Origin of the sequence: Nonomuraea sp. NPDC049624 (assembly GCF_040675255.1) — a bacterium.
GTDB lineage: Bacteria > Actinomycetota > Actinomycetes > Streptosporangiales > Streptosporangiaceae > Nonomuraea.
Genome location: NZ_JBFAOR010000006.1, coordinates 1 through 53,489, shown reverse-complemented (window position 1 = coordinate 53,489; position 53,489 = coordinate 1). Strand labels below are relative to the sequence as shown.

The window sequence follows — 53,489 nt, the reverse complement described above, 5'->3', positions numbered from 1 at the left end:
GTTCACCGAGATCCACACGCCCAAGATCGTGGCCTCGGCCACCGAGTCCGGCGCGAACGTCTTCGGCATCGACTACTTCGGCCGCCGCGCCTACCTCGCGCAGTCGCCGCAGTTCTACAAGCAGACGATGGTCGGGGTGTTCGAGCGGGTCTACGAGGTCGGGCCGGTCTTCCGCGCCGAGCCGCACGACACCGTCCGCCACCTGGCCCAGTACACCAGCCTCGACGCCGAGCTGGGGTTCGTGGCCGACCACCGGGACGTGATGGCGGTGCTGCGGGAGGTCGTCGCCGGCATGGTCGAGTCGGTGCGCCGCCGGGCCGGATCAGCCGTCGAGGCGGCCGGGGCCGTGCTGCCGGCCGTGCCCGCCGAGATCCCGGCCGTGCACTTCACCGAGGCCCAGCGGCTGACCGGCGAGGACGAGCCCGACCTGTCACCGGCCCAGGAACGGTGGTTGTCGGACTGGGCGCTGCGCGAGCACGGGTCGGAGTTCCTGTTCGTCACCGGCTACCCGATGTCCAAGCGGCCGTTCTACACCCATCCCGACCCGGCCAGAGCGGGCTACTCCAACGGCTTCGACCTGCTGTTCAGGGGCCTGGAGCTGGTGACCGGCGGCCAGCGCCTGCACCGGTACGACGACTACGTCCAGGCCCTGGACGGGGACGTGGAGCCGTACGAGGGCTACCTCCAGGCGTTCCGGTACGGGATGCCGCCGCACGGCGGGTTCGCGCTCGGCCTGGAACGCTGGACGGCCCGGCTGACCGGCGCCGCCAACATCCGGCAGACCACCGCCTTCCCCCGCGACCTGCACCGCCTGTCGCCCTGACCGGCGGCGCCGCCTGATCCGCGGTCAGGATTCGGGGTCGGGGGCGGCGTCCGCGAGGGCGGGCGCCGCCTCCGGCAGGGCGCGGCGGGGCATGAGCAGCGCCACCGCCGCCCCCAGCAGGCAGACGAACGCCGTGAGCAGGAACATCTCGGTGTACTCGACGTGCAGGGCGGCGTCGACCTGGGCCAGGTAGTCGGCCAGCCGCCGCTGGTAGGTCTGCGCGTCCACGCCGAACGGCAGCGGCGTGTCCAGGTCGGCGGTCAGCGACTGGAACCGGTGGAAGCCCCACGCCGACACGCCCGCCACGCCGACGAGCATGCCCATCATCCTGGCCACCACGACCGCCGCCGAGGCGACGCCGTGCTGGACGGCCGGGCTCACCCGCAGGACCGCCGACGAGACCGGCGCGATCACCAGCCCGAGGCCGAGCCCCGCCACGACCAGGTCGGCGTCCACGGCCAGGCCCGCTGCGGCCAGGTCGAGCGGCCAGCGGCTCATCAGCCAGTATCCGGCCGCGGCGAGCAGCAGGCCGGGCACCGCCACCGCGCGTTCGCCGGCCCGCCGGGCCAGCACGCCGCCGAGCAGCGCGCCCACGGCCAGCGCGCCGAGGAACCGGGCCAGGACCAGCGCCGCGCCCAGGGCGTCCTTGTCCAGCAGCGTCTGGGCGGCGAACTGCACGAACACCATCGTCACCAGCAGGGCCGCGCCCGCCAGGAAGCTCACGCCCAGCGTCGCCAGCAGCGGTGACTTGCGGGCGGCCGACAGGTCGAGCAGCCGGACGGGGGAGCGGATCTCCCACCAGACGAACACGCCGCCCGCCACCGCGCCGGCCGCGATCACCGGCGGCCCCCACGGCGGCAGCACGGTCGTGGCCGGGTCGGGGTTGTACAGGCCGACGACCAGGAGGGCCAGCGCCAGCGCCAGCAGCGCACCCCCGACGACGTCGACGCGGGCCGTGCCGGACGGCGGCCCGGCCGGGACCGTACGCTGCACGGCGACGGCGGCCAGGGCGGCGAGGGGCACGTTGACCCAGAAGATGGCGTGCCAGCCGCCCAGCTCCACGCCCGCGACGGCGACCGGCGGGACCAGCGCCAGCACGCCGCCGTACAGGGGGCCGAGGGCGCTGCCCAGCTCCTGCGCCGCGCCCACCGCGCCCAGCGCGAGCGGCCGGTCGCGCGCCTCCCACAGGTCGCCGATCAGCGCCATCGTGATCGGCAGCAGCGCCCCGCCCGCCACGCCCTGGACCGTACGGCCCGACACCACCATCGCCTCACCGGCCGCCAGCGCGGTCAGCACCGAGCCGAGCGCGAACGCCGCCAGGCAGGCGTGGATCAGGGGCCGCCGGCCGTGACGGTCGGAGAGCTGGCCGAGCAGCGGCATCGCGGCGACATAGCCGAGCAGGAACCCGGTGACGACCGGCGTGACCCGCTCCAGGTGGTTCTGCGGCACGCCGACGTCGTGGGCGATGTCCATCAGGACCGTCACGACCACGTAGGCGTCGAGCGCGGCCAGCAGCACCACCGCGCCGCCCGCGCCGAGCGCGACCCGGCGGGCGCGGTCCGCCGGGACGTTCCGGCTCACCCGGCTCACCCGGCTCACCCGGACGGGGGCGGCGTGATCGTGACCGGCGCGTCGTAGTCGCTGAACGTCACCGTCACCGTGCCGTTCTGCAGCGGCAGGCTCACCTTGGTGAGCCGGTTGGTGGCCTTGTCGATCCAGACCTTGCCGTTGACGCCCTGCGTGACGCCCGGGACGATCTGCCCGACGACCTGCCCGGAGAACGTCGTGGCCACCCGGTACGAGCCGTCCTCGACCGCCTCCACCCTGGGGTCGGTCGCCGAGGCGAGCAGCTGCGCGATGCCCTTGGCCGGGTTGAGGATCACCGACGGGTCGTAGAACTGGGCGAGCTGCTGCCTGGTCATCGTCTGGAAGCCGCCGGTCGGCCCCTTGAAGTGCACGGTGTCGCCGATCACGGCGAAGGTGATCTCCTGCAGGGTGCCCAGCACCTCCAGCGTGATTGTGCCGTCGGCGTCGCCCGCCGAGGTGAGCCTGCCGTCGGCCTTCTTGAGCGGCACCTGGGGCTTGCCCTCCGTGGCGATCGAGAAACCGGCCGACCTGACGGCCTTCATGGCCTCCGACGACTTCTTCATCAGGTCGGGCCCGGCGGGGAGCTCGTCACCCCCGCCGCCACCCGCGGAGCAGGCCGGCATCAGCGCGAGCACGACAACGATCAGCAGCTTTCGGAGCATGAGCGGATCGTAGCGAGCGCCCGGGAACGCCGGTGAGCCGTCGCCGATATCGGTTGGGCCTCAGCGCAGCTTCTTCAGATGGTCGACGATGGGCCCGAACGCCTGCTCCAGGGCTTCCAGCTGGTCGTCGGTGAGCCGGTCGACGAAATGCTCGCGCACGCTCGCGACGTGGTCGGGCGCCACCCGCTGGATCGTGGCCCAGCCCTCGTCGGTCAGGACGGCGAACGTGCCGCGCCGGTCGTCGCGGCAGTCTTCCCTGGTGACCAGCCCTTTGGCCTCCATGCGGGAGATCTGGTGCGACAGCCTGCTGCGCGACTGGATCGTGGCGTCGGCCAGGTCGCTCATCCGCATGCGCCGCTCGGGGCTCTCGGAGAGGTTGACCAGGATCTCGTAGTCGTTCAGCGAGAGCTGGTGCTCCTGCAGCTCCCGGTCGAGGCGGTGCATGAGCAGCTTGTGCAGCGCGAGATGCGTACGCCAGGCACGCTGTTCGGCGGGGGAAAGCCAGCGGGGCGCGCTCATGATCCCCAATCTATCGCACGCCCCCGACGATGCGGCTACCTGCGGGGGGCCGTCGCGCAGGGCCGCCGTACAGTGAGCTGATGGAGGAGAAGTCGGGGGAGAGCCTGGCGACCGTGCTGGTCGCGGGCGCCGCGAACCTGACCATCGCCCTGGCCAAGCTCGTCGCGGGGCTGATCGGCGGTTCGGCCGCGATGTTGTCCGAGGCGGCCCACTCGGCCGCCGACACGATGACCGAGCTGCTGCTGCTGGTCTCCGTACGCCGGGCGGGCAAGCCGCCGGACGAGCGCCACCCGTTCGGCTACGGCAAGGCGGGGTTCTTCTGGGCGATGATGGCGGCGGTCGCGACGCTGGTCGGCGGGGCGGGGTTCTCCGTCACCCACGGGCTGCACGAGATCAGCCACGGCGAGGAGCTGGGCAACCTCACGCCGTCCTACGTCGTGCTGGCCGTCTCGTTCGTGATCGAGGGCATCTCGTTCACCAAGGCGTACTCGCAGTTGCGCGCCGAGGCCGGCAGGTACAAGGTGCGTCCGACGCGGCTGGTGCGCATCACGTCCGACACCGCGCTCAAGGCCGTGCTGTTCGAGGACGCCGCCGCGCTGGTCGGCCTGGTGATCGCGGCGCTCGGGCTGCTCGGCTCGCAGTGGTCCGGCTCGGCCCTGTGGGACGGCGCGGCCTCGGTCGCCATCGGCCTGCTCCTGCTGGTGGTCGCGCTCATCCTGATCCAGTCGAACCTGTCGCTGCTGATCGGCCAGGCCGCCCCCAGGCAGATCGAGGTCGGCATCCGCGCAGTGCTGCTGGCCCAGCCCGAGGTGGACGACGTGGTCGAGCTGCTGACGATGATGATCGGGCCGGGTTCCATCATGGTCGCCGCGAAAATCGACTTCCGGGACGAGGCGAGCGCGGCGGGCGTGGAGATCGCCTGCGACGAGATCGACCGGCGGCTGCGCGACCGCTTCTCCGGCGTCACCCTCGTCTTCCTGGACCCCACCCCCACCCGCCGCCGCTAGCGACGTCACCGGACGGAGGCTCACGCAGGCATTCTCAGGCGCTCGAGGGCGGCCAGGACGAGGTCGAGGCCGAAGGTGAACTCCTCCGCCGGGTCGTAGCCGGCAGCGGCGAGCACCGCGGCGGACTCGTTGAGGTAGGGGAACTCGTCAGCAGGAAGCTGGGGCAGGAAGACGTCCTCGGTCATGTCCGCGAACTCGTCGGGGGTGTCGAACGGCAGGCTGGCTTCCTGCAGGGCGAAACCGTAGACATAGCTGTCGAGCAGCCAGTTGGCGTGCGTCGCCATCAGGACCGGGAAGCCGGCCCGCCGCAGGCAGGCGGTGACCGCTTCGCGGTGGCGGAGGTTCGCGGGCCCCGGCGATGTCCGCGACTCCATCAGGCCGATCGCCCACGGGTGGCGTGCGAGAACCTGCCGGGCGGATGCCGCCCGGCGTCGCATCGCCGACTGCCAGTCGGTCTCTTCGGGCGGGAGCTCGATCTCCTCGAACACGAGGTCGATCATGGCGTCCAGCAACTCTTCCTTGCTCGCCACGTAGTAGTAGAGCGACATCGCGCCCGCGCCGAGCGCGCCGGCCAGCCGGCGCATGCTCAGCCCGTGGACCCCCTCGCGGTCGGCGAGCCGGACCGCCTCGGCCACCACCCGTTGCCTGCTCAGCGCCGCGTCCGACGTCCCCTGGCGTTGTTCCCTCGCGGACACGGGTCTCCTCTCGCGCGCTCGAGCGGCTTGACAATCGTCCGGCGCACGGTCATGGTACAGCGTACTACCTGTAGTACAGCGTACGACGTACGATGTACGAACCAGCCGGAGTCGTAGCTCGGACGTGAGGAGGCTGCTGTGGGAACCGAACAGCGATCGAGTGCCGGAGCACGCCTGATACCGGGGACGAGTCCGGCCGCGGCGACGACGATGCGGGCCGCCGGCCGGCACCGTTACGGCCTGCCCCCAGTGCTCGAGTCGGCCGAGGCCCGGGCTACCGCTGCCCGGTCGAGGCGATGTGCTCGTCCAGGTGGGCGCGGCCTCGGTACATCCCTGCCGCCAGTCCGGCTGCGGGACCGCTTCTCCCGAAAGAAGAACCGATGACCATCCGAGCGAAAACCCCGAACCTGCTCGACAACCGGTCGGTCCCCGTGCACGCCAAGCTCGCCGCCGCATGGACCAGCTTCATGTTCCTCTACATCTACGTCGACTACTTCCACCTCCACAAGCCCGGCGTCATCGACAACCTCCGTGCCGGCGTCGTCTTCGAGTTCGACGTCAGCCCGACGTTGTTGACCATGATGCTCGCGTCCGTGGCGATCCCGGCCCTGATGGTGATGCTCTCCATGACGCTGCCCGCCCGGGTGAACCGCGCTGCGAACCTCGTCGTCGCATCGCTCTACATCCCCTACTCGGTGTTCAACGCGGTGGGGGAGTCCTGGGAGTGGGCCCCCTTCTACGGCCTCTCCATCGGAATCGAGGTGCTGCTCCTGGCCTTCGTCCTGCGCTCCGCCTGGACCTGGCCGCGAACCCCCGCCGTCCCGGCCGGTCCCGCGGCGGCCGCCCTTCGTCCCGGCGGGATGCCCACGCACCCGGCCTGACAGCGTGCCTGCCGGAGGACGGCCCCACCGCCTGGCCGCCCTGCTCGTCCGGCTCCGAACCTGATCCGAGAAACGGTCCCTAGCCGGGCCCTCGGAACGACGGGACGGGAATGCGTTCGGCCGGCGTGTCGGTGACGACGGCGACCCTGATGTCCGGGGCGGCCCGCCATTCCAGCAGGTGGCCGACCGGCAGCGGGTCGACGCCGGTCGTGCGCAGCTCGTCCAGGGTGAGCTCGCCGCGTTTGACCAGGGCTTCCTTACGGGTCCAGTGGCGGATCAGGTCGTCGTTGCCGGTCACCAGGGCGCGTTCGGCGGGGGTGAGCGCGTGGTCGGCCAGGCCCTCGTTCAGCGGGCCCGGCGGCACGTGCTCGGCGTCCACGCCGACCCGGCCGGGGCCGGCCGCGGCGCACACGTAGCCGCGGGTGTGGCTGAAGCTCACGCCCAGGCCGGGGGCCTCGCGCAGGTACGGCCTGCCGTGGCCGGGGCCGTGCACCTCGCAGTGCTGCAACAGGGTCAGCCCCTCCGGCGGGAGGTCGAGCACGGCCGCGGCGCATAGGCGTACGAGCAGGTGGGCCGCGACGAAACAGGCGCGGTCGGCGGGGAAGACGAACCGGTCGGCGCGTTCGCGCTCGGCCTCGGTCAGCCACGTCTCGGGGGCGCGCACCTCTTCGGGTCGGCCGCCCATCGCCAGGGGGACGATCGTCAGTCCTTCTTCGCCGCGGGGTCGTCGAGCTTGTACTGGTCCTCCGAGGCCGCGCCGAGCACGGTCACGTCCTGGACCTTCCAGGCGCCCTTCTGCTTCACAAGCGTGATCTTAAGGTGCGAATCCTTCACCGAGCGAATCGCCTGGGCGGTGTTCACCTGCTGGTCCACGACGACGATGGCGTGCGCGGTGGCCTCGTCGGCGTCGGCCAGGTAGACCTCGCGGACCTTGGCCTGGGAGACGGCCTTGAGCTTGACGATCACCTGGGACATCGCGCCGCCGAACGCCGCGTCGTAGGTGGCCTGGAAGTCGCCCGTGGCCTGGGCGGACAGGGTCGAGCGGGTGCTCTGGAGGTCCTTGTAGTCGTAGCTGAGCAGGGCCTGGCTGAAGGCGCTCGCGGCGCCGGAGACCTCCAGGCGCAGGGCGCGTTCGCTCTCCAGGCGGGCCAGCGCGTCCCGGGCCCGGGAGGCGTCGATCCACTGCAGCACGGCCGTGGCCGCGACGGCCGCCGCCAGCATCGCCGCCAGCGCGCCGAACACCCGCGTCCGCGTGAACCGCCCACCCGCGGCCGTCCCCGACACCGGCCCGTCCCCCGCGGCCTCGGTGGGGATCTCCGTGGGGGCCTCAGCGGGAGCCTCAGCGGGGGCCTCGGTGTCGGGAACGGTGTCCGGGGCGGTGAGGTGGTGGTCGGTGGTCATGGTGACTCCTCACGGCGGCGGGCTGCCCGGCCCGCCGCGATCCAGCCCACGATGCCACCACTCACCACGACGGCGAGGAAGATCGCGACAATCAGCGGCGTGGGGCTCGGTGGGGTACGGGACGCGTCGCCGGCGGCGGCCACGCTGCTCGACGACGCCGGGGACGGCGGCTCGGGCGCGCCGGACTTCTTCTTGACGGCCTTCGGGCCCTCGGCGTCGGGCCCGCCGGTGTCCCGGTCCGTCCTCGACGCGCCGGGGTCCGGGCTGGCGGGGGTGTGCTGGGTGGCCCTGGAGGTTTCGTGCGAGGTGCCGGCGGGGGTGGGGGAGGGGCAGGTGGCGAGCCGGGGGACGTGGGGCGGGCCGACGGGGCCCGCGTACTCCTCGGCCGGGGTCGGCCCGCCGGGCACGCTGAAGATGAACGACGCCTTGCCGTACACAGTGTCCCCCTGCCGTTCGCTGATGTCGTCGGCCAGGCTCAGCGCGGTCGGCATGACGCTCAGCAGGTGGTGCACGTCCTTCTCGGTCGCGGCGGAGAAGGCCGGTCGGTGCGGCAGCCCGGCGGCGGTCAGCAGGCAGGAGAACCCGGGCCTGGACCTCCTGATCGCCGCGTCGAGCCGGGCGAACACGCCGGGGCCCTGGTCGAGGAAGGCGTTCAGGTCCGTACGTGAGGCCCGCAGCGAGCCCGTGACCGCGCTCAGGTCCGTGATGCCGGCGGCCAGCCGGTCCTTCCGGCCGGCCAGCGTGTGGGTGAGCCGGGTGAGCTGCACCGACAGGTCGTCGAGGGTCCGGGAGTCGTCGGCCAGGGTGGCGGTCAGGTCGTGGGCGTTCTCGATGACGGCCCTGATCGCGGGCGCGCGCCCGTCCAGGGCGGTGGCCAGCTCGTGGGTGATCGTCTCGGCGTCGCCGGCGGGCACCGCGTCGAGCAGCCTGCCCACGCCCTCGAACAGCTTGCGGTAGTCCAGCGGCACGGCGGTCCGCGACAGCGGGATGGTGTCGCCGGGCGCGAGGGAGGCCCCGCCCACGCCGCGGGCGGGCGGCGACAGCTCCACGTACGGCTCCCCGACCGCGGACTTGCGGCGCACCTCGGCCGTGCTGTCCTTGGGCAGCCTGATCTCCTTGTCGATGTCCAGCCCGACGACGATCTTCCCCGGCGCCAGCCGCACGTCGCCGATCCTGCCGACCCGCACCCCCAGGTACGCCACGTCGAAGCCGCGTACGAGCCCGGGGGAGGAGGCGAACTCGGCCGACACCCGGTACGGCCGCTCGATCACGTCGAGCCGGATGATCGTGCTGAACGCCCAGATCGTCATGACCACGCCGAGCAGCACGAAGAAGCCGACGTTCAGGTGCACCCGGTGCCTCATCGCGGCGGCTCCCACAGCAGGCGGAAGTCGCTCAGCCGGTCGGCGGCCTTCCTCGCGGCCTCGGCCCCCTTGTTCCGGGGCAGCAGCAGGCCCTTCAGCCAGACGTAGATCAGCACCTGGCCGTTGACCGTGATCGGCGGCGCGTCGATGAACGCCTGGATCCGCGCCACCAGCCCCTTGAGGTCGTCCTTGCCCCGCTGCATGGCCGAGGAGACGGCCTCCAGCTCGCGCAGCAGCGTGCGCAGCCGGGCGGCGTGCCGCGGGTACACGGTGAGGTTGGCCTCCCTGGCCAGCTCGGTCAGCGCCACGACGGCCCGCTTGACGTGCTTGCGGCCGTGCGCGACGCGGCTGGTGGCGGCGGCCAGGACGCCGGGCAGCCGGTCCAGCTCGTCGCTGCCCTCGGCGAGGTCGTCGCCGAGCCTGGCCAGCGCGTCGATGCCGGTCGCCAGGTCCCGCCGGGCCGCGGCGTAGGCGTCGGTGACCTCGGCGGTGCGCCGGATCAGCTGGTTGACGTCGGCGCCCTTGCCGGCGAACGCGGTGGAGGCGGCGTCCAGGATCGCGTTGACGTCCTGGGCGCCGAGCGCCTCGACGAGCGGGCCGGCCTTGGCGGTGACCTGCTCGATGTCCGGTTCGACCGAGGTGTCGGCGATCGTGGCCCCGTCCGCCAGGTACGGGCCCGTGGCCAGGTCCCGGCCCGCGGGCGGGCTGAGCAGGACGTAGTTCTCGCCCAGCACGGACGTCTTGGCCACGGTCGCGGTGCTGCCCACGGGCACCCGGTGCGCGGACTGGATCGACATCGTCACCCTGGCCCGGTATCCCTCCAGCCGGATGCCGGTCACCGTGCCCACCCGGACGTCGGCGATCTGCACGCTGTGCCCGGCCACCAGGCTCTGGACGTCGTCGAAGGTGGCGTTCAGCGTCAGGTCGCCGGTGGTCGCGCCGAGCGTGCGCAACGAGCAGGACGCGGTGAGCACCAGCGCGGTGAGCACCAGCGCGAGCAGCGGGCGGGCCCTCATCGGGCGGCCCTCTTCCGCTCGAAGGGACAGTTGCTCAGCCCGGCCGGCAGGCACGGCACCTCGCCCAGGTTCAGCGCCTGGAACAGCGGCGTCAGCCAGGTCCTGGTCATCGCGTTGAGCACGACGCGGATCTTCAGCACGTGCTGGTCCCGGTCCCAGGAGTCGATCAGCACGTCGGCCAGGTCGGCCGCGCCCTTGACCGCCCGCGCCATGGACTCGCTGTTGGCCCGGACCGTCAGCACCAGCTCGGCCAGCGTGCTCGCGGCCCGCGGCAGGCGTGCGGAGTAGGCCTCGATGATCAGGTCGCCGCGCCGGACGAAGCCCGCCATGTCCGCGACGAAGCCGCGCAGGCGCTGCCGTTCCTCGGCCAGGATCGCGCCGGCCTCGGCGAAGGAGTCGATCGCGCCGGTCACCTGGTCCTGCCGCCTGTTGAGGCCGGTGGCGAGCCGGTTCAGGCCCTTGGCCAGGGCGACGAGCTGCTCGTCCTGGCGGGCCAGGGTGTCGGTGAGGCGGGCGGTGCCGTCGATCGCGGCGTTGATCGTCCGGCCGCGCCCCCGTAGGCCGTCGGCCAGGTTGCCGGCCACGTCGCCCAGCTTCTCGCCGTCGAGGGCGTCGGTGAGCCTGGTGAAGGCGGCCAGGGCGTCGTCGATCTCCACGGGCAGTTCGGTGCGCTCCGGCGGGATGACGGCGCCGGGCGCGATCCGCCGGTCGCCCGGCTTCCACGGCGGGTACAGCACGACGTTGCGCTCGCCCAGCGTGTTCTGCGGCGCGACCACGGCCTTGACCCCGGCCGGCAGCGGCACCTCGCGGTCGACCAGCAGCTCGACCCGTACCTTGTCGCCGTCGATGCGGATCTTCTCCACGCGCCCGGCGTCCAGCCCCATGACCTTGACCCGGGCCTGCTCGTACAGGGAGGGCGTCTTGCGGAAGACCGCCACCAGCCGGTACGGCTGCTCGCCCAGCACCGAGCAGCCGCCGTTCGCCGCCAGCAGCGTCCCGGCCAGCAGGACCGGCAGGAGTCGTCTCATCGGTCGCCCTTCCTGTCCTTGGCCACGGCGGCCAGCACCTCGGGGTCGATCGGGCCGAGTCCGGTGGCCACGGCCTCCAGCCACGGCCCCTGACCGCCCATGGTGGCCAGGCCGGAGAACGTCGGGCCCGCCCAGGCCAGCAGCGAGTTGAGCCGCTCGCCGCTGCCGCTGAGGCGGCTGGTGACGGCCGAGGTGTCGTCCAGGATCCGGATCAGGGCCCGCTCGTGCTCGTCGATCAGGCGGGTGGTGCTGCGCACCAGGCCGCTGCCGTCGCCGAGCAGGGTGCGCAGCTCCTTCCTGCGGGCGCGCAGCTCGTTCAGCATGATCTGGACGGCGTCGATGAGCCGGCCGAGCTGGCGGTCCTTCCGCTCCAGCACGTCCATGATCTTCGTGCCGTTGTCGAGCAGCCGCTGGAGTTGCGGCTCGCTCCTGCTCACGGTGTCCGACAGGTCGCCGATGTTCTTCAGCAGCCTGCTCACCCGGCCGCGCCGGGAGGTGTCGATCCTGCCCAGCTCGGTGAGCAGGTCGTCCACGGCGTCGGTGTCGAGCCGCCGGACCAGCCGGGTGGCGTCGTTGACCGCGTCGTTGACGAGCGTCGGCACCCCGGTCCGGTCCACGGGGATGCGTCGCCGCGCCTCGGGGAGCTGGTCGAGGTACGGGGCGGCGACCGGGCCGGTGAGCTTGACGTAGCGGCCGCCGAGCAGGTTCGACAGGGCGATGTCGGCGCGGGTGGACCGGCCGAGCCGCACGCCGTCGTCCACCTTCCAGGTGACGACCACGTTGCCCCGGGCGTAGTCGGCGCGCACCTCGGTGACCTTGCCGACCCGCACCCCGGCCACCCGCACGTCGTTGCCGGTGCGCAGGCCGCCCGAGTCCACGAAGACGCCCGACACGTAGTAGCCGCCTTCCAGCAGTCCCAGGTTGCCGACCAGGAACGTGGCGACCAGCAGCGCGCCCAGCACGGCCACCGACACCAGGCCCACCACGACCTTGTTCCGGTCCCGGAACGACCTGACCGCCATCACCGGCCCACCAGCAGCCTGCGCAGGTCCTTCTCGCTCTGGACCCGGGTGTTGCGCAACGGCGGCGGCGACCGCATGGGGTACGGGCACGGCGAGGGGCCCAGCGCCAGGCAGGGCACGGCGGTGATGAAGTAGTGCCCGCGGTCCACGGTCGAGTACGCGCGGGCGAACAGCGGCTGGAACGTGCTGACCGTCCGGTCGATCTCGCGGACGTGCCGCCGGATGCCGCCGGTCAGCCCGGACAGGTTCTCCACCACCCGGCCCAGCTCGCCGGCGTTCTTCCCGATCACCTCGTCGGAGGTGCGGAAGGTGGCCGACAGCTCGACGAGGGCGTCGTCCACCAGCTCGCGGTTGCCGGCGAACGCCTCCGAGAGCGTCACCAGGTCGTCCACCAGCCGTTCGATCTGCCGGTCGCGCCGGGCCACCACGCCGGTGACCGTCGCGTAGTCCTTCAGCAGCTTCTCGATGGTCGCCCTGCGCTCGCTGAGCGTGCCGGTGACGGCGTCGACGTTGTCCAGCAGCCGCGGGATGTTCCGGTCGTTGCCCTTCAGCGACCTGGCCGCGGCGGTGAGGAGCCGGTTGATCTGCTCGGGGTCCAGGCTGCGGGTCAGCGGGCCGAGGTCGCCGACCAGCTCGCCGACGTCCACCACGGACGAGGTGCGCACGATGCGCGACCCCGGCGCCAGCCGGCCCGGCGCGGTGCCCGGCAGCAGGTAGACCACGCGCTGGCCGATGGCGTTGCGCCAGCGTACGGCCGCCTCGGTGTCGGTGGGCACCCGGACCTCGTCCCGCACCTCCAGGGTGACCTCCGCCCGGCCGGCCACCACCTCGATCGACCGCACCCGGCCGACCGGCGCTCCGGCGATCTTGACCTCGTCGCCCTCGGTCAGCCCCGACACGTCGTCGAACGCGGCCACCAGCCGGTAGCCGCCGCCGGTGCCGACCCGGGCGACCTGGACGGCGATCAGCACGATGAGCGACATCGTCAGGCCGACGAACAGGGCGAACCGGACGAACGTCCACCTGCGCACGACCCGCGTCCTGGAGACCGCCACCTCAGCGCCTCCCGTCGGTGCGGCCGCAGACGCCGACGACCAGCTCGCAGACGTCGGTGGCGACGAACGCCTCGACCTGGAGCATGCCGCTGCCGTCCGGCCCCGGTGTCTCGATCAGCTCGTTGAGCAGGTCCACCAGCCTGCCCAGCCCGCGTACGCCGTCACCGGCCAGGCCGAGCTGGGCGTAGACGAGGGCGGCCACGCGCTCGCCGGAGTGCACGGCCGCGCGCAGGTCCTGGCGGTGCGCGCGCAGGCCGTGCGCGGCCAGCGCGGAGACGGAGGTGATCTCCTGGAGCAGGGCGCGCACCTTGTCGGCCCGCCGCAGCAGGTCGGGGGTGATGACGTCGGCGTCGGAGGCGATCGAGACCAGCTCGTCGCCCTTGTCGGACAGGGCCGTGCCGAGCGCGGCGGCGTCGTGCAGGAACCGCCGGGCCCGCTCCCGCTGCCGGTGGGCGACGCCGACGACCGTGCCGGCGTCGCCGATCAGCTCGCGCAGGTTGCGGCCCTCGCCGTCCAGGCCCTTGGCCAGGGTGTGCACGATGACCGTGACCTCGCGGGGATCGACGGCGTCCAGGCCCCGGTAGGCGTCGCCGAGCGTGCCGGACAGGTCGAGCGGCTCCTCGGTGCGGGTGATGACCGCGCCGCTGCCCAGGTAGGGCCCGGTGGCCTCGCCGGGGCCCGGCCGCAGGTCGATCATCTTCGGGCCGAACACCGACAGCGGCTCGACGGCCGCGACGGTGGTCCGCGGCACCTTCACGCCGGGCTGGAGGTGCATCGTGACCACGGCCCGGCCCCTGGCGTCCAGGGTCACGTCCGTCACGTCGCCGACGGTGATGCCACGGATCTTGACCTTGGAGTTGGTGTCCATGCCCTGCCCGGCCCGGCCGAACACCGCCTCGATCCGGGTGCCGCGCGCCTCGGTGGCGCCGCGCACGACCAGGAACGTCGCCGCGGCCAGCGTCAGGACGACGCCCAGGGCGATGCCGAGGCGGACGGCGAGCGGAAGTTCGGATCGGGACACCGGCTCACCCCGTCAGCGGAATGTTGCCGCCGCCGCCCCAGAACAGGAACGACAGCAGCAGGTTCAGCAGCACGATCGTGACGATCGACTGGCGGATGGCGCGCCCGGCCGCCACGCCCACGCCCACCGGCCCGCCGGTGGCGTGGAAGCCGTGGTAGCAGTGGATCACGATGACGGCGAAGGCGAAGATCCCGACCTTGACCAGACTGTAGACGATGTCGCTGACCGGCAGGTACAGGTAGAAGTAGTAGTCGTAGGCGCCGGGCGCCAGGCCGAACAGCGCCGTGCACATCAGGCGGGTGGCGAAGAAGCTGGCGAACAGCGCGATCAGGTAGATCGGCAGCAGTGCCAGCAGCGCCGCCACCACGCGGGTGCAGATCAGGTAGGTGAAGGCGTTGATGCCCATCACCTCCAGCGCGTCGATCTCCTCCGAGATGCGCATCGCCCCGAGCTCGGCCGTGAACGCCGAGCCCACCTGCGCGGCCAGCGCGGTCGCGGCGATGATCGGGGTGATCTCGCGGACGTTGGCGAAGCTGCCGATCAGCCCCACGAACGACTCCGCGCCGATGGCCTGCAGCCCCTGGTAGCCCTGCAGGCCCACGGTCGCGCCCACGACGAACGCCATCGTGAACACCACGAAGATCATGCCGCCGCCGACGACGGTCGCGCCCACCCCCACCACGACGTCGCTGACCTGCCTGATCACGACCTTGCGGTAACGCAGCCGCAGGACGACGTCGCGGACGGAGTAGAAGAGCACCTTCCCCACGAACAGCGGCCAGTCGGCCGGCGTCGCGAGCCGCTCGGCCAGGCGCCGCCCGCGGCGGGCGAGCCCCGGCCCGGCCGCCGGCGCCGCCGTCACATCGACCTCGGCGGGTAGGCCAGGAAGTAGACGGCCGAGATCACGTAGTTGAACGTGAACACCAGCATGAACGTCAGCACGGTCGCCTGGTTGACCGCCCGTCCCACGCCCACCGGGCTGGTCGCGCACGTCATGCCCTTGTAGCAGGCCACGGCGGCGGCGACGAAGCCGAAGATCCACGCCTTGAACAGGGTGACGTACAGGTCGGAGGCGACGACCAGGGACAGCGCGCCGTCGAAGTACGCGCCCGGCGTGACGCCCTGCACCACCACGTTGAAGAAGTAGCCGCCGCTCGCGCCGGCCAGGATGACCAGCGGGCACAGGCAGACCGCGACCGTGGAGGCGGCCCACATGCGCGGCGTGACCAGGCGGTGGACGGGGTTGACCGACATGACCTCCATGGCGCTCAGCTCGTCGCGGATGTGCCGCGCGCCGATGTCGGAGGTCATCGCGCTGCCGCCGGCCCCGGCGATCAGCAGCGCGCTGGCCAGCGGCGCCACCTCGCGGATGAGGCCGACGAACACCGCGCTGCCGGTGGCCGAGCCGGCGCCGAGCTGCCAGGCCAGCTCGCCCACCTGCAGCGCCACGGTCGCGCCCAGCGGCAGGGAGACGAGCAGCACCGGGACGCTGGTGACCTTGGCGAGGAACCAGCACTGGTCGACGAACTCCCACCACCAGTTCCGCACGTCCCAGGTGCGGCGCAAGCCCTCCAGGACGATGACGAACAGCTCGCCCACCTGGCCCAGGAGCGACCCGGCCGCGCGCCCGACGTACCCGGTCGGGGCCATCAGGCGCCCGTCCGCACGCGTGTACCCGCCATGACCACCTCCGGCTACGGATCAGTCACCTTACTGACGGGTTGTCTAGTAGTCGATGCCTTGTCGGGAATTTGCGCAAAAGCTATGAGACCCGGGTCACACCTTGTCAGCCACCTACGAAAAGTGACCGGGCCGTCACGAACGGACGACGTTCATCCAGGACTCGATCTCGTCGGGGTGGCGGGGGAGCGCCTTGGACATCAGGGTGGCGCCCTCGGCGGTGACCACCAGGTCGTCCTCGATGCGGATGCCCATGCCGCGCAGCTCGGCGGGCAGCGTCAGGTCGTCGGGCTGGAAGTACAGGCCGGGCTCGACCGTCAGCACGTTGCCCTCCTCCAGCACGCCGTCGAGGTAGACCTCGGCCCGCGACCTGGCGCAGTCGTGCACGTCGAGGCCGAGCATGTGGCCGCTGCTGCACAGCGTGTAGCGCCGGTACAGGCCCGACTCCATGAGGGCGTCGGGGGAGTCCTTCAGCAGACCCCAGTCGTGCAGGCCCTCGCAGACGACGCGCATGGCCGCCAGGTGGAAGTCGCGGAAGCTCGCGCCGGGCTTCAGCGCCGCGATGCCGGCGTCCTGGGCGGCCAGCACCAGCTCGTACGCCTGCCGCTGCGCAGCGGTGAACCGGCCCGACAGCGGGAACGTCCGGGTGACGTCGGCGGTGTAGAGGGTGTCGGTCTCGACGCCGGCGTCCAGCAGCAGCAGGTCGCCCTCGGCCAGCGCGCCGTCGTTGCGGATCCAGTGGAGCACGCAGGCGTGGGCGCCGGAGGCCACGATGCTGTCGTAGCCGACCGCGTTCCCCTCCAGGCGCGAGCGCAGCCCGAAGACGCCCTCCAGGTAACGCTCGCCGCGCGGGTGGCCGAGGGCCGCGGGCAGGGCGCGCACGACGTCCTCGAAGCCGCGCACGGTGGCGTCCACGGCCGACTGCAGCTCGCCGACCTCCCACTCGTCCTTGACCAGCCGCATCTCCGACAGGAACACCTCCAGCTCGGCGTCGCCGCCGCCCGCCGGCACCAGCGCGTCGACGGAGGCGTCGACGCCGCGCAGCACCCGGGCCGGGCCCTGCGGCCGCAGGTCGCGGATGTGCGCGCACTCGATCTGGTACAACTCCGACGCCTCAGCCAGGTCGGGCCTGCGGCCCACCCAGAACTCGCCGTAGCGGCGGTCGCGGTAGAACTCCTCGCCCTCCTCGCGCGGCGAGCGCGGGCGCACGTACAGCACGGCCTGCCCGGACGGCTCGATGACCAGCACGTCGCCGGGCTCGCCCGCGCCCGTCAGGTAGGAGTACGCGCTGTGCGGACGGAACCGGTAGTCGCTGTCGTTGCTGCGCACCTTGAGCGTGCCCGACGGGACGACCAGCCGCTCACCGGGGAAGCGCGCGGCCAGCGCCGCCCTGCGCCGGGCCGCCCAGGGGGCGATCGGCAGCGCGGTCACGCCGGTGCGCCGGGTGTCGGCCCAGCCGGTGCGCATGAACGCGGCCAGCTCCGGGGTGATGGGCAGGTCGTGGCTTCCGGTGTTGAGCTGCTCGGTCATCGATGCCTTCCACGTCGTCGGAGATGCGGCAAGTCAGCCTACGTGACCGCTTGACGGGGTCCCCACTCGGTTGTTTGCCTGTGAGGACCGGGCATAAGCCGGCCCTCGGCCGGGGACAACGGGAGCAGAGGTGGTGCACATGCTCATCGGGACGATCCTGCGTAACAAGGGAAACGCTGTCACCACGGTGGCGCCGGCGGCGACGGTTCGGGAACTGCTCGGCAAGCTCGCCGACCACAACATCGGCGCGGTCGTCGTCTCCACCGACGGCACGACGATCCAGGGGATCGTCTCCGAGCGCGACGTGGTGCGGCGGCTGCACGACCGGGGCCCCGAGATCCTCGACGCGCCGGTCTCCTCGATCATGACGACCGAGGTCCGCACGGCCGGGCCCGGCGATAACGTCGACGAGCTGCGCCGCACGATGACCACCCACCGGCATCGCCACATGCCCGTGGTCGAGAACGGCCGCCTGGTGGGCATCGTCAGCATCGGCGACGTGGTCAAGAGCGCGATCGAGGAGCTGGAGACGGAGAAGGCGTCGCTCGTCGACTACCTCCACCGCTGACCGGGGCGTTGACAGGGGCGTCGATGGGGATGGCACCCTTGGTCCGTGACGTACGGCCCCCCTGAGCCCCCTCGGGCGACGAGCAGTCCGCCGATCATCCTGCTCGTGTCCGGGCTGGCCGCCGTGGTGGCCTTCATCCTGGGCGTCTTCGTCGGGTACGGCGCGGAGGGCTCGTCGGCCTCGCCGGCCCCCAGGGTCACGGTGACGGTCGAGGGCACCGGCCCGCCCTCGGCCTCCGGCCCCGCCACCCAGCCCGCCCAGACGGACGCCCCGCAGACCGGCCCTCTCCAGCCGGACCCCCTCCAAACCGGTCCCGCCCAAACCGGTCCCGCCCAAACCGGTCCCGCCCAAACCGGTCCCGCGCAGACCGGCCCCGCGCAGACCGGTCCCGCCCAGACCGGCCCTGCCCAGACCGGACCCACGCAGCCCGGACCCGCGCAGCCCGGATCGACGGCCGGGATGCGCACGTTCGTCGTGGGCGTGGACATGCAGCCCGGCACGTACCGCACGACCGGTCCCGTCGCGGGCTCCACGAACTGCTTCTGGGCCCGGCTGAACAGCACGTCCCCCGACCTCGGCTCGGTGATCAACGCGGGCGCGCCGACCGGCCCGGCGAGCGTCACCATCGAGCCGGGCGACAAGGCGTTCCAGACCGCCGGCTGCGCACAGTGGACAAAGGCGTGACGGCCGTGGCCGCCGAGTTCGACCTCCTGGTCGTCGGCGACGCCAATCCCGACGTCGTGCTGGCGGGCGCGCCGCGCCAGCCGGCGTACGGCCAGCGCGAACAGCTCGTCGCGGGCGGCGACCTGGTCCTCGGCGGGTCCGGGGCGATCACCGCGTGCGGGGCCGCCAGGCTCGGCCTGCGCACCGCCTTCGCCGGCCGCGTGGGCGACGACGCGGCGGGACGTTTCGTGCTCGGCGCGCTGGCCGAACGCGGGGTGGACGTCTCCCACTGCGTCACCGACCCCCGCCCCACGGCCATGACCGTCGTGCTCGCCGACGGGACCGACCGCGCCATCCTCACCTCACCCGGCTGCCTGCCGTACCTGACCGCCGCGGACGTGCCGCGCGGGCTGGCCCGGCACGTGCACGTGTCGTCGTACTTCCTGCAGCCCGGACTCGCGGACGGGCTGCCCGCGCTGCTGGCGGAGCTGCGCGCGGCGGGCGCCACGACCTCGCTGGACACCAACGACGACCCGGCCGGCCGCTGGGACGGCCTGGCGGACGTGCTCGCCGCGACCGACGTGTTCCTGCCCAACGCCGGCGAGGCCAGGGCGATCGCGGCCCGCCTGTCCGGCGTCCGTGACGGGCCGCTGGAGGCCGTCGCGGCGCGGCTGGGCGCCCTCGGGCCGGCCGTCGTCGTCAAGGACGGCGCGGACGGCGCGCTGGCCTGGGAGTCCGGCCTGGTGACGCGGGCCCCGGCCAGGCTCGTCGAACCGGTGGACACCGTCGGCGCGGGCGACAGCTTCGACGCCGGCTACCTCGCCGCCAGGCTGCGCGGCATGAGCCCGCGCGAATGCCTCGACGTGGCCGTGGCCTGCGGGTCGTTGTCCACCCGCGCGGCCGGCGGCACCGCCGCCCAACCCGCCTGGGACGACCTGTGAAGACCGCCGTCCCACGTCGTTGCGCGGGTGAGTCCCGCTGGAGGAGGATGCGCTCAGCCCAACAAGGAGGATGACATGTCGGTGTTGCAGAGCTTCCTGGACAGCGTGCGCGGCGGTGCGATCGAGGTGGTCGACCTCACCGCGCCCCTGTCCTCCGAGACGCCGATCCTCCAGTTGCCCGAGCCGTTCGGCAACACCATCCCGTTCCGGCTGGAGGAGATCAGCCGTTACGACGACCGCGGCCCCGCCTGGTACTGGAACGACATCCACACCGGCGAGCACTCCGGCACCCACTTCGACGCCCCCGTCCACTGGGTGACCGCCCGCGACGGCCAGGACGTCTCCCAGGTGCCCGTACGCAGCCTGATCGCGCCCGCGGTCGTGCTCGACTTCGCCGCCGAGGCGGCCAAGGACCCCGACTTTCTCCTCCAGATCGACCACGTCAAGGAATGGGAACGCGCCAACGGCCCGCTGCCCGACGGCGGCTGGCTGCTCTACCGCACCGGCTGGGACGCCCGCTCCGCCGACCAGGCCGCCTTCCTCAACGCCGACGAGACCGGCCCGCACTCGCCGGGCATCTCGGTGGAGTGCGCGTCCTGGCTGGCCGCCGAGACCCCGATCCTCGGGCTCGGCGTGGAGACCGTCGGCACCGACGCAGGGGCCGCCCACTCCTTCGACCCGCCCTTCCCCTGCCACTCCTTCCTGCTCGGCGCGGGCAAGTACGGCCTGACCCAGCTCCGCAACCTCGACCGCCTGCCGGTGACCGGGGCCGCCGTGGTCGCCCCGCCGCTGCCCATCGTGGGCGGCTCCGGCAGCCCCGTCCGCGTCCTGGCCCTGGTGGAACGTTGACCGTCCCGGAGACGGCGGCCGCGGCGGTCGGCCGGGCGCTGGCCGCCGGCGGCGTCCGCACGGCGTTCGGGGTGGTCGGCAGCGGCAACTTCCACGTCACCAACGCGCTGGTCGGGCACGGCGTGCGGTTCGTCGCCGCGCGGCACGAGGGCGGGGCGGCGACCATGGCCGACGGCTACGCCCGGATGAGCGGCGAGGTCGGCGTCGTCACGGTCCACCAGGGGCCGGGGCTGACCAACGCGATGACGGGGATCGCCGAGGCGGCCAAGAGCCGTACGCCGATGATCGTCCTGGCCGGTGAGGCGACGGACGCGCGCTCCAACTTCCACGTCGACCAGGACGCCCTGGCCGCGGCGGTGGGCGCGGTCCCCATGCGCCTCACGGACGCCGCGCGGGCCGAGGAGCAGGCGCTCGAAGCCTTCCGCGTGGCCTCGCGGGAACGCCGCACGGTCCTGCTGAACCTGCCGCTCGACGTGCAGTCCGCCCCCTCGCGCCCCCTCGGGCCCGCACCGGCCGTGACGGGCGCGGCCGGGCCCGTCCGGTCAGCCGCGCGGGACACGACGGCACAGTCCGGCCTGGCAACCGCGCGGGACACGACGGCAGGGTCCGGCCTGGCAGCCGCAGACGACGCGACGGCGGAGTCCGACCGGGCAGCCCCGGACGACGCGACGGCCGAGCTGCGGCGGCTGCTGGCCGGGGCGCGGCGGCCGGTGTTCGTCGCGGGCCGCGGCGCCCGGCACGCCCGCCGCGAGCTGGAGGCGCTGGCCGACCGCACCGGCGCCCTGCTGGCCACCTCCGCCGTCGCCAAGGGCCTGTTCCGCGGCAGCCCCTGGGACCTCGACGTGAGCGGCGGCTTCGCCACCCCGCTGGCGGCCGAGCTGATCCGCGGCGCGGACCTGATCGTCGGCTGGGGCTGCGCCCTGAACATGTGGACGACCCGCCACGGCACGCTGATCGCGCCGGAGGCCGAGGTGGTCCAGGTCGACCTCGATCCGGCGGCCGTCGGCGCGCACGTCCGGGCCGATCTGGGCGTGGTCGGGGAAGTCCGCGCCGTGGCGGCGGCCCTGACCGGGCCGGGCGGCGCCGCGCCGGGCTACCGGTCGGCCGAGCTGGCCCGGCGGATCAGGGACGAGGGGCGCTGGCGCGCGGTGCCGTACCGGGACGAGAGCGGCGCGGGCCGCATCGACCCGAGAACGCTCACCATCGCCCTGGACGACCTGCTCCCGAGCGAGCGCGTCGTGTCCGTCGACTCCGGCAACTTCATGGGATACCCCTCGATGTTCCTGGACGTGCCGGACGCGGGCGGGTTCTGCTTCACCCAGGCGTTCCAGTCGGTCGGGCTCGGCCTGGCGACCGCGATCGGGGCCGCCCTGGCCCGTCCGGACCGGCTCCCCGTGGCCGCCCTGGGCGACGGCGGCGCGCTCATGGGCATCGCCGAGCTGGAGACCGTCGTCCGGCTGGGGCTGCCCATGGTGGTCGTGGTCTACGACGACGAGGCGTACGGGGCGGAGGTGCACCACTTCGGGCCGCACGGGCATGCGCTCGGCACGGTCCGCTTCCCGCCCGCCGACCTGGCCGCGATCGCCCGGGGCCACGGGTTCGCGGCGGTGACCGTCACGGACGCCGCCGGGCTGGCGGGCGTGGCCGAATGGCTCAAGGGGCCCAGGGACCGCCCGCTGCTGGTGCACGCCAAGATCACCGGCGAACGCGGCTCCTGGTGGCTGGAAGAGGCCTTCAAGGGCCACTGAGGAGCACGGCGAAGGCCCGCCGAACGGCCGTGCGGCACGGAAGGCCGCCGAACGACCGGTGCCATCCGCCGGGTCCGGGTCCGGGTCCGGGGTCCGGATCAGGGGTCCGAATTCGGGTTCGGGGTCGGGTCCGGGTCCGGGTTCGAAGTCCGGGTTCGGGGTCCGGGGCGGTCAGAGTTTGCGGTAGGTGCGGGCCTCTTCGGCGGCGGCCAGCACCTCCGCCAGCGACCCACCCGTGCACGCCGCCACGCACGCCGCCACCGTCCCCTCCACGAACGGCACGTCCGCGACCACCACCCGGCCGTCCTCCTCCAGCAGCCGGGCGGTCAGCACCGAGCTGCCGAGGTCGGGGATGATCAGCACGCCGTCGCCCTGGTCCACGCCGCGCACCGCCTGCTCGACGAGGTCGAAGCTGGTGCCCAGGCCGCCGTCCGCGGTGCCGCCGGCCGCCGCCACCGGCACGGGCTCCGCGGCGATCCCCAGGGCCAGCGCCGCCGTCTCGGCCGCCAGCCCGGCACTGTGCGAGACCAGCACCACGCCGACCATCAGCCCTCCGCCCGCCCCTGGCCCTCTGCGCGGTTGCGGGCCGTCGTGGCCAGGGCGCGCATGATCAGGGCCGCGGAGGCGGCGCCCGGGTCCTCGTGTCCCACGCTGCGTTCGCCCAGGTAGCTGGCCCGGCCCTTGCGGGCCTGGAGGGGGATCGTCTCGCGTGCGCCCTCGGCCGCCGCGTCCGCCGCCCGTTCGAACGCCTCCAGCGCCCCGATGCCGTCCCGTACGGCCAGGGCCAGCGACCGGGAGGCCGGGACCAGCGCGTCCACCATGGTCTTGTCGCCCACGGCCGCCTTGCCCAGCCGTTCCAGCGCGACCACCCCCTCCTCGAACGCCGCCTCGAAGCGGGCCAGCGTCACCGGGGACTCCAGCGTGCGGCCCATCTGGCGGAACATCGACCCGTACAGCGGGCCGGAGGCGCCGCCGACGCGGCGGATGAGGGCCGTGCCCGCGTCAGTCAGCACCTGCCCGGGGGAGCCCGGCGGCCGGTCGGCCAGCGCCTTGGCGACCTCGGTGAAGCCGCGGTCCAGGTTCGCGCCGTGGTCGGCGTCGCCGATGGCCGCGTCGAGCTCCGTCAGCCGCTCGCGGTCGCGGCGGACCAGCCGGGCCGCCTCGTCGAGCCAGTCCGCGAAGAAGCGGGTGTCCATCAACGCCCCCAGCGCAGCGCCGGCGTCTCGACGGGCGCGTCCCAGAGCCGGGTGAGCGTGTCGTCGACCCGGCACACGGTGACCGAGAAGCCCTGCATGTCCAGGCTCGTCACGTAGTTGCCGACGAGCGAGCGGGCCACCCGCGCGTCCTTGCCCTTCACGAACGCCGCGACCTCGGCGAACAGCACGTACAGCTCCATGAGCGGGGTGCCGCCCATGCCGTTGACCATGACCAGCAGGTCGCCGCGGAGCGGCAGGTCGCTGTGCAGGGCCTCCATCGCGACGGCGGCCAGCTCGCGGGCCGAGGCCATCGGCACCCGCGTGCGGCCGGGCTCGCCGTGGATGCCGATGCCCAGCTCCACGTCCGTCTCGGGCAGGTCGAACGTCGGCTTGCCGGCCGACGGCGTCGTGCACGAGGTCAGCGCGATGCCGAACGACCGGCTGCGCTCGTTCACCTCGGCGGCCACCCGGGCCACCTCGGCCAGCGGCGCGCCCTCCTCGGCCAGCGCGCCCGCGATCTTCTCCACGAACAGCGTCGCGCCCGTGCCGCGCCGCCCGGCCGTGTAGAGCGAGTTCTGGACGGCCACGTCGTCGTCGACCAGCACGGAGGCCACGTCGTTGTCCTCGGCCAGCTCGGCGGCCATCTCGAAGTTGAGCACGTCGCCGGTGTAGTTCTTGACGATGTGCAGCACCCCCGCGCCGCCGTCGACCGCCTTGGTGGCCTCGATGATCTGGTCGGGCACGGGCGAGGTGAAGATCTCGCCGGGACAGGCGGCGTCCAGCATGCCGTGGCCGACGAAACCGGCGTGCAGGGGCTCGTGGCCCGAGCCGCCGCCCGACACCAGCCCCACCTTGCCGGGGCGCGGCCCCGCGGCCCGGTAGACCACGCGGTCCTGGACCCTCAGCCCGGGATGGGCCGCCGCCATGCCGTTCAGCGCGTCCTCCACCACGGAGTCGGCGGTGTTGATGAGCTTCTTCATGGTCAAAACATCTGCCCGTTCTCACGGGAGGGCAAGCGCCGCCGCGTGAACAGGGGCGATGTCCTACGAACTCGTGACCCGAGCCGATCTTTTCCGGGCGAGAACGGGTCTCCTGAGTGGCCTGCCGACCGGCGTGAGTAGGCTACCTTCTGCTCATGGCTGAGATTGTGTACCCGCCGGTGATCGCCGCCGCGCGGACCCTCTTTCGCGTGCTCGACTACCGCTTCCACATGGAGGGCACCGAGCACGTGCCGCGGACCGGGGGAGCGGTGCTGGTGAGCAATCACATCAGCTATCTCGACTTCATCTTCGCGGGGTTCGCCGCGCTGCCGTCCAAGCGGCTGGTGCGCTTCATGGCCAAGCAGGACGTCTTCGACCACCGTGTCTCCGGGCCGCTGATGCGCGGCATGCACCACATCCCGGTCGACCGCGGGGCCGGGGCCGGCTCGTACGCCACCGCGCTGCGCAAGCTCAAGGCCGGCGAGGTGGTGGGCGTCTTCGCCGAGGCCACGATCAGCCGCTCCTTCACCGTCAAGGAGATCAAGAACGGCGCGATCCGCATGGCCCAGGCCACCAACGTGCCGGTCATCCCGGTCGCCCTGTGGGGCAGCCAGCGGCTGTGGACCAAGGGCCGGCCCAAGCAGCTCACCCAGCGGCACGTGCCCATCACCATCCTGGTGGGCGAGCCGTTCCACCCCAAGCGCGGGGAAGACGTCAACCAGCACACCGTCGACCTGCACACCCGCCTGTCGGAGCTGGTCGACCGGGCGCAGCGCACCTACCCCGAGGTGCCGCCGGGCGTGTGGTGGCAGCCCGCGCACCTGGGCGGCACCGCGCCCACCCCCGAGGAGGCGGCCGCCATGGACGCCGCCGAGGCCGAGGCCCGCGCCCAGAAGGACTGAGCCCGGCAGAGCCGGTCAGGGCCGGTCAGAGCAGGCCAGGGCCGGTCAGGGCCGGTCAGAGCAGGCCAGGGCCGGTCAGGGCCGGTCAGATGGCGGCCTGGTAGGCGCTGGCGCGCATGCCCGCCAGCAGGCCCGCCGTCTGCTCCGGCGTGTAGCGGCGCACCGGGTCGTGGTGCAGCAGCCCCTCGATGAGCGGGCGCATCACCCCGGCCCGCCGCGGCGGCGGGTACGGACCGCTGCGGGCCATGCCGAGCACCGTCGCCGCGTCCTGCCCGGGGTAGGGCGGCTGGCCCTCGACCGCGCTGTAGAGCGTCGCGCCGAAGGACCACATGTCGGCCTCCTTGCTGGCCGGCCCGCCGTGCAGCCGCTCCGGGGCCATGAACGCGGGCGTGCCGCGCAGCCGCCGCGAGGTCGTCATGCGGATGTCGCCCTCCGCGGTGGCGATGCCGAAGTCGGTCAGCACCACGCGGTCGCCGGTCAGCATCACGTTGGCGGGCTTGACGTCGCGATGGAGCACGCCGGCCTTGTGCGCGGTGCGCAGCGCGGCGAGCAGGTGCTGCCCGATCGCCGCCACCGACTGCGCGGGCAACGTCCCCACCTGGGAGAGCAGCTGGTGGAGTGAGAGCCCGTGCAGGTACTCCATCACGATCCAGAGCTTGCCGCCCACTTCCATCAGGTCGTGGACCGTGACGATGTTGGGGTGCGTCAGGCCGGCCGCCATCCGGGCCTCACGCAGCACCCGGCGGCGAACCATCTCGGCCTCACCGGCCAGAGTCAGCTCCTTCAACGCCACCTCTCGGTGGAGGAGCCGATCGAACGCCCGCCAGACGACTCCCATACCCCCACGACCGGCCTCCTCGTTCAGGAGGTACCGTCCGCCGATCTCCCGCATACCATCCCCTCAAGCTCGGGGATAATCATGTCATCTCCGCACACGGCATAGGGTGCCTAACGTGATCTGGATATGTCGGGAAGTGTAGGTTCGCTGGTCAGCGCCGCAGAAATTCGCCCAGGCAGGGCGCGCCACACGAGCGCCACCGCCACCAGGCACAGCCCCGCGGCCCCGGCCAGGACGGCGGCCAGCCCGAACAGGTCGCCCGCCAGGCCGCCGAGCGCCGCGCCCACCGGCATGCCGCCCATGCCGACCAGCCGGTAGGCGGAGTTCACCCGTCCCAGCAGCTCGCCGGGGATCAGCCGCTGGCGGACCGAGACGACCAGCACGTTGGCCGCCGCCCCCGTCACGCCCCACACCACCGCGACCGGGTACAGCGCCCACGGCGACGGCACCAGCACGGGGACGAGCAGCAGCAGGCTGCTGATCAGCCACGCCCCGGCCAGCGTGCCGGCCTCGCCGGCCAGCCGCGTGACCGGCCCGGTCAGCGGCGAGCCGAGCACCGCGCCGGCCGCGAACGCCGTCATCATGAGGCCGTAGCCGCTCGGGTCGAGGCCGATATGCGACCCGTCGCCGACGGCCCACAGGACGAAGACGGCGAAGTATCCGGCGTTGGCCATGTTCATCATGCCCGCGGAGATCGCCAGCCTGCGCAGCAGCCGGTGGGCCCACAGGTAGCGCAGCGCCTCGGCGATGTCGGCGCGCAGCGGGCGGCGCGGCCCGGACGCGGCGGGAGCGGCACGGAAGGAGCCGGCCATGCCGGTCAGCAGCAGGGCGGCGGCGGCGTACAGGAGGGCGGGGGCGCCGAAGAGGGCGGCCGGCAGCAGGCCGGCGAGCAGCCCGGCCAGCGGCGCGCCGACGAAGTCGTTGCCGACGGTCTGGACGCCGACGATCCGGGCGTTGGCCCTGGTGAGGTCGTCCTTGGAGACGGTCATGGGCAGGACGGACTGCGCCGAGGTGTCGGCGAAGACCTCGCTCACCCCGGCCGCGAAGATCACCGCGAGCAACGTCCACAGGTTCAGCAGGCCCGCCGCGGCCAGCAGCGCCGCCACCGCCAGCACCGCCGTACGCGCGGCGTTGGCCAGCGTCATGACCCGGCGGCGGTCGACCCGGTCGGCGACCGCCCCCGCGTGCAGCGCGAGCAGCAGCCAGGGCGCGGTCGCGGCGGCCCCGGCCAGCGACACCAGGGTGGGGGAGCGGGTCATGGACACGGCCAGCAGCGGCGCGCCGACCCGCAGCACACCGTCGGCCAGGTTCGACAGCGCGGTGGACGACCAAAGGAACCAGAAGGCTCGGCCGAGACGATTCACGGCTCACTCCGATAGTGTGTAAAGAAAAGTGTGCATAGATTCCTTTGCAAAGATAGGCTTGCACAGTGACAGCAGGCAAGAGCTTTTCCGCCCGCACCCTCGACGCGAAGGCGCTGAAGTCGTTCGCGCACCCGCTGCGGCTGCGCATCTACGAGCTGCTCGACGAGCACGGCCCCGCCACGGCCACCGGCCTGGCCGGCCTGCTCGGGCAGAACACCGGGGCCACCAGCTACCACCTGCGCGAGCTGGCCCGCCACGGCATGATCGAGATCGCGCCCGAGCTGGGCCGGGGCAAGGAGAAGTACTGGCGGATCACGCCGGGCGGCTTCAGCTTCGGGCCGGCCGGGGACCATCCGGAGGAGGCCGACGCCCTGGAGTTCCTGCTGGACGACATGGTCCGGCAGCGCGGCGCGGAGCTGACCCGCTGGCGCGAGGGCTCGGCGCGGGCCCCCGAGGAATGGACGCAGGCCAGCGTGTTCGCCCGCCGCTCGCTGCGGCTCACCCCCGAGGAGACGGCCGACCTGCGCGACCGGGTGCTGGAGGTGCTGGACCGTTTCCGCCGCCTGTCCGACGGCAGGGACAGCCCCGCCGGCGGCGGCCACGTCGTCGTGCACTTCGACGTCCTGCCGCTCGGGGCCACGGGCGAGCCGCCCGCGGCCGACCGGCCCTGACCCCCGCAACGCGCGGCGCCCCCGTCCCGGGAGGGACGGGGGCGCCGCGGCCGGACGGTCAGGGGATCAGGCTCATGGCCCGCTCGACGGTGCCCTCGGGCGCCTTGGCGGGCGAGCCCGCGTCGAACGGCGGGCAGGGGTCGTACTCGATCGCGAGCTGCACCGCCTGGGCCGTCTCGACGTCGTCGGTCCGGGCCAGCAGGGTGAGGGCCATGTCGATCCCGGCCGACACCCCGGCGGCGGTCACGATCTTGCCCTCGGTGACGACGCGCTCGCTCACCGGCTCGGCGCCGACGCCCGTCAGGCCGTCCAGCACCGCCCAGTGGGTGGTCGCGCGCACGCCCTTGAGCAGCCCCGCCGCGCCCAGCACGTACGAGCCGCTGCACACCGACGTCGTCCACCGCGTGTGCTCGTGGGCCTCGCGCAGCCAGCCGAGCAGCGCCTCGTCCGACATCGCCTCCCGGGTGCCGGGCCCGCCGGGCACGATCACCACGTCGGGACGCGGCAGGTCGGCGTAGGAGGCGGTGGCGGCGATCGACAGGGTGCCCTGGTCGTCGGTCACCGGGCCCACCTCCCCGGCCACGAACGTCACCGTGACGCCGGGCGCGAACGCCAGCACCGTGTAGGGGCCGACCGCGTCGAGAGCGGTGAAACGGTGATAAAGCGGGATTGCCACATGCATGGTGTCATTTCTCCTTCGACTGGAATCTGCGGCGGTGCTCGCCCGGCGACACCCGCCAGTGGCGGCGGAAGACGCGGTAGAGGGTCTCCGGCGTGCCCAGGCCCGCCTCCCTGGCCACGGTCTCCAGGGGGTGCCCGGTGACCTCCAGGAGGCGTCTGGCGGCGTCGGCGCGGCTGCGTTCGACGTACCGGCCGGGTGGCAGGCCGGTCTGCTCGGTGAAGACCCGGGAGAAGTGCCGTTCGCTCATCCCGACGCGCCGGGCGAGCGCGGGCACGCTCAGGTCGGCGGCCGGGTTGGCGTCGATGTAGCCCTGCAGCTCCCGCAGGGGGAGGCTGCGCGGCGTCATGGCCCGCATCGGCGCGCTGAACTGGCTCTGCCCGCCCGGCCGGTGCAGGTAGACGACGAGCCCGCGGGCGACGTCACGGGCCAGCTCGTGGCCGTGGTCCCTGGCCACCAGCGCGAGCGCCAGGTCCACGCCGGACAGCACGCCCGCCGAGGTCCACACATTGCCGTCCTCGATGTAGAGGGGATCGGGGTCCACCTCGACGTCGGCGTAGCGGTGGCGCAGGTCGTCGGCGGCCAGCCAGTGGGTGGTGGCCCGGCGGCGGTCGAGCAGCCCGGCCTCGGCCAGCAGGAAGGCCCCGTTGCAGACCGACGCCACCCTCCCGGCCCGCGCGGCCAGGGCGGCGACCGCCCCGACCAGCGCGCGGTCCTCCAACTGCCGGGGGACCGCCAGTCCGCCGGCGACCATGAGCGTGTCGATCGGCCCCGCCACCTTGCCGAGCGCCCCCGCCATGACGGTGACGCCGTTCGACGCGCTCACCGCCCCCGCCTCCACGGCGGCCACCTCGACCCGGTAACCCCGCCCCCGGGCGATCAGGTCGGCGGTCGCGAACACGTCCGCCGGCCCGGCCATGTCCAGCAACTGGAAGCCCGGGAAGACGACGATCACGATCCGTCGCTGCATGCCTTCATGCTGGTCGCGGCCCTGCATTGGCGTCAATGACACAAACCTTGCACATTACGCCACCCGCTCTCGCCTCCAGGTGCAGGCGGGTTACACTTATTGCAGATATCGAGTGTCGGAGGTGGTCATGCCCCGCAGCGGCGTCCTGGCCGGCGCGACGCGCGTCGAAGCCGACAGCGGTGACCGCAAGCTGCTCGAACATCTGGAGGCGACGGCTGCCGCGGGGAACGCGTCGCTGGTGCTGCGCGGCCCGGACGGCACCGACCTCGTGTTGCCGCGCCCGTTGGTCACGCTCCTGGTCGCCGCGGCGCACGACCTCGGCAAGGGGCGCGCCGTCTGGGCCCTGCCTGCCGAAGTCCTGTTGAGCCCCAACGAGGTCGCGGAGTTGCTCGGCCTGTCGCGTCCCTTCGTCGTGCGGCTGCTGGATGAGGGCGAGATCCCCGCACAACGTCTCCCAGGCAGTCGCCATCGTGTCGTTCGCCTGGAAGAGGTCCTGGAGTTCCAGGATCGCCGGGAGCGTCGCGCCGAAGCCCGTCGCAGGATCATGGAGGTCGCCGAAGAGACGGAACTGCCCTACTGATCTCCCGAGGGATATTGGCTGATGGCGCGGGTCTTCGTCGACACCAACGAGCTGTTCCCGTTCTCGCTGATGGACCTCGTGCTCGCGCTGACCGAGGACGCCGTGCACACGTGGGTCTGGAGCGATCACCTGCTGTCGGAATGGGAACTGGTCATCGTGCGCGAGCAGCACCGCTCCGCCCGTTCGGCAGCGCGTATCGGGGCGGTGATCCGTGAGTTCTTCGCCGACAGCCGGGTCTCCGAGGACGACTACAAGCATCTGATCGATCAGATGGAGGGCCCTGACCTCGACGACCGCCATCACATGGCTGCCGCGATAGCGGGTCACGCCCGGACCCTGGTCGCCTGGAACGTCGCGGACTTCCCGGCGGCGTTCCTCGGCCGCCACAGGGTGAGCGTCAGCGCTCCCGATGCGTACCTGTGCTCGCTGCTGAGCCGCAGTCCGCGTGAGGTGCTGAGCGTGCTGGCCCGGATGGCGGCGGGGAAACGCCGTCCGCCCATGACCACACATGACGTCCTCGCCGCGCTGGACAGGGCCGGGGTTCCCAGCTTCGCCAGAGGCGCGAGGAGTCTGCTGACGATCGTAGAGGGCGGTTCGTGACGGAATTGGAGACGGCCGGCACCCCTGCAGGGGTGCCGGCCGTGGCTCTTGGGGGCGTCAGCCCATGTGCGGGTAGCGGTGGTCGGTCGGCGGGACGAACGTCTCCTTGATCGTGCGGGCGTTCACCCAGCGGATCAGGTTGAAGATCGAGCCGGCCTTGTCGTTGGTGCCCGAGGCCCGCGCGCCGCCGAACGGCTGCTGGCCCACGACCGCGCCCGTCGGCTTGTCGTTGACGTAGAAGTTGCCCGCCGCGAAGCGCAGCCGCTCCGAGGCCGCGGCGATGGCGTACCGGTCCTGGGCGATGATCGAGCCGGTCAGCGCGTACGGGGCGATGCCCTCCATCTGGTCGAGCACCGTGTCGAAGTCGCGGTCCTCGTAGACGTGCACGCCGAGGATCGGCCCGAAGTACTCCTTGACGAAGATCTCGTCCGTCGGGTCGGCGCACTCCAGGATGGTCGGCTTGACGAAGTAGCCGACGCCGGAGTCGTAGGAGCCGGTGAGCACGTCGATGTTCGAGGCGGCCCGCGCCCGGTCGATGGCGTCCTTGTGCTTGGCGAAGGCCCGCTCGTCGATGACCGCGCCCATGAACGTCGACAGGTCGGCCGCCACGTCGCCCACGGTCAGCGACTCGGCCACGCCCACGAAGTCGTCACGCATGCGGTTCCACACCGAACGCGGCACGTACGCCCGCGAGGCCGCCGAGCACTTCTGGCCCTGGTACTCGAAGGCGCCCCTGACCAGCGCGGTCGAGAGCACCGCGGGGTCGGCCGAGGGGTGGGCCAGCACGAAGTCCTTGCCGCCGGTCTCGCCCACCAGGCGCGGGTAGCCGTGGTAGGAGCCGATGTTGGCGCCGATCGTGCCCCACAGGTGCTGGAAGGTGGGGGTCGAGCCGGTGAAGTGCACGCCGGCCAGCGCCGGGTGCGTCATCGCGACCTCGGAGACGGCCTGCCCGTTGCCGGTGACCATGTTGATCACGCCCGGCGGCAGCCCGGCCGCCTCCAGCAGGCGCATCGTGTGGTGCGCGGCGAGCTGCTGCGTCGGCGACGGCTTCCAGACGACGACATTCCCCATCAAAGCGGCAGAAGTCGGCAAATTTCCAGCGATGGCGGTGAAGTTGAACGGCGTGATCGCCAGCACGAACCCCTCAAGGGGCCGGTACTCCATCCGGTTCCACACGCCGGGCGACGAGATCGGCTGGTCGGAGTAGAGCTGACGGGCGTAGGCCACGTTGAAGCGCAGGAAGTCGATCAGCTCGCAGGCCGAGTCGATCTCCGCCTGCTGCGCCGACTTCGACTGGCCCAGCACGGTGGCCGCGTTCAGCGTCTGGCGCCACGGACCGGCCAGCAGGTCGGCGGCCTTGAGGAAGACCGCGGCCCGCTCGTCGAAGGACAGCGCCCGCCAGGCGGGCGCCGCCCGCAGGGCGCTGTCGATGGCGTCCTGCACGTCCTGAGCCGTAGCGTCGTTGGTACGGCCCAGGACGGAGGCATGGTTGTGCGGCTGCACCACGTCGATGGGCGCGCCGCCGCCGAGCCGCTGCTCGCCGTCGATGGTCATGGTCAGGTCGACGGGGGAGCCGGCCAGCTCCTTGATGCGGTCCTCCAGTGCCGAACGCTCGGCGCTGCCCGGCGCGTAGCCGAGCACGGGCTCGTTCACGGGGACGGGGACGTTGCTGATGGCATCCATTTACTTACCCCCAAGGGCACGAAGGAAGAAGGCGACGTTGGCGGGGCGCTCGGCCAGCCGGCGCATGAAGTAGCCGTACCAGTCGTCGCCGTAGGGGACGTACACGCGGACCGTGTGACCGGCTCCGGCCAGGGCCTCCTGCCGGTCGGTCCGGATCCCGTAGAGCATCTGGAACTCGTGGTCGCCGAGCGTGCGGCCGAAGCGGTCGGCGAGCAGCTCGGTGATGGAGATCAGCCGGTCGTCGTGCGTGGCCACCATGGGGTAACCCTTCCCCGCCATGAGGATGCGCAGGCATCGCACGTACGCCTTGTCCACGGCCTGCTTGTCCTGGTGCGCGACCGAGGCGGGCTCGCGGTAGGCGCCCTTGACCAGCCGGACGCGCGAGCCCTCGTGGGCCAGGTCGCGGCAGTCGTCCTCGCTGCGGAACAGGTAGGCCTGGATCGCCACGCCGGTCGACGGGTAGTCCTCGCGCAGCTTGCGCAGGATGCCCAGCGTCGAGTCGACGGTGGTGTGGTCCTCCATGTCGAGCGTCACGGTCGAGCCGTTCGCCGCGGCGGCGGCGCAGATCTCGCGGGCGTGCTCCAGGGCCATGCCGTCGTCGAGCCGCTGACCGACCGCCGACAACTTGACCGACACCTCGCCCCGGGCGCCGAGCTGCAGCGGCTTCAGCGCCTCCAGCAGCGTCACGTACGCCTGCGCCACGGTCTCGGCGGCGCGCGCGTCGCGCGTCTCCTCGCCGAGGTGGTCGACGGTCACGGCCAGGTTGGCGTCACGCAGCCGTTCGATGGCGTTCCGGGCCTCCTGGACGCTCTCGCCCGCGACGAACCGGTCCACCACCTTGCGGGTGAGCGGAAAGCCTGACACGGAGCGGCGCACGACGCCGCTCCCGGAGGCGGCAAGGAGCAGTTGACCCAACATGCCTCAAGTCTAGAAACCCCAGGTCAGAGGGGGCCATGAACGCGCGTAACGATCGATGTGGCAGGCTGTCATACAAATGCACAACACGTCCGACCTTCAGGAAATCGTCGACGAGATCGCCGCCACGCTCGGGGCGTCCGCGACGCTGGAGGACCGCTCGTTCCGGCTGCTCGCCTACGGCGCCCAGCACGGCGACATCGACACGGTCCGCCAGGAGTCGATCCTGCGCCGGCGCGCCACCGGCGAGGTGCGCGACTACTTCGAACGCTACGGCATCGCCAGGGCCGGCGGCCCGGTCAGGATCCCGGCCGACGCCGAGCTCAAGGTGCTGGCCCGGGTCTGCTGGCCGCTGCGCCACGGCGAGGTCACCTACGGCTACCTGTGGCTGCTGGACTCCGGCAGCCTCGCCGACGAGGCGCTGAGCCGCGTCGCGCCGCTGGTCGCCAGGGCCGCCGCGGCACTGGCCCAGGAGGCCAGGAGCCGCCAGGACCTCGGCCGCGGCCTGCTCGCCCTGCTCTCCGCCGACCCCGAGGAACGCGCCGCGGCCTCCATCGAGGTCCCCGGCCCGGTCACCGCGGTCGCCGTGCGCGAGTCCAGCGAGCGCGTGGCCGCCCTCTGGACGCTCCCGCGCGGCGTGCTGGCCCGCACCGGCTCGCCCGTCGCCCTGCTGGCCCCCGCCCACCTGGCCGGAGAGGTCGCCCAGACCCTGCAGAGCGCGTACGGCACCGCCGCCGGCATCGGCGCCCCCAGGAACGACCCGGCCGAGGCGTGGCAGAGCTGGCGCGAGGCCCGCCAGGCGCTCCGCATCGCCGAGCACTTCCCCCGGCACGCCCCCATCGCCCGCTGGCAGGACCTGGGCGTGCACCGCCTGCTGGCCCGCCTCGGCCGCGCCGACCTGCGCGAGCTGGCCGCCGAGACCGCCGCCCTCGACGCCGAGCTGGCCCAGACGCTGGAGGCCTACCTCGACCTCGGCGGCCACGCCCAGAAGACGGCCGCCGAGCTGGGCGTCCACCGCCAGACCCTCTACTACCGCCTGGGCAAGGCCGAACGCCTCCTGCACCGGGACCTGTCCGACGGCGACGACCGGCTGACCGTGCACCTCGGGCTGAAGGCGGCCAGGCTGCTGCCTCAGGACGGCCGGTAGACCTTCACCCAGTCCACGTACATCGACACCGTCGCGGGGGTGGCGGAGTCGCGGCAGCGCGGCTCGCACACCACGTCGTTCTGCAGCGCCAGGCCCATGCGGTCGCCGCCGGGCACGTACGGGCCGCGGTAGTCCCACACCTTCCCGCCGTCCAGCCAGAACGTCAGCCGGCCGGGCAGCCAGTCCACGGCGGCGGTGTGCCAGCGGGTGAAGTCGGCCCGCAGCTGCCGTTGCGCCCGCCCGTGCCCGCCGTGCACGAAGATGCTGCCGCCCTGCCGGCGCGGGTCCACGATCTCGGCGAAGTCGACCTCGGCGTAGCCGTCGCCCTCGCTCTGGGCGGTGGGCCACAGCAGCGCGACCGGCGTGTAGCCGCTGCCCGCCTCGGCCCGGAACCGCACCTCCCACCTGCCGTAGCGCTGGGTGAGCCGGGTGGCCACGCCGCCGGACAGGTCCTTGCCGCCGTACCGGCCGCCCTTGAGGCGCAGCATGCCGTCCGCGACCGTGGCGGCCCGGCCGGTACGGGGGTTACGGGCGGCGTCCGGCGAGTGGTAGACCATCCACCTGCTCGTGTCGACCGAGGAGCCGTCGAAGTTCTCGACGAGGACGGGCGCGCCCCACCTCGACGTCTCCGCCTGTGCGCTCTGGGGGAGCAGGGCGAGGGCCGTGATCAGCGCCGCCGCCGCCCGCTTCGAACCGCGAGTAAGCATGCGGACCATCGAAGCAAAGATCTCACTCTGGTAACAAGGGCCCCTTTCGGACAGGCTGGGCGCCGCCCAGCATCGCCCTGGTCAGCTCCTCGCGGTCGCGCGTCATCTCCGCCAGCGCCGCCGACAGGTGCTCCTGGCTCAGCGCCTCGGCCCGGCCGCCGGAGCGCAGCGCCTCCAGCACGGCCCTGCGCAGCAGTTCCTTGAAGAACGAGGCGGTCATCCCGTCAGCTCGGCGGGGGCTGGGACTCGTCGATCAGGGTGTGGGCGTCCTGCAGGAGCCGCCGCAGCGCATGTGCCAGCGAACGTGCCTCACTGATCTCCATGGGCGCCACCCTGGCACACCGGGCCACGCCTGGGAACGACGAGAGGCGGACGGCTTCCGCCGCCCGCCTCTCGCACGGTCTCGCACGGTCCCGCGCGGTCTCCGTCAGGCGCAGGCCGACTCGTAGACGCGGACCAGTTCCTGGCTCACGCGCTCCCAGGAGTAGCGCGAGCGCGCCCGGTCGGCGCCGGCATACCCGAGCGCGGTGCGCAGCGTCGGGTCGCACAGGATCTCGCGGGCCAGCCGCGCGGTGCGCGCCGGCCGGTCCGGCGGGACCAGCAGGCCGGTCACGCCGTCGATCACGGAGTCGAGGTGGGCCCCCACGGCCGAGGCGATCACCGGCACGCCGCAGGCCATGGCCTCCAGCGCGACGACGCCCGTCGCGGCCTCGCGCGGCACCGACACCACGGCGTCCGCGCTGCGCATCAGCTTCGGCACCGAGGCCCGCTTGACCTGCCCCAGCAGCGTCACCCGGTCCGCGACGCCGAGCTGCTCGGCCAGGGCGCGCAACCGGCGCGCGTCCCTGTCGTCGTCCAGGTCCTCGGGCTCGGGGCCGCCGGCGATGACCAGCTCGACGTCCGTCAGCCCCTGCAGCGCCCGCACCGCCGTGTACGCCCCGCGCTCGGGGGACAGCGGGCCGACGTGCAGCAGCCGCTTGCGGGCGCCCTTGGTGGCGATCGCCCCGCGCCGCTGGAAACGCTCGGTGTCCACGCCGTGCGGCACGATCGCGATGTTCCCGCGCGGCACGCCCAGCCTGATCAACGCCGACTCCTCGTCGCCCGAGCCGGCGATGACCGCCTTGGCCCGGCGTCCGAGCGCCCGCTCCAGTTTCTGGTGCGCGGCGTCCACGGTGTGGAAGGTCTGCATGACCGGCACGTCCAAGCCCTTGGCGCCCGCCACGGCGGCGAGCCCTCCGGTCCAGGAGTGGGCGTGGATCACGTCCGGGCGCTCCTGGTTCCACCGCTTCATCAGGTGCTCGCCCACGTCGTTCAGGTACGGCACGACGTCGTCGGGCGACAGGTTCTTGGCCGGGCCCACGTCGATCTGCTCCAGAGTGACTCCCGGGGCCACCCGCGTCTTGGGCTTGCCCTCGGCGTCGTCACGGCGGGAGTAGATGGTGACGTGGTGTTCGCGGCCCAGCTCGCGCGCTACGGAGAGGATACGGTGGCGCTGGTTTCCCTTGGCGGACGCGACGATCGCAATATTCATGGCACACCTCAGCGTGAAAAAGCCTTCAAGGTGTGCCTGCGTCTTAGGCACGTTGTTCTACGGAAAGACAATACCCATGTTTAGCCGGATCGCAAACCCCCGCACATCAGACACCCTTGAGCGCCAGGACGACGATCTCGTCCCACACCTGGCCGCCCGAGAAGGCGTGCCGGTCGGCCTCCACCGCCTTGACCACGGTGGCCGGTGACTGGCCCGCGCAACGGCCCAGCACGTCGGCCAGCCGCTCCTCGCCGTACGGCTCGCCGGCGTCGTTCCTGGAGGAGATCAGGCCCTCGGAGTAGAGCACCAGCGTCTCCCCGACGGAGACGGTCAGCTCCTGCACGCCCGTCTCGGCCTCGGGGGAGATGCCCATCGGCACGCCGCCGCCCGCCGCGAAGCGCACGTTGCCGTCGGGCTGCAGCAGCGCCGCCGGATGGTGACCGGCCGAGGAGAGCTGGATCGTCCGGCCCTTGACGAACCCCACCACGGCCATCACGAACATGCCCGTGCCCTGCGCCACCAGAGCCTCGTTGACCTTGCGCATCACCAGGTCGGGATGGGACTCCCAGGTGCTGAGCACCCGCAGCCCGCCGCGCACCATGGCGCTGACCGAGGCCGCCTCCTCGCCCTTGCCCGCCGCGCCGCCCAGGGCGAACCCCCAGCCGCCCGCGACCGGGAACACGTCGTAGAACTCCGCGCCCACCGACGCGCCCGGATGGTAGACCGCCGACGCCTCGTAGCCCGGCACGTCGGGCAGGTTGCGCGGGGCCACGCTGGCCGACAGCGCGTCGGCGGCCCGCGAACGGCTCTGGAAGCTCGACTGGGCGCGTACGGCCAGGCCGAGCTGCATCCCCACGTCCTGCAGCACACCGAGGTCGGCCAGCGAGAACGGCGGCCGGTCGTGCGTGCGCACCAGCGTCAGCACCCCGTCGGACTGCCCGATCGGCACCGACAGCAGCGAGCCGGCGCCCATCGCGGTCAGCAGCGGCCCCTCGGCGGTGAAGCCGAGCAGCGACTCGTCGTCGACCATCTCGTGCACCACGCCTGAGCCGCGCTCCAGCACCTGCATCACCACCTGGCTGCCGGCCGGGTCGGCCGACTCCACCTGCCGCACCAGGTCGCCCAGCGGATGGTTCTTCGGCGCCACCACCACAGAACGCCGCGGCAGCCCGTCGCGCACCAGGTCGGCGATCACCCAGTCGGCCCACTCGGCCGCCAGCAGGCGGGTGGTGCGCGGCATCGCCACCGGGCGCAGCAGCGCCTCCTCGTCCAGCAGCAGCCCGCCGACCCTGGCCAGCAGGTCCTGCCGTTTGGATGCGGCCAGCAGCAGCGCCCCGTCGGACTGCTCGGGCCGCCGCGCCCCCGGCTCGGGGAGCTGCACCTCGGTGGGCAGCGCCACGGCCGCCACCATCTGCTGCGGCTCGCCCGGCATCGTCACCCGCGTCAGCGCCAGCTGCACGGTGTGCGTCCGCCCCTGGTGCGCCAGCCGCGTCTCGAACGCCGACGGCTGCCCGGTCTGCAGCACCGAGTTCAGGTGCGAGCGGAACGCCGCCCGCCTGGAGACGTCGACCAGCAGCGGGAACGACCGCCCGACCAGGTAGCCGTCGGGGCTGCCGAGCACCCGCGAGGTCTCCGGGTTGATCCGCCGGACCACCCCGCCGCCGTCGAGCACGATCACCGGCACCGGGAAGGCCCGGAACACCTGGCGCAGCAGCTTCAGCTCCCGCTGGGTGCCGTCCTTCTTGCTCGCGGCGCGCTTGGGCGCCTTGCGCAGCGCCTCGCGCGCCTCGGCGAGCAACTCGGCGGCGGTGTCCAGTTCGGCGAGGGCGGCGTCGAGCGTGGGCGCGAGGTCGGTAGGGTAGGCGGTCCTCGCCTCACGCAAGGACGACACGCGTCCCGCCAGTGCGTCCAGAGCGTGTTCGAGGTCCGGCATGGTCATCCTTTGACGCTACGCCACCGGGGATAACGGTAGCCATAAGGGGTAGGGGCTTCTTGCTATGGAATCGACGGCGATGATCACTCCCGGGCTCGCCCGAGACCTGGCGGCGCTGGGGCGGCTGGGTGAGGACACCTCCACGGAGAGCGTGTTGCGCGGCCTGACCACGGCGCTGGCGGCCGGAGTGCCCGGGTGCTCGGGCGGCTCGGCCGAACACTGGCGCGACCAGCGGGTGCTGGTCTCCGGCTCGCACAGCGAGCTGATCATGCTGGTCGAGGGCGAACGCGAACTCGGTGAAGGACCGTCCCTGGAGGCCCGCCAGAGCGGCGCCCGCGCGAGCGTGAGCGACGTGCTGAGCGACAGCCGGTGGCCCCGCTACAACGCACTGGCGACCCGCTGGGGGGTGCGTTCGGTACTGATCGTGCCCATCGAGGTGGCGCCGGCGCAGCTCATCGTCGGACTCTACTCCGTGCGCCCGGGTGCCTTCTCCCCGCAGGCCGCCCACTCGCTGGCCGACATGCTGACCGAGCAGGTCGGAGTGGCCATGGCGAACATGTGGGAGTTCGAGGAGGTGCGCACCGACGCCGCCCAGCTGCAGGAGGCCCTGGCCGGCCGGTCGGTCATCGACCAGGCCAAGGGCATCATCATGCAGACCAGCGGATGCACGGCCGAGGCCGCCTTCGAGGAGCTGCGCAGGATCTCGCAGCACCATCAGGTCAAGGTGGCCGATCTGGCCAGGCTTCTGGTGGAGGAGCACCAGCGCAAGTCGACGCGTCGCTCATAGGGCCTCAGCCGATGGCGGCCAGGGCGTCGTCGAGCGTGTCGTACAGCGGCAGGCGCTGGGCCAGCCCGGTGATCCACATCACCTTCGACTTGGAGTACTCCACGCCCACCAGGGCGAACCGCGCACCCGACGACAGGCTGGTCTGCCAGTGATGGACGATCAGCCCGAGCGCTCGCGAGTCCATGAACGTCACCCCGGCCAGATCGAGTATCAGGTCGGCTCCGGCCAGCGACAGGTAGTCGGCGAACTGCTCACGCGTCGTGGCGTCGAGCACACCGTCGACCTTGACGACGGTGATCTCGCCGACGGGCGATGACGTCAGGCTCAGGGCGGCCACGGGCCCCTCGCCGTTTTCGGGCATTGTCACGAAGCAACCCTACTGTCACCACGCGACCGAGGAATACTTCCCGCGGCAGGGGGGAGACTGGGACCGAAGTCCAGCAGAGGGCTTCCGTCTCGAGAGTAGAGCGAGGCGTGCCTCTGCCTGGGCTTTTCTGCTGGCGGAGGCCGCCCTGCGACCCATATGAGGAGCAGCGATGGCTGTGCAGGAGTACGTCCTCGAGGAGATGACCGCGGAAGAACTCCTGGCTGAGATGGTCAGGGAAGACACACCCGACAGCCACAGGGAACGGCTGCGCGAGCGCATCGTGGAGATGCACCGGCCGCTGGCCATGGAAATCGCCAGGCGTTACCGTTACCGGGGCGAACCTCTGGAGGACCTCCTCCAGGCCGCGTACGTCGGCCTGATGAAGGCCGTCAACGGCTTCGACCCGACCCTCGGCCACGCCTTCAGGGGCTACGCGGTCGTCACGATGACCGGTGAGGTCAAGCGGCACTTCCGCGACCGCACCTGGGCCATCCGGGTGCCGCGTCTCTACCAGGAGCGACGGTCCGAGCTCAACCGGCTCGTCGCCGACCTCAGCCAGGACCTCGGCAGGTCCCCGACCGTGGCCGAGCTGGCCGCGAAGATGAACATCTCGGAGGAGGACGTCCTGCTCACCCTCGACGCCTCGGCCGCGTACAGCACGCTGTCGCTCGACGCGCCGCTCGGCACCGACGACGACGCGGCCTCGCTCGGCGACGTCATCCCCGAGGACGACGACACGCTGAGCACCATGGTCGACCGCGAGGCCGTCAAGCCGCTCATCGACGCGCTGCCCAGCCGCGAGAAGCACATCCTGCTGCTGCGCTTCTTCGGCAACATGACGCAGGCCGAGATCGCCGCCGAGTTCGGCATCTCGCAGATGCACGTCTCACGGATTCTCCGTAAGGTACTCGACCAGCTCCGCAGTGAGCTGCTGGTCGGTTAGCCGCTGGCCGGCTGCTGAGAGAAAGGCGAGTCGCCGGGTGAACGAGGACGTCGAGCCTCAGTCGGGCTACACGAGCCCGCCACCCGGCGTGCCCGTGAAGGAGCTGCGCTTCCGCCTGCCGGACCTGCCGGAGGTCCGGCAGTTCGCCGAGGACGAGGCCCGCGCCGTGGGGATGCCCGAGGAGGCGGTCGGCGACTTCGTCATCGCGGTCAACGAGGTGGCGACCAACGCGGTCACGCACGGGGCCGACCGGGCCGCCATGCGGACCTGGGTGATCAGCGGGGACCTGGTGGTCGAGGTGCACGACGAGGGCTTCTGGAAGCCGGGGCCGCTGCCGGGGGCGGTGGGGGGGATGGGGTTGTGGGTGGCGCGGCTGCTGTCCTCTGATTTCACGTTGAGGGTGGGCAGCGGGGGGAGCACGGTGATCATGAGGTTTCCCGGTAAGGGGTGACCCTCGGGAAAGCCGCTTCGGGAAAGCCTGCTTCGGCGCCTGGCCCGGTGTGGTGGGCCTGTCTTCGTCGATCTCGACGTCGACTCTTTTTCACCCCGTCCGCGCCCCGGGCTGACCCGGATTTTTCTGGAAATTTAGCGCTATTTAGTTCTCTGAGGTGTTTCGGGTGGGAGGCCGGTTGGCCTCCCACCCGGACAGCGTGCTCAGCTACTGCTCAGCTGCTGGTCCGTAGCCTGCTCAGCGGCGGCTGCGGCCGCGCCAGTGGCCGGTCCCGCCGCGGATGCCCGCCGTGCCGACGCCTGCCTGGTGCAGGGCCAGCAAGGTCAGCCCCAGCAGGACGAACGTCATGCCGGAGATCCCGCCGATCTTCACGCCCACGAGGTCGAGCAGGAAGCCCAACCCGAAGATGATCGCCGCGACGACTGCGAGCATGTCGATCACCTCCTCGTTTCGGGGGTCAGGTTGTGCGTGGACAGCGCGAGCAACTGCTCCAGGACGTTGCGGTAGTCGCGGAAGGCCTGACGCAGGTCCTCGGTGTCGGGGGAGTCGACGTCCTTCCAGCGTTCGCGCAACGCGCCGGTACGGCTGGTGAGGGAGTTGGTCAGCGACTCCACCACCTCGCCGACCAGGCCGTCGGCCCGCTGGATCGCCTCGGCGGGGTCGTCCACGAAGGACGCCTGGACGTCGCGCCAGCGGGCCTGCACCTCGGCGGGGTCCTGGTCGAACAGGGCGACCTCCCTAGGGGCCGCGTGCGAGGGAACGTCATCGATCGGAGCACCCTCGACCGGAGCACCTTCGACGGGCGCTCCCTGGACGGGCGCCCCGTCAAGAGGAGCCCCCTCGACCGGCCGCCTGCCCTCGCCGAGCTCACTGTCGGTGAGGTCGTTGTCGGCGCGACGGCTGCCGGTGAGACCGCCGTCGGTCGTCAGCCCGTCGCGGGCCGTTCCAGCAGGGGTTACGTCGTCGCGCGCCAGGTCGTCGTCGTCCCGCCCGCCGTGAACCAGGACGTCGTCCTGGGCTCGCCCGTCATGGGCCGGCTCGTCGTGGGGACGGTCGCCGCGCGCCGACCTGTCGTCGGACCGGTCGCCGTGGACCAGCACGTCGTCCGGCCGGTCGCCGTGGACCAACACGTCGTCGGACCGGTCGTCGTGGCGTGCCCCGGGTCCGGACAGTGCGTCCCGAGAGGTCTCGTGGCCGGGCGTCTCGTCGGTGAGGACGTCGGCGTGCGCGGGGTCGGGGGAGCGGTGGTCGGGGTCGGGGGAGTGGTGGCCGGGACCGTGTCCCAGAGGGCCCTCGCGGTGCGGCTCGGTCGGCAGGTCGCCGGGGGCGCCGGTGCTCGCGTAGGGGTCCTTGTAGGGCTGTTCGTCGTCATGGTCCCGGTGGGGGGCCGTGGGGTCGTACCCGTGGCTCGCCGGGGTGCGACCGGCGTCGTCCGGGTAGCCGCCGTCGTGCCGCCCGGTGGTGTCGTCATAACGGTCGCCGGTCCCGTCGGCGAGGTCCCGGTGCTCGTCGTCCCTGGCGGCCTCGTCCGACCGCTGCGACGGGACCTTGAGCTCGTCCTCACTTCTCCTGCTGCTGCTCATCTACGTTCACCGCCCTCGCGTGGTCTCGTGCAGCAGTTCCTCGAACAACGCGCGGTAATGAACCATGGCCTGCCGGAGCTCCTCGGTCGAGGCTTCCTTCCTGGCCGCCCGCCCGCTGATCTCGTGGGCCTTCCGGTAGTGGTCGAGAGTGGCCGCGTGCCCGACCGACAGATCGGACAGCCGCTGCTCGAAGTCGTCCGTGGGGTAGCCGCGGTCCGCCATCACCGAGGTGACGAGCTGGTCCGCCTCGGTCACCGCGAACCCGGGGGCGTCGACGAAACGCTCCTGGACCTCGGTCCACCGGTTGGCGTACGCGTCGCGCGTCTCCTCCGGCAGCGGCCGGATGTCGAGCTCGGAATGGCGCTGCTCGCGGGCGATGAGCTCCCGCTCGGCCTCACGCCGGTTTTCGCTCTCGGCCACCGTACGCTCGTACTCAGGGCCGAAACGTTCGCGGAGACGGCTGCGGCGTTGCTGCTGTAGCACGACATAGCCCACTGCGGCGAGCGCCACCACCGCGACCACGACGACGGCCACCCAGATCAAGGTGGTCATTGATGTTCGCCTCCGGTCTCTGTAATGAGACCTGCGACTGCCCACGATCAAGGCCGTCGAAACTCGCGTGCTCAGTGAGCTGCAAGCCCTTTCCTGGCGGCCTCCAGCACCGTCGCGACGTGCGAGCCCGCCGGTGACGCCGGAACCTCACTGAACCCCTCAGCCGCGTCGTACCGGACGTCTAGTCCCGCGTCCACGAGCCGCTGCGCCCACCGCAGCGCCGTGTTCAACCGCTCCGCCGCCGGCGGCTTCCCCTGCGCCGCCGCCGACAGGTTCCGCAGGTTGGTGGCCGGCCCGGACTGCGCGTGCACGCGTGCCAGCTTCCACGGTACGGCGGCACTGTGGTCGAGCATCGGCTTGGCCAGCCCGGCGGCCCGCTTGGCCTGGAGCACCCCCGACTCGGACACCCCGAAATGAGCGGCCAGCTCCTGCACGCTCATCCCGTCGGCTACCAGCCGCGCCAGCTCCGCCCGATCAACGCTCGGCCTCCGCCCCACCACGCCCTCCGCTCCCGCTTTCCGTGTACGCGCCTACCTCCGATGTGCGCTAAGGTTATGACGTCCCGCCCCGCAGGGGGCGGCCGACACAACCGGGACGTAGCGCAGCTTGGTAGCGCACTTGACTGGGGGTCAAGGGGTCGCAGGTTCAAATCCTGTCGTCCCGACGGTTGAAAAGGCCAGCCAATCTGGGTGAAAGCCCAGGTCGGCTGGCCTTTTTATTGATCACTCGACCTTGATCGATGATCTAAACCGCTCTCAGTTTGGGACCAGCCTCCCGAGAGGTGAGCGCTCAGGGCGGTACCCGCGGCGACGATGGCAGCGCCATCCGGGTGGAGATAGCGCTGCGTGGTCGTCAGGGACGCAGTACCGCCGTCGTGATGCGACCGCCCCTAGGGCCCGTGAACAAGCGGGCCATTGGATCGTTCCCGGTGACTTGCAACCGCGTGAGCACCAGATCGCGGACCTCGGCGATGAGCGGCACTCGCCGGGCCCGCTTGCCCTTCGTCCCCTTGTCCGCCAGCCCACCGGGGCTCGGCGTGGTCTGCCTGCGGACCGTCCAGGTCCACGTGCGGGTGTCGATGTCTCCCGCACGTACCCCCGAGACCTCACCGATGCGTGCGGCCGTGCAGGCGGCGAAGACGATGACCTGTCCCCAGCCCGGGAAGTGGTCGGCCGAACGTGCTACGAGCGCGTGGGAGAGCCGCTCCAGCGCCGCCCAGTTCGGCAGCGCCAGCGTGCGCGGGTCGTCCAGTTCGTCTTCGGCTCTCTTGTACTCGCGTTGCCAGCCGGACACACGGGCGGGGTTGCGGTCGATGATGCCGTCGCGCACGGCTTGCTCCATGACGCGTACGAGGATGGCCAGGCTGTTCTTGACCGTCGAGCGGCTGCACTCGTCGGCGATCCAGCCATGCACGCCGCGGTCGACCGCTCCGTTCGTGATCATGCGTACCGGAAGGTGCCCCAGGGTAGGAACCACCCGCCTGCGCCACCCGGCCATGTAGGGAGCCAGCGTCTTGGGCTCCAAGCCGCGTACAGCCAGGTGCATGACGCGTTCTCCGTACTCGGTGAGGGGCATGGTCGCCATGCCCGGGTCGACACCACCGCGTGCGGCGCTCTCCATCTCCGCGATCCAGTTCGTGGCCGCATCCTGTGTGGGCAGGGCTACGGACTTGGAACGCCGACTGCCGGTGACGGGATCGAACCATCGCACGCGAGCGCGGAATGCGTTGCTGCCCGCGCGCACTTCCACATCGGAGGTGAGGGTGATGCCGACCGGCGGCAGCTCGGGCCGGAACGCCATCAGTCCACCTCGCCGGGGTCGATGCGGTGGCCGGCGAGCCACTGGTGCAGGTCGTGGATGTTGTAGAGGGTCAGGCGCGTTGTGAGCCGGACGAAGGGAGGTCCTTGGGGCGGCTTCGCCGTGCGCCAGCGGCGGAGGGTTGACGGGTCGACGGTGAGAATGGCTGCGACTTCCTCGGTCGTGCGCCAGGTGCGTGGCGCGTCGTTGTCGTGCGGGTCTTCGGCGGGTGCTGCGATCAGGTCAGCATTCGATGGCACAGGTCCTTTGCTCCTCGGGGAATGATGGCGCGAGGTGTTTCGCGCGCCCCGTCGTGTGGCCGTCTCATCCGTTGTCCGACGGCGTGATGGAGGTGCAAAGCCATGCGGTTCCGCAAGGTGAGTTACGCGGGGGCGAGCGCCGTCATGTGCGCCGGCCTGGGCCTGGGAGAAGCGGCGGTGGGTGCGATGATCATGCCCATCAGCAGCCGCAGCCCATGTGCATCGCGCTGCCGCTGCAAGGGCGTGTGGTCGATGTGGCCCTGGTCGACATGGGCCGGGCATGATGGGCCCCAGGCCCTATCCCGGCCCTCACGGTCCCGGACTGTACTTGACTGCTGGTCCGGGCAGTACGATGCCCGGTACTCAAGGCCCGCACGGTCCGTGGCCGCGCGGCATGCGGATGACGCTCACCACGGCCACCCCGTCAAGCGTTCCAGCCGGCAAGGTTTCGCTGCGGTGTCCAATGCGGGGGCCGTCGCCCACGAAGGCGTCGTGCTGCCGCTTCCGGCCGGGCAGACGCCGGTCGTCGTCTTTTCGATCGTGGTCAGACGTCGCGGGAGTTGTAGCCCTGGAGGTGTGAGCCGCTCCCGAAGGATGGATTGGTGATCGGCTCGAGATTCCAGGCGACGATGCGGTGCGGTCGGATGCGCAGGGTCTCGTGGTCGAAGGCCGGGTGGAGCGGTGGGTCCAGGAAGACGATCTCGGCGTGACCACGCAGTTCGATGCCGCGGCCGGTCTGGCCGAGGGCGTTGGGCGTCGGTGACTGGTCGTCAATGACGAGGGAAACCCGGGGGTCGGCCAGGACGTTCTTGTATTTGCGGCTCTTGCTCAGCTCCGGGCCGCCGATCTGGACGGTCTCGGTTGCGGGGTCGAACCAGATCGCGACCGGCTGAGAGTGGGGAGACCCGTCGGGGCCGAGGGTGGCCAGGCGGCCGAGTTCCTGCTCCGACAGGTATGCGTGCTCTGAGTCAGTGAAAATCATGGCAGCAGTCTGCGACCTCAACCGTGCTTAAGGTCAAGCGATCCGACCGAGCACACCGCGGGTTCAACCGCCTTGCGGGACTCAGGGTTCAGGTTGTCTTCCAGACCTGCGGGGCAAAGAGCCCGCGAGCCGGCGGAGCGGTTCGGACAGGTGCTGGGCCAGCCGCCGCAGCTCGTCCGCGTGCCGGGAGCGAGCCAGGGGAGTGGGGGTGTTGCTGCCGTCCTCGGCATCGTGGGGCAGCACGGAGTGATGTGCTGGTGCGGTGTCCAGCCGCCCAGCTGCAGGAGTCCGGCGGCGCCGGTGATGCTGGGATGATTTCCAACGAAGTAGCCTCTTACCTGGATTGATACGGACCCCCCATGGCTAGGGTCTCGATTCGCTCACGGTGTTGACCATGAGCGACGACAAGCCGGAGCTCGGGTACGGCGCGGGACAGGGACGCCGAGGTCATCCGGACGATGCTGAAGCATCCGCGCAGGAGCTCGCCCGGTACTCCGACGACCTGCGCAAGGCCGGGTACCGCGTCGAGCCTGACGCTGACGATGATCAGGCGCTGCTGGCGCGGGAGTCCTCCTGATCGCGTCCGCTCCAGCGCGTGGGGTGGAGGTCAGCGGGGACGGCGGCGCTGGGCGGGGTCGGCTTCGGCGGTGATGCGCGCGGAGATCTCCTCGCCCAGGCGCACGTAGCGGCCGAGGCTGGCCAGGTGCTGGTGGCGGCTCTTGGCCTGCAACTCCAGAGCGGTCCGTCCGGCCTGCGCGAGATGCTGCAACGCGCTGTCATGCCGCCCGCAGGCGCCGCACAGCCTGCCGGATCGCCGTCGGAAGAAACCCCGCACCGACGCTGACCGCGGCCGCCGCGACGGCCAGCAGGGTTGACCGCCAGGGCCAGGCCGACCCGGTGAGCGTCAGGTGGGCGGAGGGGTACTCCGAGAACTTCGCCGTGACCCAGGCCGTGGAGCGGTCGCTGTGGCGGGCGAGGTCACGCAGGACCGGACCAAAGCCGAACTCGCCGGCATGACGTCCCCCGCCGGGCAGTTCGACGGCCAGCTTGTTGCGGTGCGCCCAGGTGTCGCAGCGACGTGTTGACGGCCGACACATCCGCGACGCCCGGCACCACGAAGCGGTCCACTCCGTGGGAGCCGGAACCTGTCGGCTGGGCGATCAGGACGAGGCCGTGACGAGTGGTGACTGTGCCACGGCTGCCGAGGACCACCGTACGTGCGCTGAAGGACACCCCGCCGTACGCTTCGAAGGCGTTGACGATCTCGCGTAACTCGTAACCGCCCTCGTGGCCGCTGAGGGATGGGTGCGCGGCCTTCCACGCCGTGAGCACCGGCTCGATCAACGCCCACTGCGCGTCGGATAAGTCGCTCGGGTACGGCTTGCGCTCAGTCACTCAGCCATCACAGCACGACCGGACCCGCCAACCGGCGGTAACACTACAAATCCCTACAATCACACTGCGGCATCACGGAGATAGGCTCGCAAACTGCACTCTGATGAGGACTTCCGGCCGCGATGAGTAAGGCGGCGAATGTTCGCATACGCTCCTTTGTTACGGGATGGACGCGGACAGCAATCGCCGTCCTGCGTATTCCGGCCGGACGTTCGGGGTTCCGGCCGCCACGGTCTCGTACGGCACGCGAGCCGAGATCGCCTCCTCGTCGATCGCGACGCCCAGGCCGGGGGAGTCTCCGAGGACGAAGGCGCCGTGCTCGACGGTCAGATCGACGGACACCCCGACAGGCGGGCACAGGTCCTGCAGCTCGCTGCTCAGGTGGTTGGGCACCGACGTCGCGGCGTGCAGCAGCCCGATCGGGGTGGTGCCGATCGGGCTGACAGGCAGATCGTGGGCGTGGGCCAGCGCGGACACCCGTAGGAAATGGGTGATCCCCCAGACGGCGGCCGTCTGGACGACGTCGACCGCTCCCGCCGCGAGCAGCGGCCGGAACTGCTCCAGCCCGGTGAGGTTCTCGCCGGTGGCGACCGAGGCCCGGATCCCGCGGCCGACGGTGGCCAGTCCCTCGGCGTCCCACCGGCGGACCGGCTCCTCGATCCATGTCAGGTCCATGGTGCGTTCGAGCTCGCAGACGTGCCGGACCGCCTGCTTGCGGGTCCAGGATTCGTTGACGTCGAGCATCAGGCCGGGCCGCGATCCGTGCCCGGCCTCGGTCAGCACCTCGTGCACCAGTGCCAGGCGGCGCCGGTCGTGGTCGAGGTCGAGGCCGCCCTTCAGCTTGGCCGCGCGCAGGCCGCGCTCGCCGTACACCTGGTAGAGGGAGACGAGCTCCTCATCGGTCAGGCCGATGTCCAGACCGGAGGCGTAGGCGGGGACCAGCCGATCGCGTCCGCCGAGCAGGCGCCAGAGGGGTTCCCCCGCGGCCCGCGCCTTGATGTCCCACAACGCGGTGTCGAGCGCGCCGATGGCCCCGAACACGGCGCCCGCGTGCCCGGCCTTGAACGTCTGGCGCAGCATGCGGTCGTAGAGCGCCGTCACGCCGCGCGGGTCCTCACCCTCGATGGCGGCGAAGACGGTGTCCAGGTGCGCGTGCGGCCCGAGGCCGACACCGGTGATCCCCTCGTCCGTGTCCACCAGCACGATCGGCACGGGAACGTTCCCGTCGGCGTAGACGCCGTTGGCGTCGCCCACGGGGCGGCCCCATTCGTGCACGGTGGTCAGCGTCCGATACCCCGAAATCCGCATGTCAGCCCTTCGTGGAGCCGGCGGTGACACCGTCGGCGATCTGTCGCTGGAGGAAGAGATAGATCAGCAGGACCGGAATCGCGGCGATCAGCACCCCCGAGGCGAACTGGGGGATGTTGTCGGAGTACTGCCCGCGCAGCGAGGTGACCCCGACCATGAGCGTCCGATGCTCCGGTGACGGCATCATCAGCAGCGCGATGAGCACGTCGTTCCAGCAGAACAGGGCGTCCAGGATCCCGACGGACAGCAGCGCGGGTGCGCCGAGCGGGATCATGATCCGCCGGTAGACGCCGTAGGTGGAGTTGCCGTCGATCCTGGCCGCCTGCACGATCTCCACCGGGATGGTCCGGTAGTGGCTGGTCATCAGGAAGATGGTGAAAGGCAGGAATTGCGCGACGTAGGCCAGGATCAGCCCCGGGTAGGTGTCGATGAGGCCGATGTCCGCCATGATCCGGGCCAGCGGCACCATGATCACCTGGAACGGGACGAACAGCGCTGCCAGGCAGCCGAGGAAGAGCGCCGAGGAGCCGCGGAAGCGGAGCTGGCTCAGCGCGAACCCGGCCATCGACCCGAAGAGCAGCAGCAGGAACACCGACGCCGTCACCACGACGACCGAGTTGAGGAAGTAACGCGCCATGCCGACGCTGTTCCACGCGGCGGCGACGTTCTCCAGGTGCAGCGAGCTCGCGGGGGAGAACCGGTCGAGGATGTAGTCGCGACGCGTCTTCATCGCCACGTTGACGGTGAAGACGAGCGGGTAGATCGTCGCCAGCGCGAGCGCGGCCATCGGGACGGCGGCCAGCCACTTGAGTCGCATCAGTCGGTCCTGCCTGTACGGCGCAGCAGGCTGACCTGCAGGGTCCCGACCACGAGCATGACGAGGAACAGCACCGTGGACGCCGCCGAGGCGAGGGCCGGGCGGTTCATCTGCCCCTGCTGGATCCAGACGTAGAACTCCGGCAGGTACGTCGAACCCTCGGGGCCGCCGCTGGTCATGATGTACAGCAGGCCGAACATGGACGTCAGCATTCCGATCATGGTGGTGACGAAGACGAACTGGAGGGTGCGCGAAAGGCTCGGGAGTATGACGTGCCAGATGGTCTGCGGAAGGGACGCGCCGTCGACTCTGGCCGCGTCCAGCAGCGCGGTGTCCAGGGTGGAGAACCCGGCGAGGAACACCACCAGTGCCATGCCGAACGTCGCCCAGATGTGCACGCCGGTGACCGTGACCATGGCGACGCCCGGGTCGCCCAGCCAGTCGACCGGGCCGAGGCCTACCAGCGCCAGGGCGGCGTTCAGCGGGCCGTCGTAGCCGAGCATCAGGTTGAAGATCGCGCCGACGATCACCGGGGACAGGACGGCGGGGAAGAAGTAGACGCCGCGGAAGAGCCGGTGGCCGGGCACCTTCAGGAAGATGAACGTGGCCAGCATGCCTGGGATCGCCACCGCGACGGGGAGCAGCACCACCAGCAGGCCGACGTTGCGCAGCGCCATGCGGAACAGCGGATCCGCGAGCAGTTCGGCGTAGTTGCCGAAGCCGACGGGAGTCCCGTTGAGGTCGCCGTCGCCGGTGAACGAGAAGTTGACGCCCAGGGCCAGCGGCCACAGCCGCAGCGCCACGATGATCAGTACGGCGGGAGCCACCAGGAGGAAGGGGGCGAGCCGTTCGAGCCTTGTTCTGGTGGTCCAGCCCGCCTTGGCGTGGCGGACCACCAGTGACGTGCTTGCGGTCGGCACGCGATCAGCTCGCCTTGTCGGAGGCCGCCAGTTGCGTCACCACGTCGTCGACGCTCGCCGATCCGCTCAGCAACTGCTGGGACAGCCGGCCCATCAGGTCCAGCGTCTTGGACGACAGCGCGACGTGCAGCGCCGGCTTGCCGCCCTTGATCTGCGGCACGATCGCGGCCACGGCGGGCGCGCTCTGTGAGACGTCGATCGTGGTGTCGGCGGTGATCGCGCCCGCACCCTCGTAGAAGGCGGTCAGCGCAGCCGTCGAGGTCAGCGACCGCACCAGGTCGGCGGCGAGCTGGGGGTCCTTGGCCGTCTTGGAGACCCCGTAGCCGATGCCGCCGTCATAGGGGAGCACGGGCGTGGCTCCGGCGGTGACCACCGGCGAGGTCATGACGCCGACGTTCTCGGGTCCGAGGAACTCCCCGAAGTCCTTCCAGTGCCCGATGTCCGACATCAGGCCGATGATGTTGGCGGCCTTGCCGGTGTCGAAGACCGTGAAGGCGTCGTTGAACATCGCGGTGGAGTTGGCGCCCTCGTTGTTCAGCCCGTCGTCGTTGACCTTCTTCCACAGGCTGAAGATCTCCTTCACATGAGGAGAGCTCCAGTCGCGCTTCCCGGCGATCCAGTCGTCGTACTCCTTGGGCGTCAGGATCCCCGGGCCCAGGCCGGACATGAAGAACTGGATCCCGATGCCCTCCTTGTTCCCCAGGGCGAAGCACTTGGCGCCGGCCTTCTTGATGGCGGCGCAGTCGGCGACGAAGTCGTTCCAGGTCTTCGGCGGGCTCGCCGGATCCAGGCCCGCCTTCTGGTAGAGCGACTTGTTGTAGTAGATCGGGTGGCCCTGCAGTGTCACCGGGGCAGCGTAGATCTTGCCGTCCGTGCTGAAGGCGTCCCAGCCGGCCAGCCGCTCCTTGTCCTCGGCCACGTACGGGTCCAGCGGAATGAGAGTGCCGACACGATCGCGCAGCTGCCCGCCGCCGTTGAACAGCATGACGTCGGGGCCCTTGCCCGACTGGAGGGCCGCGCCCAGCAGCGTGTAGTACTGGTCGAACGGCTGCGCCACGAACTCGACGGTGACGCCGGGATGCTTGCCGGCGAAGTCGGTCTTGGCCTTCTCGACGTAGGAGGCCACGCCCGGTTCGCCGGACTTCCAGTCCCAGACCACGATCTTGCGCGCGACGCTCCCCGCGGACGGCTTCGTCGGCGCGGCGCTTCCGCAGCCGGCCACCGCGAGTCCCGTGGCCAGGATGAGCGGCCATAGTGTTCGCTGCCTCATTGCTCTCACTTCCAGAGTGCGGCCCTTGTTGCTCGGCAACCTAACTCGTATGACGTATGATGGCAATACGGATGACATATACTGCCCCTTGTGACGGCAACGCAGAAAACGCACGGAGTCCCGGTGCAGCCGGCCTGGGTCCGACGCCCGGCCAGCCTGGCCAAGGCGGTGACGGCGGAGCTGGTCGAGCGCATCGTCAGCGGCACGCACGCGCCTGGCACGTCGCTGCCCGCGGAGCCGGTGCTGTGCGAGGCGTTCTCGGTGAGCCGCACCGTCGTGCGCGAAGCGGTGAAGCTGCTCGAGGCCAAGGGTCTGGTGCAGGTACGGCAGGGCGCGGGCACCATCGTCACCCAGCCGACGAGCTGGGACATGCTGGACGAGCTCGTCCTGGGGGCGACCATCGCCCAGGACGAGAGCCTGGCAATACTGGACGATGTCGTCGTCACGCGCCGCCTGCTGGAGTCGGACATGGCCAACGTGGCAGCGCGGGTCGCCTCGGAGGAGACCCTGGAGCGGCTTCGGGCGCTGGTGGACAAGATGGACCAACTCGTCGACGACCACGTCACCTACGCCGACCACGATCGCGCCTTCCATGACGTGATCATGCTGGCGTCGGGGAACCGCATCGCCCGCGGCGTGGTGCGGTCGCTGGAGAGCCAGGTCATCAACACCGCCAGGTACATGGGCACGCCCGAGCGCGCGCTGTGCGTGGAGTCCAACCGGGGCCATCGCCGCATCTACGAGCGCATCGCCGCCCGTGACCCCGGCGGCGCGGCCACGGCGATGTTCGACCACATCACCGAGGCCTGGCTGGTCCGCCGCCGCGCCCCGGAGGCTCCCGTACGACTGGAGCGGTGACCTGCGCGGTCGCCCGGCCCAGCTGTGCCCTGCCGCGCACGGTGCGGCGAATCCCACCGTGCGCACGACCGTGCGCACCACCGAGCGTCCGTCGCGTTCCGCCACTACGGCCCGGCCCCCGCAGTCGGCTCGCTCCTGAACGCGGCATGATCATGCCGGCGAGGCCGCGGGCTGCGACGGCTCCAACCGGGCGGCGAGGTCGCTAACGCTGCGCCTCTCGCCGGACTCCAGCAGGAACACGATGGCCTCCGGGCGCCGGTCGGCAGCCTCCTGCTGCTCTGCGGTGGGCGCGTGACACGTCGCGGGCGCGCATGACGATCAGCGGCGTGATCTGCAGGGTCCGCAAACGAAGAGTTGAGCGAGAGTGAAATCGGCTCATGCCGGGCATTGCAGTCATACGTCATACGTCCTATCCTTCAGTCGCGCCGACCAGATCCGTTCGC

The 53,489-nt window shown here is 71.7% G+C and carries 59 protein-coding genes, 1 tRNA gene and 1 pseudogene (1 of these 61 running past the window's edge); 19 read left to right on the top strand and 42 right to left on the bottom strand.

Annotated features, from left to right (window positions below; all coding sequences use genetic code 11):
- On the top strand, positions 1 to 823 hold the 3' portion of the coding sequence (gene aspS / locus AB0J76_RS24920; protein ID WP_352321902.1) for an aspartate--tRNA(Asn) ligase. It extends 434 nt beyond the left edge of the window; only the last 823 of its 1,257 coding nucleotides appear in the window; the start codon falls outside the window, past its left edge; it ends in the stop codon at positions 821 to 823.
- 24 nt (positions 824 to 847) lie between these two features.
- Here aspS and AB0J76_RS24915 read toward each other — a convergent pair whose 3' ends face one another.
- From AB0J76_RS24915 to AB0J76_RS24905, 3 genes are read right to left on the bottom strand one after another with little or no spacing between them, the layout of a single operon-like run.
- Positions 848 to 2,404 (bottom strand): MFS transporter, encoded by a 1,557-nt coding sequence (locus tag AB0J76_RS24915; protein WP_352321900.1) that lies wholly within the window; start codon positions 2,402 to 2,404, stop codon positions 848 to 850.
- 14 nt (positions 2,405 to 2,418) lie between these two features.
- The gene (locus AB0J76_RS24910) at positions 2,419 to 3,072 is read right to left on the bottom strand and encodes an LppX_LprAFG lipoprotein (protein WP_352321899.1); all 654 of its coding nucleotides are present in this window, start codon (positions 3,070 to 3,072) and stop codon (positions 2,419 to 2,421) included.
- Positions 3,073 to 3,132: 60 nt separating this feature from the next.
- Positions 3,133 to 3,591, bottom strand: a complete 459-nt coding sequence (locus tag AB0J76_RS24905) for a MarR family transcriptional regulator (RefSeq protein ID WP_352321897.1) — start codon at positions 3,589 to 3,591, stop codon at positions 3,133 to 3,135.
- 80 nt (positions 3,592 to 3,671) lie between these two features.
- Here AB0J76_RS24905 and AB0J76_RS24900 point away from each other — a divergent pair, with 80 nt between their 5' ends.
- Positions 3,672 to 4,598, top strand: coding sequence for a cation diffusion facilitator family transporter (locus AB0J76_RS24900; RefSeq protein ID WP_352321895.1), 927 nt, complete (start codon positions 3,672 to 3,674; stop codon positions 4,596 to 4,598).
- 20 nt (positions 4,599 to 4,618) lie between these two features.
- Here AB0J76_RS24900 and AB0J76_RS24895 read toward each other — a convergent pair whose 3' ends face one another.
- Positions 4,619 to 5,293: a TetR/AcrR family transcriptional regulator gene (locus AB0J76_RS24895; RefSeq protein WP_352321893.1), complete on the bottom strand. Its 675-nt coding sequence runs from the start codon at positions 5,291 to 5,293 to the stop codon at positions 4,619 to 4,621.
- A 380-nt stretch (positions 5,294 to 5,673) separates the two neighbouring features.
- On the opposite strand from AB0J76_RS24895, the gene AB0J76_RS24890 reads away from it, so the two are divergent.
- Positions 5,674 to 6,174, top strand: a complete 501-nt coding sequence (locus AB0J76_RS24890) for a DUF6326 family protein (RefSeq protein ID WP_352321891.1) — start codon at positions 5,674 to 5,676, stop codon at positions 6,172 to 6,174.
- 79 nt (positions 6,175 to 6,253) lie between these two features.
- On the opposite strand, the gene AB0J76_RS24885 is transcribed toward AB0J76_RS24890, so the two are convergent.
- From AB0J76_RS24885 to AB0J76_RS24835, 11 genes are all read right to left on the bottom strand, one after another.
- Entirely contained in the window at positions 6,254 to 6,859 is a 606-nt protein-coding gene (locus tag AB0J76_RS24885; RefSeq protein WP_352321889.1) for a 4'-phosphopantetheinyl transferase superfamily protein, read from the bottom strand.
- A gap of 17 nt (positions 6,860 to 6,876) precedes the next feature.
- Complete coding sequence (locus AB0J76_RS24880) at positions 6,877 to 7,575, bottom strand: hypothetical protein (RefSeq protein WP_352321887.1); 699 nt, start codon at positions 7,573 to 7,575, stop codon at positions 6,877 to 6,879.
- On the bottom strand, positions 7,572 to 8,939 hold the full coding sequence (locus AB0J76_RS24875) for an MCE family protein (protein WP_352321886.1): 1,368 nt from the start codon (positions 8,937 to 8,939) through the stop codon (positions 7,572 to 7,574). Before AB0J76_RS24875 ends, AB0J76_RS24880 begins: the two co-directional genes overlap by 4 nt.
- A complete protein-coding gene (locus AB0J76_RS24870) occupies positions 8,936 to 9,955 on the bottom strand; it encodes an MCE family protein (protein ID WP_352321884.1) in 1,020 nt (339 codons plus the stop codon). Before AB0J76_RS24870 ends, AB0J76_RS24875 begins: the two co-directional genes overlap by 4 nt.
- Complete coding sequence (locus AB0J76_RS24865; protein ID WP_352321883.1) at positions 9,952 to 10,983, bottom strand: MCE family protein; 1,032 nt, start codon at positions 10,981 to 10,983, stop codon at positions 9,952 to 9,954. Before AB0J76_RS24865 ends, AB0J76_RS24870 begins: the two co-directional genes overlap by 4 nt.
- Positions 10,980 to 12,005: an MlaD family protein gene (locus tag AB0J76_RS24860; RefSeq protein ID WP_352321881.1), complete on the bottom strand. Its 1,026-nt coding sequence runs from the start codon at positions 12,003 to 12,005 to the stop codon at positions 10,980 to 10,982. Before AB0J76_RS24860 ends, AB0J76_RS24865 begins: the two co-directional genes overlap by 4 nt.
- On the bottom strand, positions 12,005 to 13,060 hold the full coding sequence (locus tag AB0J76_RS24855) for an MlaD family protein (protein ID WP_352321879.1): 1,056 nt from the start codon (positions 13,058 to 13,060) through the stop codon (positions 12,005 to 12,007). Before AB0J76_RS24855 ends, AB0J76_RS24860 begins: the two co-directional genes overlap by 1 nt.
- Before the next feature lies 1 nt (position 13,061).
- Complete coding sequence (locus AB0J76_RS24850) at positions 13,062 to 14,081, bottom strand: MCE family protein (protein ID WP_352321877.1); 1,020 nt, start codon at positions 14,079 to 14,081, stop codon at positions 13,062 to 13,064.
- 4 nt (positions 14,082 to 14,085) lie between these two features.
- Positions 14,086 to 14,943 (bottom strand): ABC transporter permease, encoded by an 858-nt coding sequence (locus AB0J76_RS24845; RefSeq protein WP_352321876.1) that lies wholly within the window; start codon positions 14,941 to 14,943, stop codon positions 14,086 to 14,088.
- On the bottom strand, positions 14,940 to 15,731 hold the full coding sequence (locus AB0J76_RS24840) for an ABC transporter permease (RefSeq protein ID WP_352321874.1): 792 nt from the start codon (positions 15,729 to 15,731) through the stop codon (positions 14,940 to 14,942). The genes AB0J76_RS24845 and AB0J76_RS24840 overlap by 4 nt, the downstream gene beginning before the upstream one ends.
- 165 nt (positions 15,732 to 15,896) lie before the next feature.
- Complete coding sequence (locus AB0J76_RS24835; protein WP_352321872.1) at positions 15,897 to 17,291, bottom strand: aminopeptidase P family protein; 1,395 nt, start codon at positions 17,289 to 17,291, stop codon at positions 15,897 to 15,899.
- A 139-nt stretch (positions 17,292 to 17,430) separates the two neighbouring features.
- On the opposite strand from AB0J76_RS24835, the gene AB0J76_RS24830 reads away from it, so the two are divergent.
- The 5 genes from AB0J76_RS24830 to AB0J76_RS24810 all read left to right on the top strand — a co-directional run bounded on the left by AB0J76_RS24830 (position 17,431) and on the right by AB0J76_RS24810 (position 22,060).
- The gene (locus AB0J76_RS24830; RefSeq protein ID WP_352321871.1) at positions 17,431 to 17,859 is read left to right on the top strand and encodes a CBS domain-containing protein; all 429 of its coding nucleotides are present in this window, start codon (positions 17,431 to 17,433) and stop codon (positions 17,857 to 17,859) included.
- A 45-nt stretch (positions 17,860 to 17,904) separates the two neighbouring features.
- On the top strand, positions 17,905 to 18,543 hold the full coding sequence (locus AB0J76_RS24825; RefSeq protein ID WP_352321869.1) for a hypothetical protein: 639 nt from the start codon (positions 17,905 to 17,907) through the stop codon (positions 18,541 to 18,543).
- On the top strand, positions 18,540 to 19,463 hold the full coding sequence (locus AB0J76_RS24820; RefSeq protein ID WP_352321867.1) for a carbohydrate kinase family protein: 924 nt from the start codon (positions 18,540 to 18,542) through the stop codon (positions 19,461 to 19,463). The genes AB0J76_RS24825 and AB0J76_RS24820 overlap by 4 nt, the downstream gene beginning before the upstream one ends.
- Positions 19,464 to 19,538: 75 nt before the next feature.
- A complete protein-coding gene (locus tag AB0J76_RS24815; protein ID WP_352321865.1) occupies positions 19,539 to 20,312 on the top strand; it encodes a cyclase family protein in 774 nt (257 codons plus the stop codon).
- Positions 20,309 to 22,060 (top strand): thiamine pyrophosphate-binding protein, encoded by a 1,752-nt coding sequence (locus AB0J76_RS24810; RefSeq protein WP_352321863.1) that lies wholly within the window; start codon positions 20,309 to 20,311, stop codon positions 22,058 to 22,060. Before AB0J76_RS24815 ends, AB0J76_RS24810 begins: the two co-directional genes overlap by 4 nt.
- Positions 22,061 to 22,231: 171 nt before the next feature.
- On the opposite strand, the gene AB0J76_RS24805 is transcribed toward AB0J76_RS24810, so the two are convergent.
- The 3 genes from AB0J76_RS24805 to dhaK are packed head-to-tail and all read right to left on the bottom strand — an operon-like array spanning position 22,232 to position 24,236.
- Complete coding sequence (locus AB0J76_RS24805) at positions 22,232 to 22,606, bottom strand: phosphoenolpyruvate--protein phosphotransferase (protein ID WP_352321861.1); 375 nt, start codon at positions 22,604 to 22,606, stop codon at positions 22,232 to 22,234.
- Complete coding sequence (gene dhaL / locus AB0J76_RS24800; RefSeq protein ID WP_352321859.1) at positions 22,606 to 23,256, bottom strand: dihydroxyacetone kinase subunit DhaL; 651 nt, start codon at positions 23,254 to 23,256, stop codon at positions 22,606 to 22,608. Before dhaL ends, AB0J76_RS24805 begins: the two co-directional genes overlap by 1 nt.
- Positions 23,256 to 24,236: a dihydroxyacetone kinase subunit DhaK gene (gene dhaK, locus AB0J76_RS24795; RefSeq protein WP_352321857.1), complete on the bottom strand. Its 981-nt coding sequence runs from the start codon at positions 24,234 to 24,236 to the stop codon at positions 23,256 to 23,258. Before dhaK ends, dhaL begins: the two co-directional genes overlap by 1 nt.
- 155 nt (positions 24,237 to 24,391) lie before the next feature.
- On the opposite strand from dhaK, the gene AB0J76_RS24790 reads away from it, so the two are divergent.
- Positions 24,392 to 25,138, top strand: coding sequence for a lysophospholipid acyltransferase family protein (locus AB0J76_RS24790; RefSeq protein ID WP_352321855.1), 747 nt, complete (start codon positions 24,392 to 24,394; stop codon positions 25,136 to 25,138).
- Positions 25,139 to 25,223: 85 nt separating this feature from the next.
- Here the strand turns inward: AB0J76_RS24790 and AB0J76_RS24785 are convergent, their stop codons facing one another.
- Positions 25,224 to 26,030, bottom strand: a complete 807-nt coding sequence (locus tag AB0J76_RS24785) for a serine/threonine-protein kinase (protein ID WP_189652565.1) — start codon at positions 26,028 to 26,030, stop codon at positions 25,224 to 25,226.
- 56 nt (positions 26,031 to 26,086) lie between these two features.
- Positions 26,087 to 27,340 (bottom strand): MFS transporter, encoded by a 1,254-nt coding sequence (locus AB0J76_RS24780; protein WP_352321853.1) that lies wholly within the window; start codon positions 27,338 to 27,340, stop codon positions 26,087 to 26,089.
- Positions 27,341 to 27,405: 65 nt separating this feature from the next.
- Here AB0J76_RS24780 and AB0J76_RS24775 point away from each other — a divergent pair, with 65 nt between their 5' ends.
- On the top strand, positions 27,406 to 28,011 hold the full coding sequence (locus tag AB0J76_RS24775; protein WP_352321851.1) for a winged helix-turn-helix domain-containing protein: 606 nt from the start codon (positions 27,406 to 27,408) through the stop codon (positions 28,009 to 28,011).
- 58 nt (positions 28,012 to 28,069) lie between these two features.
- On the opposite strand, the gene AB0J76_RS24770 is transcribed toward AB0J76_RS24775, so the two are convergent.
- Positions 28,070 to 28,693 carry a DJ-1/PfpI family protein gene (locus AB0J76_RS24770; protein ID WP_352330892.1) on the bottom strand — a complete coding sequence of 208 codons (624 nt, stop codon included), beginning with the start codon at positions 28,691 to 28,693 and terminating at the stop codon, positions 28,070 to 28,072.
- 4 nt (positions 28,694 to 28,697) lie between these two features.
- A complete protein-coding gene (locus AB0J76_RS24765; RefSeq protein ID WP_352330891.1) occupies positions 28,698 to 29,660 on the bottom strand; it encodes a GlxA family transcriptional regulator in 963 nt (320 codons plus the stop codon).
- A 127-nt stretch (positions 29,661 to 29,787) separates the two neighbouring features.
- On the opposite strand from AB0J76_RS24765, the gene AB0J76_RS24760 reads away from it, so the two are divergent.
- Positions 29,788 to 30,240: a helix-turn-helix domain-containing protein gene (locus AB0J76_RS24760; RefSeq protein ID WP_352330889.1), complete on the top strand. Its 453-nt coding sequence runs from the start codon at positions 29,788 to 29,790 to the stop codon at positions 30,238 to 30,240.
- A gap of 21 nt (positions 30,241 to 30,261) precedes the next feature.
- Complete coding sequence (locus tag AB0J76_RS24755) at positions 30,262 to 30,840, top strand: PIN domain-containing protein (protein ID WP_352330888.1); 579 nt, start codon at positions 30,262 to 30,264, stop codon at positions 30,838 to 30,840.
- A 57-nt stretch (positions 30,841 to 30,897) separates the two neighbouring features.
- On the opposite strand, the gene pruA is transcribed toward AB0J76_RS24755, so the two are convergent.
- The gene (gene pruA / locus AB0J76_RS24750) at positions 30,898 to 32,523 is read right to left on the bottom strand and encodes an L-glutamate gamma-semialdehyde dehydrogenase (protein ID WP_364390593.1); all 1,626 of its coding nucleotides are present in this window, start codon (positions 32,521 to 32,523) and stop codon (positions 30,898 to 30,900) included.
- Entirely contained in the window at positions 32,524 to 33,441 is a 918-nt protein-coding gene (locus AB0J76_RS24745; RefSeq protein WP_352329158.1) for a proline dehydrogenase family protein, read from the bottom strand.
- A gap of 76 nt (positions 33,442 to 33,517) precedes the next feature.
- Here AB0J76_RS24745 and AB0J76_RS24740 point away from each other — a divergent pair, with 76 nt between their 5' ends.
- A complete protein-coding gene (locus AB0J76_RS24740) occupies positions 33,518 to 34,585 on the top strand; it encodes a helix-turn-helix domain-containing protein (RefSeq protein WP_352329160.1) in 1,068 nt (355 codons plus the stop codon).
- Here the strand turns inward: AB0J76_RS24740 and AB0J76_RS24735 are convergent.
- The 4 genes from AB0J76_RS24735 to AB0J76_RS24720 form a co-directional block, all read right to left on the bottom strand.
- A complete protein-coding gene (locus AB0J76_RS24735; RefSeq protein ID WP_352329162.1) occupies positions 34,570 to 35,292 on the bottom strand; it encodes a glycoside hydrolase family 16 protein in 723 nt (240 codons plus the stop codon). The two genes, AB0J76_RS24740 and AB0J76_RS24735, sit on opposite strands and share 16 nt — an antisense overlap.
- A gap of 22 nt (positions 35,293 to 35,314) precedes the next feature.
- Complete coding sequence (locus AB0J76_RS24730; protein ID WP_352329164.1) at positions 35,315 to 35,512, bottom strand: hypothetical protein; 198 nt, start codon at positions 35,510 to 35,512, stop codon at positions 35,315 to 35,317.
- A gap of 207 nt (positions 35,513 to 35,719) precedes the next feature.
- Positions 35,720 to 36,823, bottom strand: a complete 1,104-nt coding sequence (locus AB0J76_RS24725; RefSeq protein WP_352329166.1) for a glycosyltransferase — start codon at positions 36,821 to 36,823, stop codon at positions 35,720 to 35,722.
- Positions 36,824 to 36,929: 106 nt separating this feature from the next.
- Positions 36,930 to 38,762 (bottom strand): SpoIIE family protein phosphatase, encoded by a 1,833-nt coding sequence (locus AB0J76_RS24720; RefSeq protein ID WP_364390590.1) that lies wholly within the window; start codon positions 38,760 to 38,762, stop codon positions 36,930 to 36,932.
- A gap of 73 nt (positions 38,763 to 38,835) precedes the next feature.
- Here AB0J76_RS24720 and AB0J76_RS24715 point away from each other — a divergent pair, with 73 nt between their 5' ends.
- Entirely contained in the window at positions 38,836 to 39,543 is a 708-nt protein-coding gene (locus tag AB0J76_RS24715; RefSeq protein ID WP_352330969.1) for a GAF and ANTAR domain-containing protein, read from the top strand.
- 4 nt (positions 39,544 to 39,547) lie between these two features.
- On the opposite strand, the gene AB0J76_RS24710 is transcribed toward AB0J76_RS24715, so the two are convergent.
- Positions 39,548 to 39,904 (bottom strand): STAS domain-containing protein, encoded by a 357-nt coding sequence (locus AB0J76_RS24710; protein WP_352330975.1) that lies wholly within the window; start codon positions 39,902 to 39,904, stop codon positions 39,548 to 39,550.
- 175 nt (positions 39,905 to 40,079) lie between these two features.
- Between AB0J76_RS24710 and AB0J76_RS24705 the strand changes: the two genes are divergently transcribed.
- The gene (locus AB0J76_RS24705; protein WP_352330971.1) at positions 40,080 to 40,853 is read left to right on the top strand and encodes a SigB/SigF/SigG family RNA polymerase sigma factor; all 774 of its coding nucleotides are present in this window, start codon (positions 40,080 to 40,082) and stop codon (positions 40,851 to 40,853) included.
- Between the two features lie 37 nt (positions 40,854 to 40,890).
- Positions 40,891 to 41,304 (top strand): ATP-binding protein, encoded by a 414-nt coding sequence (locus AB0J76_RS24700; RefSeq protein WP_352330973.1) that lies wholly within the window; start codon positions 40,891 to 40,893, stop codon positions 41,302 to 41,304.
- A gap of 237 nt (positions 41,305 to 41,541) precedes the next feature.
- Here the strand turns inward: AB0J76_RS24700 and AB0J76_RS24695 are convergent, their stop codons facing one another.
- From AB0J76_RS24695 to AB0J76_RS24680, 4 genes are all read right to left on the bottom strand, one after another.
- Positions 41,542 to 41,736: a hypothetical protein gene (locus AB0J76_RS24695; protein ID WP_352327439.1), complete on the bottom strand. Its 195-nt coding sequence runs from the start codon at positions 41,734 to 41,736 to the stop codon at positions 41,542 to 41,544.
- 5 nt (positions 41,737 to 41,741) lie between these two features.
- A complete protein-coding gene (locus AB0J76_RS24690) occupies positions 41,742 to 42,887 on the bottom strand; it encodes a hypothetical protein (protein ID WP_352327438.1) in 1,146 nt (381 codons plus the stop codon).
- 6 nt (positions 42,888 to 42,893) lie between these two features.
- A complete protein-coding gene (locus AB0J76_RS24685) occupies positions 42,894 to 43,439 on the bottom strand; it encodes a hypothetical protein (protein ID WP_352327437.1) in 546 nt (181 codons plus the stop codon).
- 71 nt (positions 43,440 to 43,510) lie between these two features.
- The gene (locus tag AB0J76_RS24680; RefSeq protein ID WP_352327436.1) at positions 43,511 to 43,939 is read right to left on the bottom strand and encodes a hypothetical protein; all 429 of its coding nucleotides are present in this window, start codon (positions 43,937 to 43,939) and stop codon (positions 43,511 to 43,513) included.
- Between the two features lie 90 nt (positions 43,940 to 44,029).
- Between AB0J76_RS24680 and AB0J76_RS24675 the strand changes: the two genes are divergently transcribed.
- Positions 44,030 to 44,103, top strand: a tRNA-Pro gene (locus AB0J76_RS24675).
- Positions 44,104 to 44,291: 188 nt separating this feature from the next.
- Here the strand turns inward: AB0J76_RS24675 and AB0J76_RS24670 are convergent.
- The 3 genes from AB0J76_RS24670 to AB0J76_RS24660 form a co-directional block, all read right to left on the bottom strand.
- The gene (locus tag AB0J76_RS24670; protein ID WP_352327435.1) at positions 44,292 to 45,239 is read right to left on the bottom strand and encodes a hypothetical protein; all 948 of its coding nucleotides are present in this window, start codon (positions 45,237 to 45,239) and stop codon (positions 44,292 to 44,294) included.
- Entirely contained in the window at positions 45,239 to 45,496 is a 258-nt protein-coding gene (locus tag AB0J76_RS24665; protein WP_352327434.1) for a helix-turn-helix domain-containing protein, read from the bottom strand. Before AB0J76_RS24665 ends, AB0J76_RS24670 begins: the two co-directional genes overlap by 1 nt.
- 544 nt (positions 45,497 to 46,040) lie before the next feature.
- Entirely contained in the window at positions 46,041 to 46,478 is a 438-nt protein-coding gene (locus tag AB0J76_RS24660) for a PPOX class F420-dependent oxidoreductase (protein WP_352327433.1), read from the bottom strand.
- A gap of 394 nt (positions 46,479 to 46,872) precedes the next feature.
- Between AB0J76_RS24660 and AB0J76_RS24655 the strand changes: the two genes are divergently transcribed.
- On the top strand, positions 46,873 to 47,055 hold the full coding sequence (locus tag AB0J76_RS24655) for a hypothetical protein (RefSeq protein ID WP_352327432.1): 183 nt from the start codon (positions 46,873 to 46,875) through the stop codon (positions 47,053 to 47,055).
- 30 nt (positions 47,056 to 47,085) lie between these two features.
- Here AB0J76_RS24655 and AB0J76_RS24650 read toward each other — a convergent pair whose 3' ends face one another.
- The 6 genes and pseudogenes from AB0J76_RS24650 to AB0J76_RS24625 form a co-directional block, all read right to left on the bottom strand.
- Entirely contained in the window at positions 47,086 to 47,247 is a 162-nt protein-coding gene (locus AB0J76_RS24650; RefSeq protein WP_352327431.1) for a hypothetical protein, read from the bottom strand.
- Positions 47,248 to 47,786: 539 nt separating this feature from the next.
- Positions 47,787 to 47,873 (bottom strand): annotated as a pseudogene (locus AB0J76_RS24645) (IS5/IS1182 family transposase); the annotation flags it as partial.
- A 159-nt stretch (positions 47,874 to 48,032) separates the two neighbouring features.
- On the bottom strand, positions 48,033 to 49,181 hold the full coding sequence (locus AB0J76_RS24640) for a mandelate racemase/muconate lactonizing enzyme family protein (protein WP_352327430.1): 1,149 nt from the start codon (positions 49,179 to 49,181) through the stop codon (positions 48,033 to 48,035).
- 1 nt (position 49,182) lies between these two features.
- A complete protein-coding gene (locus AB0J76_RS24635; protein ID WP_352327429.1) occupies positions 49,183 to 49,998 on the bottom strand; it encodes a carbohydrate ABC transporter permease in 816 nt (271 codons plus the stop codon).
- Entirely contained in the window at positions 49,998 to 50,918 is a 921-nt protein-coding gene (locus AB0J76_RS24630; protein ID WP_352327428.1) for a sugar ABC transporter permease, read from the bottom strand. The genes AB0J76_RS24635 and AB0J76_RS24630 overlap by 1 nt, the downstream gene beginning before the upstream one ends.
- 4 nt (positions 50,919 to 50,922) lie before the next feature.
- The gene (locus AB0J76_RS24625; protein ID WP_352327427.1) at positions 50,923 to 52,188 is read right to left on the bottom strand and encodes an extracellular solute-binding protein; all 1,266 of its coding nucleotides are present in this window, start codon (positions 52,186 to 52,188) and stop codon (positions 50,923 to 50,925) included.
- A 123-nt stretch (positions 52,189 to 52,311) separates the two neighbouring features.
- Between AB0J76_RS24625 and AB0J76_RS24620 the strand changes: the two genes are divergently transcribed.
- Complete coding sequence (locus tag AB0J76_RS24620) at positions 52,312 to 53,046, top strand: FadR/GntR family transcriptional regulator (protein WP_352327426.1); 735 nt, start codon at positions 52,312 to 52,314, stop codon at positions 53,044 to 53,046.
- Positions 53,047 to 53,489: the final 443 nt, after the last annotated feature.

What these genes read in the sequence shown, in the direction of transcription:
- AB0J76_RS24735 (WP_352329162.1), bottom strand. Translation starts at nt 35,292, where the DNA reads ATGCTTACTCGCGGTTCGAAGCGGGCGGCGGCGGCGCTGATCACGGCC.
- AB0J76_RS24695 (WP_352327439.1), bottom strand. Translation starts at nt 41,736, where the DNA reads ATGCTCGCAGTCGTCGCGGCGATCATCTTCGGGTTGGGCTTCCTGCTC.
- AB0J76_RS24860 (WP_352321881.1), bottom strand. Translation starts at nt 12,005, where the DNA reads ATGGCGGTCAGGTCGTTCCGGGACCGGAACAAGGTCGTGGTGGGCCTG.
- AB0J76_RS24765 (WP_352330891.1), bottom strand. Translation starts at nt 29,660, where the DNA reads ATGCAGCGACGGATCGTGATCGTCGTCTTCCCGGGCTTCCAGTTGCTG.
- AB0J76_RS24710 (WP_352330975.1), bottom strand. Translation starts at nt 39,904, where the DNA reads ATGCCCGAAAACGGCGAGGGGCCCGTGGCCGCCCTGAGCCTGACGTCA.
- AB0J76_RS24890 (WP_352321891.1), top strand. Translation starts at nt 5,674, where the DNA reads ATGACCATCCGAGCGAAAACCCCGAACCTGCTCGACAACCGGTCGGTC.
- AB0J76_RS24720 (WP_364390590.1), bottom strand. Translation starts at nt 38,762, where the DNA reads ATGACCATGCCGGACCTCGAACACGCTCTGGACGCACTGGCGGGACGC.
- AB0J76_RS24705 (WP_352330971.1), top strand. Translation starts at nt 40,080, where the DNA reads ATGGCTGTGCAGGAGTACGTCCTCGAGGAGATGACCGCGGAAGAACTC.
- AB0J76_RS24755 (WP_352330888.1), top strand. Translation starts at nt 30,262, where the DNA reads ATGGCGCGGGTCTTCGTCGACACCAACGAGCTGTTCCCGTTCTCGCTG.
- AB0J76_RS24840 (WP_352321874.1), bottom strand. Translation starts at nt 15,731, where the DNA reads ATGGCCCCGACCGGGTACGTCGGGCGCGCGGCCGGGTCGCTCCTGGGC.
- AB0J76_RS24910 (WP_352321899.1), bottom strand. Translation starts at nt 3,072, where the DNA reads ATGCTCCGAAAGCTGCTGATCGTTGTCGTGCTCGCGCTGATGCCGGCC.
- AB0J76_RS24670 (WP_352327435.1), bottom strand. Translation starts at nt 45,239, where the DNA reads ATGGCGTTCCGGCCCGAGCTGCCGCCGGTCGGCATCACCCTCACCTCC.
- AB0J76_RS24655 (WP_352327432.1), top strand. Translation starts at nt 46,873, where the DNA reads ATGAGCGACGACAAGCCGGAGCTCGGGTACGGCGCGGGACAGGGACGC.
- AB0J76_RS24640 (WP_352327430.1), bottom strand. Translation starts at nt 49,181, where the DNA reads ATGCGGATTTCGGGGTATCGGACGCTGACCACCGTGCACGAATGGGGC.
- AB0J76_RS24865 (WP_352321883.1), bottom strand. Translation starts at nt 10,983, where the DNA reads ATGAGACGACTCCTGCCGGTCCTGCTGGCCGGGACGCTGCTGGCGGCG.
- AB0J76_RS24900 (WP_352321895.1), top strand. Translation starts at nt 3,672, where the DNA reads ATGGAGGAGAAGTCGGGGGAGAGCCTGGCGACCGTGCTGGTCGCGGGC.
- AB0J76_RS24760 (WP_352330889.1), top strand. Translation starts at nt 29,788, where the DNA reads ATGCCCCGCAGCGGCGTCCTGGCCGGCGCGACGCGCGTCGAAGCCGAC.
- AB0J76_RS24730 (WP_352329164.1), bottom strand. Translation starts at nt 35,512, where the DNA reads ATGACCGCCTCGTTCTTCAAGGAACTGCTGCGCAGGGCCGTGCTGGAG.
- AB0J76_RS24875 (WP_352321886.1), bottom strand. Translation starts at nt 8,939, where the DNA reads ATGAGGCACCGGGTGCACCTGAACGTCGGCTTCTTCGTGCTGCTCGGC.
- AB0J76_RS24745 (WP_352329158.1), bottom strand. Translation starts at nt 33,441, where the DNA reads ATGTTGGGTCAACTGCTCCTTGCCGCCTCCGGGAGCGGCGTCGTGCGC.
- AB0J76_RS24725 (WP_352329166.1), bottom strand. Translation starts at nt 36,823, where the DNA reads ATGAATATTGCGATCGTCGCGTCCGCCAAGGGAAACCAGCGCCACCGT.
- AB0J76_RS24635 (WP_352327429.1), bottom strand. Translation starts at nt 49,998, where the DNA reads ATGCGACTCAAGTGGCTGGCCGCCGTCCCGATGGCCGCGCTCGCGCTG.
- AB0J76_RS24905 (WP_352321897.1), bottom strand. Translation starts at nt 3,591, where the DNA reads ATGAGCGCGCCCCGCTGGCTTTCCCCCGCCGAACAGCGTGCCTGGCGT.
- AB0J76_RS24835 (WP_352321872.1), bottom strand. Translation starts at nt 17,291, where the DNA reads ATGACCGAGCAGCTCAACACCGGAAGCCACGACCTGCCCATCACCCCG.
- pruA (WP_364390593.1), bottom strand. Translation starts at nt 32,523, where the DNA reads ATGGATGCCATCAGCAACGTCCCCGTCCCCGTGAACGAGCCCGTGCTC.
- dhaK (WP_352321857.1), bottom strand. Translation starts at nt 24,236, where the DNA reads ATGAAGAAGCTCATCAACACCGCCGACTCCGTGGTGGAGGACGCGCTG.
- AB0J76_RS24830 (WP_352321871.1), top strand. Translation starts at nt 17,431, where the DNA reads ATGCTCATCGGGACGATCCTGCGTAACAAGGGAAACGCTGTCACCACG.
- AB0J76_RS24690 (WP_352327438.1), bottom strand. Translation starts at nt 42,887, where the DNA reads ATGAGCAGCAGCAGGAGAAGTGAGGACGAGCTCAAGGTCCCGTCGCAG.
- AB0J76_RS24715 (WP_352330969.1), top strand. Translation starts at nt 38,836, where the DNA reads ATGATCACTCCCGGGCTCGCCCGAGACCTGGCGGCGCTGGGGCGGCTG.
- AB0J76_RS24790 (WP_352321855.1), top strand. Translation starts at nt 24,392, where the DNA reads ATGGCTGAGATTGTGTACCCGCCGGTGATCGCCGCCGCGCGGACCCTC.
- AB0J76_RS24870 (WP_352321884.1), bottom strand. Translation starts at nt 9,955, where the DNA reads ATGAGGGCCCGCCCGCTGCTCGCGCTGGTGCTCACCGCGCTGGTGCTC.
- AB0J76_RS24880 (WP_352321887.1), bottom strand. Translation starts at nt 7,575, where the DNA reads ATGACCACCGACCACCACCTCACCGCCCCGGACACCGTTCCCGACACC.
- AB0J76_RS24885 (WP_352321889.1), bottom strand. Translation starts at nt 6,859, where the DNA reads ATGGGCGGCCGACCCGAAGAGGTGCGCGCCCCCGAGACGTGGCTGACC.
- AB0J76_RS24815 (WP_352321865.1), top strand. Translation starts at nt 19,539, where the DNA reads ATGTCGGTGTTGCAGAGCTTCCTGGACAGCGTGCGCGGCGGTGCGATC.
- AB0J76_RS24625 (WP_352327427.1), bottom strand. Translation starts at nt 52,188, where the DNA reads ATGAGGCAGCGAACACTATGGCCGCTCATCCTGGCCACGGGACTCGCG.
- AB0J76_RS24685 (WP_352327437.1), bottom strand. Translation starts at nt 43,439, where the DNA reads ATGACCACCTTGATCTGGGTGGCCGTCGTCGTGGTCGCGGTGGTGGCG.
- AB0J76_RS24805 (WP_352321861.1), bottom strand. Translation starts at nt 22,606, where the DNA reads ATGGTCGGCGTGGTGCTGGTCTCGCACAGTGCCGGGCTGGCGGCCGAG.
- AB0J76_RS24770 (WP_352330892.1), bottom strand. Translation starts at nt 28,693, where the DNA reads ATGCATGTGGCAATCCCGCTTTATCACCGTTTCACCGCTCTCGACGCG.
- AB0J76_RS24660 (WP_352327433.1), bottom strand. Translation starts at nt 46,478, where the DNA reads ATGATTTTCACTGACTCAGAGCACGCATACCTGTCGGAGCAGGAACTC.
- AB0J76_RS24785 (WP_189652565.1), bottom strand. Translation starts at nt 26,030, where the DNA reads ATGCGGGAGATCGGCGGACGGTACCTCCTGAACGAGGAGGCCGGTCGT.
- AB0J76_RS24740 (WP_352329160.1), top strand. Translation starts at nt 33,518, where the DNA reads ATGCACAACACGTCCGACCTTCAGGAAATCGTCGACGAGATCGCCGCC.
- dhaL (WP_352321859.1), bottom strand. Translation starts at nt 23,256, where the DNA reads ATGGACACCCGCTTCTTCGCGGACTGGCTCGACGAGGCGGCCCGGCTG.